Genomic DNA, 55827 nt, shown 5'->3' on the forward strand with positions numbered 1-55827 from the left:
CGAGTGCGTCGAGGGAGGCGAGGTAGTCGGCGTCACTGCCCAGAGGTATCGACGGTGTCGCTGCGTCGACTCCCGCAACGGTGGCGAAGGCCGGGAGGTTGTCCGGATCCGCGAACTCGGGAGGCAGCACGTCGGCAGCGGTGTCGCCGATCGTCTCGTCGAGTGGGGCGAGGGCTTCTTCGTCCTCGACCGACAGCGGTTCGACGGGCGGTGGGGTGTAGGTGCGGGCGAGGTGGTTCTCGCGCACCAGCATCTCGGCCCGCCACGTCAGTGCGGTGGCCAGTTCGTGGGCGGGCAGGGTGACACCGTGATCGACCGGGTCGACGCCGCCGTGCAGGAACTCGTACGCAGTGCCGAGCAACTCCCCCGGCGTCCACATGCTCGGGTCGGCGGCGTCGACGGTCGCCACGAGCGAGGGCCACGCCGGATCCGACATCACCCGGGCGGCAGCTCTGTCGCCGAGCAGTTCGATCAACATCGGGGTCCACGACGGGGTGAGCGCGGCGGAGTCCGCGGCGTCGGCGTCGAGCGCGGCAGCCGAGAGTTCACCGGACAGTCGCCACCACAGTGCGGCAGCGGGCAGCTCGTCGGGCAGCGGCGACGCGGCGAGGGAGTCGCGGACGAGGGTGTGGACGTCGATTCCGGCGCGGGCGGCGGCGGAGAGTCTGTCGGCGAGGATCGGGAAGTACGGATCGCGGGCGATGTGGGTGTCGAGTTCGTCGACGAACGGACGCCACCGCTTCACGGCGTCGTTGGTGGTGCCGATGATCGTCTCTGCGCGGGTGTCGAGGCGACGCTGCACGATTGCCGACGCGGCCGCGTATTGCTCGGGTCCGGTCGGGCGGCGGTCGGCGGGGTCGACGTCGTGTGCGGCGCGGAACACCGCGAGATCGGTGAGCAGGTCGAGGTCGGGTTCGCCGGTGAGCAGTGCGCGCGCCCAGACCGGTGCGGTCGTCGGTGTCCACGTGGCGACGTCGGCGGCGATGCGGTCTCGATGGCCGGTGATCGCATCGGCGCGGGCGTCGAGGTAGCTCGCCCACTCCGGTTCCTTGCGCAGTGCGTCGGGGATCGCCGGCAGCCACGGCAACGGGCCCTGCGCTGCGGAGTGTCGGCCTGTGGCGTCGAGTCGCCAGTCCAGGACCGCAGCTCGGTCGAATGCGCTACCGAGTTCGCGTTCGGTGATCGCGGTGTTCAGGGCGGCGACCGGGTCGCTTCCGTGTGCGGCAAGGATGGCGAGGTGTCCGCGCAGGACCGGCCATGCGGCGTCGTCGGTGAGGCCGGCGATCGCGGCGTCGGCGGCGGTGTCGATCGCGGCCATCACTGTCGGTCCGGCAAGGACTTCGCAGGCGGTGGCGACGGAGTAGTCGTAGGCGCTCGCGGCCGGTGCCAGATTGTTGTGTGGGTCGTCGGCGGCAGCGAGGGTGGAGTGCGCGGAGACCTGTGCACCGTCGCGGCGCAGGATCGCCCGGAAGTCGTCGACGGCGGTCGGGGGCAGCATTCCGCGTTCGGTCATCGCGGTGTGCAGGTCGCCGTCGGAGGCGGTCGCGAGATACATGTGGTTGTTCAGTCGACCGCGGGTGAGGGCGACGTAGGCGAGCTGGCGGGTTTCGTCTCCGGTGGCCACGACGTGGCAGGTGTCGGCGGTCGATCCTTGGGCGGAGTGGACCGTTCCGGCGTAGCCGAGTTCGGTTGCGGACTGGACGTAGTCGGCAGCCAGGGTGACGGTGCGTCCGAGTTCGAGGTGCCGGACCACCAGTGATCCGTCGCGGCCGACGTTCTCGACGGTCCAGCGGTCACCGTTGCGGACCCAGTCGGTCTGCGAGAGCGGGTTGCGGCGGTCGTTGGAGCGAGTGCGAACGATGTCCCCGACACTGGCGCGGAGCCCGTCGGCGAGGACGGCTTCGCGGCCGACCTTGGCGTCGGTGGCGGCAAGACGGTCGGTGCGGGCACGGGTATTGAGTTCGGCGACGAGCTCACGAGTGGGTGCGAGCAGCAGCGCGTCCTTGCCGGCGGCGCGGTCGACGCTCCAAGCGATGTAGGCGTCGTCGGTGACGGTAGCGATGGAGCCGACGTGCAGCCGGGAATGGTCGATGTAGAAGCCGATCGCGGCGTCGTCGCCGTCGCGCAATGCTAGTGATGCTGCGCCTTCGGCCGCGCCGGCTACCTTGTCGCGAAAGCGCACCACCTGCGAGAGGGTGAGAGCGCCGACGCGGTCGTGGATGTCCCGCAGGACACCGCCGGAGGCGACGGACGCGAGCTGTTGATCGTCACCGATCAACCGCACCGTTGCGCCGCGTTCGGCGAGTGCGGTGACGGCGTCGTCGAGGTCGAGGGTGCCGGTCATGCCCGCTTCGTCGACGATGACGAGCGTGTCCGGTCCGATGTTGGTGTACCACTCGGGAACGGACACCGGATCGCCGTTGCGTAGACGTTTGGTGATGTCGACGAACTTCGCCAACGTATCGGTAGTCGTCAAGATATCTTGACGCAGGACTGCGGCGGCGGCGGCGGTCGGTGCGAACCCGATGACGTGTCCGCCTGCGTTCTGCCACGACCGTGTCAGTGCGGTCATGGCGGTGGTCTTGCCGGTTCCGGCGGGTGCGAGTGCGAGCTGAAGTTTCGCACCGGACGTGGCCATCGCACGCACCAGTGAGCGCTGCCCGGCGTTGAGTTCGCGTCCGTTCGCAGCGGACTCGAGCAGCGCCATCTCCACGTGCTCGTCGGCGACTGCAACACCGTCGTTGCGCTGCGCGAGAGCGACGATGCGCGCTTCGGCATCGAGGACGGCAGTGGTGGTGAACAACGTCGCTTCGTGACGGGTGTGCACGTCCCGACCATCGCGTCGACGCATCACGTTCGGGGCGATGTCTGCGGCGACGTCGTCACTGAGTTCGTCGCCGAGGGTGACGGCGTGGTCGGCGGCGCACGCGCGGTCGGTGATCGCTTCGACGAGGTCGGTGATCCGATCGGCCGGCGGATTGGCGGTGCGGACCTGACGGATCGCTTCGGCGCGAATGTTGTGCCGTTGGTAGCGCGAGCGTGCACGGGAGACGACCTCGACGACTTCGGCGGCGGTGTATTCGATCCAGCGCGGGTCGTCGATGTCCACGCTTGCCCGGGTGCGCTTCTTACCGGTCACCTCGGCGACCATCTTCGACAGTGCATTCGGTGATCCGAGGACGTCGATCGCCTCGGCGCGCCACCCTCCGCGTTGCTCGGCGTGCGAGCGCGGTTCGTGTTTGGCCTGCCGGGTTTCCAGCGTCGCGCGCTGCGCCAACCGGATCGCTTCGATAGCGGTCGGTTCGCGGTGATGCTCGGCCTGAAACTCGCGTGCGAGCTCGGCGGTGCGCACGACAATCGCGGCATTGCGGGAGGACCAGCGTTCTGCCAACCGCGTGTCCAGGCCAACGATTTCACGCACGGGACGCTTCGACCGGTCCTCGCTCGGACGTTCGGCGAACTCGACTCCGATGCGTTCACGCAGTTGCGCTTCGAGGGCGGTGTTGTAGACCTCGGAGGCGGGAACGTTGTTGCGGTACAACGCGGCACCGTCGAGCGCGAGCCACTTCGTCGTCCCGTCCGGCAGGGTCGTGGAGACCTTGTTCGAGATCGCGACGTGGGTGTGCAGGTTCGGATCCCCCGCGCGCGAATCGCGGTGAGTGAACGCTGCGGCGATCAATCCGTTCGCATCGACTTGCGCGACACCGCCGTTGCCGAGACGGGTGAAGCAGGCGTGCTCTTCGAGGTATTCGAGGGCGGCTGCGATCGCGGCGTCGTGCGCTGCTTCGATCTCCTGCGAGATCTCCCTCGGCGCAACAGCCCACAGCGCCGACACCGACTTGACCGGCGTGAACGTGAGGTCGAAACCGGCGACGGCTTTGGTGTTCTGTCGCCCCGATTTGGCGACCCACCCGGACAGTTCACGTTCGTCGGCCGGGGCGCGTCCGTACTCGCGCTCGAACATCTCGCGTGCGACGCGGGTGCGGATTGTCGCGCGCGCCTCGCCGTCGATCGGTGCGTTCCATTTCTCGCCGGCCGCGAGGTTGTGCTCGACGAATGCCTTCGCGCACGCGACCCGGTAGTCGGAGGCTCCGTTGTCGATCTTGAATGCGCGTCCGAGCTTGATCGCCGCCGACGCTGCCCGCTCGGCGTTCTTCGTCGACGCACCGGCAGCGAGCTCGGCCGCGAACTTCTCGGCGTACATCGTGTCGGCTTCGGGGTGAAGGCCGTCACCGAACAGCGCCTTCATGTGCGCCTCGGACACCTGCTCCCCCGCGCCGATCGTTTCCAGCTCGGCCAGACCGGACCCGGTCCAGCGGCCCGGTGACTCCCCCTTTTCGGAGTAGTACTCGGCCAGTGACGCGGCCCCTCTTTCGGTGGAATCTGCCGCTGCAACCTGCCTGGTCAGGTACGTATACCCGTCCCCAGCGGTGAGCTTGTGCAGACCCATCATGGACCGGACCTTACCAGCGAAATCGGCAAAGCGGCCTGAATGCATGAGGTCTGTGGGGTTGGTCTTGGCTTTTGGCTGTAGATCGGTAGGGGTTCGGATTGGAGGCTTGGGATGGGGTTTCGATGGTGGTGGATCGGTGATGCGGGAGGAGGTTGTGTCAGGATCTGTGAATTCGAGGGTGTTCAGGGTTAAGGTGGGCGGCATGGCGTCGACTCAGGCTCGGATGACTGCGCGTGCTCGGGCACGGGCAGCGCAGCAAAAAGTCGTCGCCGACCGCAAAGCGCGCGACGAGAAGAACATGGGCTCGTTGACGGACTACTTCGCGGCCGCTGACCAGATCGACGCGGCCCGGCTGGCGATGGCCCGCGCGCTCGACGACATCCGGGGCCGGGAAGGAACACTCAGCGCCGCTGCGACACTCGCGGGGATCACGACCGGCGAAGCTCGCAAACTTCTGGCACTGCTCGCCGACACCGCAGCGCCGTCGGCGAGCGCGGGCACCGGCGACGACACCTGGGACTCCGACTCGGATGCAAACGCAGAATCGCGTGATGGATCGGCCTTGAACGAGCCGGGTGACTCGACGGCGACCGTCGATGCAACGACGAGCGAAACCGCGACCGGCGACAGCGTCCCGGACGCCGAGCCCGCGACGAATCAGGGCTAGCCGGTGACCGCCGCGGTGATGCAACTGGCGTTGTTCGGCGACGACACCGACGCTGCAACACCGCAGCCGGTTCGCCGGGTGTGGCGACCGTTGCACCAGCCGTTGACTGCGAAGACTGTGGCGAGGTTCTGGGCGAAGGTGGTCAAAACTCCGAGCTGCCATTTTTTTAGGGGGTCGGTGAGTTTTCCGGACGGCTACGGCAGATTTACCTTCACCGACGGCGATGCACCACGCACGTTGTCGGCGCACCGGTTCGCTCTTCTGCTCGAATACGGCGACCTCGGTGACGGGATCGTCGGTGAGCACGACTGCGACGAGACATTGTGCGTGCGGGTGGCCGACGGTCACCTCAAACGCGGCACCCAGTCGGCGAACCTCGCGCACGCTGTTGCCGTCGGCCGACACATCGGACCGACACCGGCAGGCGGGGATCCGCGCGGACGGTACGGGCGCGCCGTTGCGATCCGCGACGCACTCAAGGACGGCTACGACGAACCGAGACTGCGGGCCGCGTTCGCGGGCCACAGCTTCGACGCCCAAGCACCACCGACGCTGTTCTGAAACGAACGCCGACACATGTCGGTGGCGACCGGTAGAGATAGATCCATCAAGGCTTCGGGCCGCTGCACCGCACCGGTGAGAGCAGTCCTCAACGAAAAGGACTTACGAGATGACGCTCTCCTCGCTCTTCACCGACGACGTCGGACCGCTCCCCCTACTCGCTGTCGCCGGTGCCGGATTCCTGATCTGGTACGTGCGGTACCTCGGTGAGAACGACCCCGGATGGAAGGGTTTCGTGGCGAACATTCTCACCGTCATCGGTGTCGGCGCGTACCTCGTCGTTCTCGCTGTCGTGTTCGGCGCGGTCATCGCGGTAATCGGCGCGTTCATCGCGGTGATGCTGTTCATGGTTCCCCTGTTCGCGCTCGGCGGTGCCAGCGGAGTCGATGACCGCAGGGCCCGTCGCGGGTACTACCGCAACCAGTACGACAACGACTACCACTGACCGATATCGCCCATCTGCACACGATGTCGCAGTCACCGTGCCGGGGCGATGTGCAGTCGATGCAACGGCAGCTGCGCGGGCCGTGTGCAACGCGTCGCGAGCCGACTGTGAAGGGGGGAACGCGTCACACCGACAGGACGTCGCCGTGCACGCGTGCACAGCATCGAGTGGACGGCACCGTGGCGAATTCCCGTTCCGTACGAACATGCCTCCAGTAACGTTCTGAGCAAACCGAACGAGATGGTTTCAGGTCTTACTAACACCATCGGCAGGAGAAGATGTGCGGCGACGCGGAACACCACGCAGTGAAGTACGCGACGCGCGATCGACGCAGACGCGGAGGAAGAACCTCGGGCGCGCTGCGGCCTTGACTGCATTCGCAGCCGTACTGGCGGGCTGTTCGTCAGACAGTGACAGCAACGGCAATGCAGCCGAGGAGACAACGGGGAACACGTTTGCCGCGTCCACCTCTGACGACTGGTTCGCGGCCGTCTGTAAGCCCGGCAGTTTCCTCGACGGGCAGGGCGGCTCAATGCTCCCCAGCTCGGATCAAGGATCAGCAATTTGCATGCCGCGCCAGGGAACAGACCAGATCGGGATCGGCCTCTATTCATCGCGGTTCAAGGCCGAGAACGACGTAGTAGGACAGGGACCGTACGCCACGATGGAGACCGCTGCCGGTTACATACAGGTTTTCGCTCTGTTCCTTCCTCGCTCGTCCACGGCTGCGCTGCAACCGCTAACCGAATTCGGCTTCGAACTGCATCCTGCGGTCCCCTACTGATCTAGTTCGACTTGCCGTGCATCCAACTGATGACGTCGAGGACGCGTAGCGCACTGATCTCGCCGGGCAATGCTGCGGCCGCTCTGACTCTCAGCAGTCGAGTGTGCAGCGCACCGCCGTCCGCGCGCAGCGCTTCCCGGATGGGATCACGGTGCACCATCACCGTATTCAGCACGCGCCCGACGACCATGTCGTAGATCGGGACCAGGCGGGGGCGTTTGCGGGCCATCAACTTCGTGGCGATGGTGCGGCCGATGTCCCCCACGCTTCGGAGTTCGTCCTCTAGCAGCAGGATCGGCGCGTCGGGTGTGAGCCCGTCCGCTTCGTCGACGAGGTCGCGATCCGGGCCAACGGCGTCGAGCAACTCGGCGAACCGTGAGGCTCGGGTGACGAGCAGTTCGCGCGCAGCGCTCGCGGTGACGTTGACCGACAGGAAGGTGATGGCGACGAGATCGTCGGCGGTGAACCGGTTGCTGTCGGCATCGCGGTTGTGTGGTGCCCAGCTGTCGAAGTACGCGCCGGTGTAGCACCCGGTATCGAGGTAGGTGCTGCCGTAGTACTGCCGCAGCAGAGCGACCGCAACGTCGTCGGAGTCGGCTGTCAGAGGCGGTGGAAGAGTGACACTCATAGCGGTCGATCGTGTCAGACAGCAGTGGTGTCGACACCGGGTTCCGGGTGGGGTTCGATGCGCTCCATGCTGTTGATGATCAGCGCGGTGCGCTCAGGCGGGCCGGACACACATGCGGTCGCAGCGATCGGGCCGGCCGTCTCGACGCACGATCGGCCGGTGCGTGCGAACGCGCGCGGGAACATCCAGAAGTCGATCGATTGGTCTGAGTCGACGAGACGCCCCATCGCCCACTGACCTGTCTGTTGATTCGTCTTCACCGTGACTTCCTCGAGGGTGCCGTGCACGACGACGTGCGTCCCATTGGGGACATCGCCGTCGAGTACTTCCTGCACTCGCACGAGAGGCTGCGGTGTGGTGGCGTCGTCGTCGGTCATGGTCGGCACAGTGCCAGCAGGCACCGACACGAAAGATCCACCTCCGCGCCGGTTGGCTCGCCGCGCAGCTCGCAGATGATCTAGGATCGAGTCAGTTCGAGCGTCGATGAGGGTCACGTTCGAGCGCGCCCCACCCGTACCGATTCACCCCGCACTGCGTTCACCGCACTGTGGGTTGTGTGGCTCTGTGAGCGATCGGTACCTGTCCGGTGGGGATTTCCGCGCACCGAAACTGGAAGGCCCTCACCTCTGATGTCCATCTCCCCCACGGTCGACAAAGACACCGTCATCGCACGCGCCCGCGCCGCGATAGAAAACCGCACCAAATACATCGAGTCCCTTTTCGACGCCGCCCAGGCATCAGCTGATGCGCGCCAGAAGGTCGCCGAGGCGACTCGCGCCGCTGAACACGCGAACGCCGAACACGCCGCCGCGTACAAAGAAGCGATCGATGCCGGGTGGACGGTTGCCGAACTCACCGGAAGTGGTCTGACCGCTCCGACACCGGTGGGCAAGAAGTCATCCAAGGCGTCAGCGAAACGCGCCACCGGTCGCGGTACGCCGCGCCGCCGAGTCGGTGCCGAGAACACCGCCGCGGCACCGGACCGACACCACGATGACGACGCCTCGTCGCCTGCACCCCACGTGTCGACCGAACCGCAGTCCTCGGCTGCGCCCGCGCACTGACCACTGCTGCCCCCGCACAACCCGCGCACCGGCACCGGTCGCGGATCCCCAGTGCGTCCTTGCACGCTCGACACATCTTCTCCGCGTGCGGGCGCACCCACACCTCGAAGGACCACTTGCCATGAGCCAGCCCGAATTCAACGTCGAAGTAGCCTCCCTCGACCGCAACGGCGATCCCGGTTTCGTGCACTACCGCGGCGCGTTCTACACCTCCCGCTCCGCCGGACAGTTCGCCCTCACCCAAGCAGCAGCACTGTCGGACACCCGCGAAGTCGACACTGTCTCCGTCGTCATCGACGCAGTCGGCGAGGGAACCTCACGCCGTGATGTCGAGTTCATCGGCACCCCCGGCGAACTCGCCGCCGAACTGACCGCGCTCCCCGCCTACGCCTCCGGCGCGCGGCGCACCGTCATCCCCGCACCACGCGCAGTGACCGCCGCCGTGGCCGCTGTCGTCGAAACGTCACCCCCGTTACCCGACTCGACGGTCGACGGTCCCGACACCGTCGCAGTTCTCGACGTGGAGGTGTACTCCACCCGACCGGGCCCGATCCCGAACTCGCGCACCGACGTCGGCGCGTACACCCCCGAAGACGCACACCGCATCGCCGAGCAGCTCGCGGCCGATCTCGGCGGCACCATCGAACCGATGCGCAACGAGACGGTGCTGCGCGTGACCCACGCAGCGGACGTCTCCGACACCGACCGCATCGCCGCCGAGCGGTCCGTGCAGGTACGGAACCTGCGCGCAAACCTCTCCGTCCTCGATCCGGTCGCCGACGCCGAACACATCACCGCACTCGCCGCCGACCTCGACGATCTGCGAGCTCGATCGAGGCCGGCCGCGCGTCCGGACAGCTCTGCAGCTGCATCGACTTCGGCTCCGTCCACTTCGGTCTCGGTCGAGGCCGACCGTGCGTCGACGCGTCCGCGCGGGTTGGTCACTTCCCCGACCGGACGCTCGTCCGGAGCTGCACGGGCCACCTCGTCCACGTTGCATACCGCCCCTGCCCCGACGCACACAGCGGCGACGTCGCGGTCTGTCGATCATGGTCTCGGATGACCACCGATCATCAGTTCCCACCGCAGACCCGGGAAGGGCGGCACCGACTACCTCGGCCCCCGCAGCGGTCCGACGCGACCGACGACGGGAGCGCCGTCAAGCCTGCTTTCCGGCTCGACGGCCGCGACCTCGGCGCGGTCCTCAAGTTCGAGGCAGTGCTGTGGAACGAACCGATGACCGGAGTACTCCGCGAAATCCACCTCACGCCCGGACGAGTACGCGTGGTCGTTCTTCAGACCGAACAGCAGAAGGGCCTCTACCCGCGATACACATCCAGCGGTGACCCCGATGCGCCGTATCTGGTCGACTACGACATCGACTTCGGCGACGAGGTCCGAATCGGCGATCGCCACTGACACCGCTCGTCCGACTCAGCCCGTCCGTACACGCGAGAAGGCACCCACACAGCCGGTGTGGGTGCCTTTGTCGTTCGGGCCGGGTCGGGCGCGCGGTCAGCGCTGCGGGTGCGGCGCGGTGCCGGGTGCGCCGAAGATGCCGGCCGCCAGTGCCCATGCGGTCAGGGTGCGGCGTTCGGCGTCGGTCGTCTCGTCGGCGTGCAGGTAGTCCCACTCCTGCAGCGCGTCGAGGTCGTGTGCGTCGGCTCCGACGTGTCCGCACCACCACAGGTACGCCCCGATCGGGGACTCCACCTCGGCGCTGACACCGCCTGCAGCGCTCACGCGTTCGCGCTGTGTGCGTCGGCGTACTCGGCCGCTGCATCACGCAGTACCGCTGATCGGCTGCGTCCCTGCTGCTTGGCGATCGCGTCGATACGTGCATCGAGCGACTGAGGTAGCCGGACCTGTCGCACCGGGGACTCGGTGCCGGGTTCGGCGTCGGGGTCCAGTGACGGACGTCCGCCGACGCGGTCGAGCAAGGCCCGGCCCGCAGCTGCGGCCTCGCGGCCCCGCTTCGCTGTTGTCGACTTGGTGGGCAAGGTCATCTCGTTCTCGGCCCAATCGGACAGAGCGTCGTAGTCCGACCCAGCATCAACCTCGGAGTCGAGTGCGCCTCGGGCGGAAGTAACGCTGTGCCCATTGTCTTGCGCCCATTGCCGAATTGCCCGGGCCTGATCGGCGTCCCGCTTGGTGGTGCGGGTCTGATCGGCGACCCGCTTGGTGGTGCCGGTGCCTGTCTTCTCGGTGTCGTTCATGGTGTTCACCTCTGGGTATGTGGAGCTGGGTACGTGGAGCAGTGTGCGAGCGGATGCACGGATCGTTCAGTCGTCCATCCGCTCGAGATGCTTCTGTTGTGCCTCCATGACGTGGAAGACGACCATCCTGCGCGGCGGAATCATCTCCACCATCACTTCGAGAAGCGGTCCCCCCAACATTCGGGGCGGGCCGATGAACAATGTCGGTTTCGCATGTCCTGGGACGCGCGGTTCGTCGAACTCCTCCTCGAAATACACGGCGTTCTCCATTGCGTACAGGGCGTCCGCGCGGTCGATTTCATGCTTGTCGGCGCTGACCGTCCACTCGATCCCCATATCGAGTAGTGTACTACAAAACCCGATGTTGTGTAACACAAAACCCGCTACCAAGGTGGAGCGGTCAGGCGGAGCGTCGCACCGCAGCCGGTGACCGGGTGGGTGATTCCCACCGCCCTGTGGGGCACGAAACGCCGTATCGTCAAGATGTGTTGACGAAACATCATCGTCGATGCGTCGTGACGATCGCGCGGATACGGGGGCGTGTTCCTGCGTGGTGGACGCGGCGGCGGTTCGACCATGGGTCACTGCCCTGCCCGAAACATGTTGAGCCGCTGCCACAGTGCGCGTTGAGCGCGCCCGTGCTCCACGAGATGATCGAACAGGTACTCCTCCGGCAGCTCCTCGGCGGCGTGGACGATGGCCGCTGCCACGGTCCGGTAACTGCGCCGGTAGGACTGGGAGAGAACGATGTCGGCGAAGTGGACGGCGGTGAAGCCGTCCGCCCCGGCGGTGATGACCTCGTTCAAGCGGCGACGCAGGGGCGCATCCTTGGCTCCGCCGGATCCGGATCGCATGAAGGCTGCGGTGACGCTCGCCGGGTCGTAGGGTTCGCCGGCCGCGACGAGACCTGCGATCACGACGAACATCCGCCGGTACGCGGCGTCGTCGAAGTCGTCGGCGGTCACGATCGCGGTGATGCGTAGATCCTCGGCGGACACTCCCCCGGTGTGAGCGCTCCACATCAGGGCGCACAGCAGCAGCGCCTCGGGGTCGGTGGACGGCTGATGCGCCGTCTCGTCGTCGATGCCGTGGTCGTCGGCGACAGCGGCGAGGCTGTGAACGACATGCTCGGGCTCGTCGGGCGGTGGAACTGCGCTCAGTGGCGTCATCGTCGGGCTCGTTCTCGCAGGTGAATCTCGAACAGGGTCAACCCAGTGGTCGGTCAGGCGGCGGCGAGCCTGTCGAGAGCATCGATCCGGAACCCGGACCAGTGGGTGTTCTCGTCGACGACCACGACGGGCATCTGCCGGTAGCCGAGTCCGTCGGTCACGAACTCGCGCGCCGCTGCATCTTCTGTGACATCGACGGTCGTGTATTCGATCCCGTGCTTGTTCAGGCGTCGTTTCGTTTGATCGCACTTGTTGCATTCGGGTTTCGTGTACACAGTGATCGACATAGCTCACTCCTCGAGGGAATTGTTCCGATAGGTTCAAATTCTACGCCAAAAGATTCCGATAAGCCATGGATAAATCGAGATAATTTCACTCGAATATGTTGGCGCACAATTGTTTTCTGTTTGTTGAGCAGTTCGGAATTACGTCGGTTGCGTTTCCTTATCGGCAGTACGGAGAGGAACACGTAAAAGCGACGGGAAACAGTTCATTTCACATTCGGGTCATGGTGCCGTCGCCCGACTACTGGTGCGTCGCCGTGATCGAGACATGCGAAACGCCACCGGAGTTGTTGCTCTACGGCGGCGTCAGTCGGGTACGGATGCGTGGGCGGATGAATGGATGATGGTCGGCGGCGCGGTGGCTCTTCGTTGCCGTCCGTTCGCGCCCTCAGCCGATCAGAAATGCCACATGCCGGACTCGCCGGCGTTGTAGTTGCTCCACCGCTTGTTGAGGTGGTCGGCGTCGGCCTTGGTGTCGGGCTTGACGAGGAAGGAGAACGATCCGGCCTGTAGGAGCATCCATACGGCGTTCGCGAGATCGGCATACCGGTCATCGTGATCGGTGGCACCGTCGAGCATCGGTGCTTTCGCCGGGGTGCCGGGGATGTCTACTTCGATGGTGATGGTGCGTAGGGTCATATTTTCGATCATGCCAGGATCTCGGCCGACAGCGGTGGGACATCGGGCGACGTGATCGCCTGGGCAAGTGAAGTGTTCATAGATGGTTGACCTTTCCGGCTCGATAATTCAGTAGCGTCGGGGCTGGGAGTTCAGTGCTGGCGGGCGAGGTGGGCCTCGGCGGTGGCGGCGGCGACGTCGTAGCCACCCCACGGTGAGCGGTGCGGGACCGAGCGCAGGCCGATGGTGACCCCACGTCGGGTGATGACGGGCCATCCGGTGGGGCGTTCCCCGACGATGTCGATAACCTTCGCTGTCCACACCTCATCCTTCTGCGACGGTGTGCGTTCGGGGATCACGATCGGGAGGTCGTCGATCCAGCCGGGTTGGGCGTGATCGAGAGCGTCGCACACTGCCTCGGACTCGTCTGCGCGGTTCTCCCCTTCCCACGGGCAGCCGGTGCACGCGCCGCGGTAGAGGTCGCCGCCGACGCACTGGCAAGCGGTGTCCCTGCTCGTATCCGGGCAGCAGCAGTCGAGGTCCGCTGCAATACAGGTGGGTTGGCAGATCTCGGTGGGTGCGGACGGGTCGCAGATTCCCGGACAGAACGCGTGAGAGGCGGCGGTCGAGCCGTGGCGACCCCAGGTGGTCGCCCAGGTTTCGAATTCGGCTACGCGAGCCTGCACCCCTCGGGTGGGGCTGGCGAACAGGATCGGGATGCCGTACCGCTGGACGCGGCTGTTCTGCTCGTCCAGCTCGGCGGCGGCAAGCACCTCGAAGATGTCGATCTGGCCTGCGGTCTCGGCCATCACCGCACGCCCAGCTCGGGGCGGGTGATGGACTGCACGGCGAGGGAGAGTCGTACGTCGCTGGCGTCGATGACGACGGGGTGGGTGCGGCTGTACCAGGCACCGGGTGCGTCGAGCAGGGCGGTGACCTCGACGCGGCCTGCGTGCGCGGTGCGGTAGCCGAGAATGTCGACGATCGTTCCGTCGAACTGGGTGTCGAGCGAAATCAGTTTCATTCCAACTCCTTTGAGGCGGCGGCGCGTGGGCATAGTGGGCGCGGTGAGGGTGGCGGTCATGAGTACTCCCCAGATCGGTGGAGAAAAGGAGCGACAGCGGTTGCGGGCCGTGCGCAGATGTTCAGGAAGGCAAGGTTTGACAGTCGGCGCATTCTCAGCGCCCGGCGGTCGAGGTGCAGGTCCGCCGCTCTTCACAGAGCCAGCAGATCTGGTTGCGCTTGCGGGTCGAAACCTGCTGCGCGGCAGCCACGGTGGCGGCCTGTGCACGGTACTGCTCGCGGGTGCTCGCGTCACGGGCAGCGAGGTCGGCGCGAACCTGCTCCGGGATCACGGGCCAATCCGTCGGTTCGTACGTTCAGCATGTCCCCGAACGCCGCGCGGCAGGACTGGCACACATCGCCCGGTGTAGCGACCGGAACAGCACACCCAGGCAATGCACAGGATGTGAACAGCGTTTGTTGCCAATCACTTTCGGTGCCGTCAGTGCGTGTCGAGGTCATACCCGAACCTTACAGGGTCAGACTGTAAGGTGCAAGGCGTGGAACCAGAATCCTTACAGTCGGAGCCTGTAAGGTCAGGGCATCGACCACTACGACCCAGGAAGCACCCGATGCCCGACGAACTCACCACCGCCGACGTGTTGGCGCTGATCGAAGACAAGACCGGCAAGGCCATATCGGCCAAGACGTGGTCGTCGTACGTCACACGTGGACAGGCCCCCAAACCGGCTCGACACCTCTCGCGCACCCCGCTGTTCTCGCGAGAGGACATCGAGCAGTGGATCGCCAACCGGCCTGGCAGCGGCGCGCGAACCGACCTGCGCGGGTGACGTCACCGGAGAGGGACGTCGATCCGGCCTCGGTAGCAACGCCGGCGGAGCAGCCGACCTCACTACCCGACCAACTGTGGCACTACACCGACGCCGCCGGACTGCTGGGAATCCTCACCAATGTCGAGCAGATGCCCGATCCGAACGTCGTGGGGTCGGGCTCGTACAAGCCGGTCCTGCGGGCCACGGCAGCGCAGTTCCTCAACGACCGCCGTGAACTGACCCACGGCCTCGCTCTCGTTCTCGAACACCTCCGCCTCTGGGGCGGACGCGGACTGTTCCAGAGCAATCCCGCAGCGGACACATTCATGCGCGCGGTATGCGACGCAATCCAGTCGATCATCGACCGTGAGTATCCCGACTACCTCCACTGTTGCACTGTCTCGTTCTCGGAAGATCCCGACATGTTGAGCCAGTGGCGCGGCTACGGCCAAGGAACAGGAGGATTCGCGATCGGCTTCGACCCCTCGAAGTTCCCTCGATCGGACGGCTCCAACGTTCATCGAGCTGGACTCGGATTGCATCAAGTGCAATACCTCTCGGACGCTCTCGAAGAACCGTTGATCGGTGCAGTCGACTGGTTCATCGCCGAAACGATGGACCCAGCATCAACGAAGACCGACACAGGGCAACATTCACAAAGCCGTTCAATCTTTGGCGTTCGTGGCCGCCAGCGTGAAACACAAGGGGTTTCGCGAGGAACAGGAATGGCGGTTCGTTCAGCCCGGGTTCTTCGACGTGCCCGAGTTTCGTCCCGGCGCGACAGGCTTGGTGCCGTATCGCAATGTTGTGGAGCTGACGCAGGACGCCGTCATCGGCCTCTACGTCGGGCCAGGGCCCTACCAGTACGAGAACTACCTGGCAGCCAAGTCCATGCTCGGCCGCTACGGGTACCAGACAGCGTCGTTCAACGTACATTGCTCGGAAACGCCGTTCCGCTGACATATCCAGGCGTCAAGACATCTTGACGAAGATGAAAGCCCCGGCCATCGGGTGATGGTCGGGGCATTTCTCTCGTTGCGGTGTCGGTCAGGAGTCGTCGTCGACGGCGGCGTAGGCGGCGTCGACGGTGATGTTGCCGATCGCCGCTTGCTCCACCGGGGTCAGGGTGTGTCCGCTGTCGGCGAGGAACGTCAGGTAGCTGTCGATGCCAACCAACCCTCGGTAGTGCTTGGCGGAGAAGCGCCAGTAGTCCTTGGCGTCCTGCGGCCCGGTCAGGCGGGCCTCGAACGCGGTGAGCACTCGGGCGAGCAGCAACACCTCGGCGCGGGTGGCGGTGGCACCGGTGGCCTTGCGGTCGACCTCGCGCAGCGGTGAGCCCATGATCTCGCCGTACCGCTCCGAGCACTTCGATTCGGTGAACACATCACCATGGGTTGCCAGGGTGGTCACCATCCACTTGGTGGCGTTCTTCGGGGCTGTCTTGCCCGCGAGCAGGCCGGTGAGGAACGCGCGTCGCGCCTCGGTCGCGGTGGCCCCGGCGCGGTTGAGGGCCTTCACTTTTCGGCGTTCCGCTCGTTCGGTCTCGATGCGTTCGGCTTCGGCGCGGGCCGCTTTCCGCTGCGCCGGGGTCAACCCGTCCTCTGTGTCGTCGCCCTCGGCTGCTGCGGCGGCGATCTTCTCGGGGGCGAGTTCGAGGCCGGCCGCAGTCCGCTGGTCGTGGCGCAGGAAGAACTCGTACCCCCAGGCGGTCACTTTCTCGACCGTGTTGGCGTGCCGCAGCTCCTCGTACGCCTCAGCTTCGTCGTCGCCCTCGGTGTCGAAGTCGATGTCGTCCTCGTCGACTTCCTCGCGGGTGCTCTTGTCGACCCAGATAGTGCCGGTCTCCTGGACATGAACGTGCCACAGCTGCGGTGCCTGCTCCGGTACGTCGGCCGGGACCGCACTGCCGTCGGCAGTCCGCAGGTCCGCGAGGGAGTACCACTCCCCGTCGGTGGTGGACGGTTCGTCGTGGAGCAGCGTGAAACCGCGTGCGGTGTACTCGACTGCGGCGGCCGTGGCCTCGGCGCGTTCGTCGAGGCGGCGCGCGAGGGTGGCCAGGCGGTACTCGAAGCCGAACCGGTTGTCGAAGATCTGCTCGATTGCCTCGGTGATCCACGGCTCCGTCTCGGCGGCGGCTTCGAGATCGGCCAGAATCGCAGCCCCTTCGAGGGTGAGCTGACGGTCGTCGAGCTGGCGGCGAGCGCGCTCGGATCGTCCTGCTCGACCGGCTTTTTCGACGTATGCCTTGGGGACGTGCAGTGCTGTCGAGACCTTCTGCACGTTCAGGCCTAGGTCGAGCAGGTCGGTGACGGCGGCAGCGCGTTGGCCGGTGGTGAGGTCTTCGCGTTGATCGTTGGATACGACCTGCTCGGTGATCCGTGCGATCCCAGCGGCCTTCTCGTCGTCGCTCTGCTCACGCACCAGCACCGGAATCGAGGTCAAACCGGCTTCGCGGGCTCCGAGAGTTCTGCGTTGCCCATCGTGGACGACCAGGGTCCCGTCGGCGCGGCGGACCGCCGAGACCGCCTGGAGGACACCGTGGGCGGCGATGGAGGCGACGAAGTCGGGGTTGGCGGTGATGTCGACGCCGTCGCGGACGTTGTCAGTGATGTCGAGTTCGTTCGGGTCGGCGGCGACGAGGGTGTAGCCGGTCGAGGTCGGTGCGGGCGTGGTGATGGTCATCGGTTGTCTCTCCCCTGGTGTGATGTGGTGTGATGCGGTGGGCACCGGGCAGATATCAGCTGCCCGGTGCCTTCTCGTGTCGAGCGGTTCGTTCACGCTGGCGGTGGTCCGCAGTCCGGGCAGATGCCGCCGCACCCGAGCCCGTCCCCCACTCCGGCGACGGGAGCCTGCCAGGTGGCACCGTCGGCGGCGATGTCGGTCCATTCCCCGGTGACCTCGTATCCGTAGATTCCGAGCAGCTCGTGGGCGGACGAGCGAATCCCCTCGTGCGTGGTGGCACTCGGAGAGAGCATGTAATCGATCGCTTTCGTGCCGTACCGGACGGTCACTGCGACGAGCGTGTCGTGGCGTTCGTCCTCGACCTGGGAGGTGGTGGCGATCAGGGTCCGGCTGGTTTCTTCCATGCCCTAACCTTACAGTCTCAAACTGTAAAGTCAAGCGCTGCAACAAGTTTCGGCATTCCTACCGATTCGGCCTACCGCCTCGAACATCGACAGTCGGGACCGACAGCCGTTGTCGCACATCGGCAGCGACTCAGCATGACTCGAATCAGTGCAGTGGGTAGAGGTTCTCGATGCGGATCGCGGACTTGTACGTGTGATCGAGCCGAGTTATTGAACAACGGTCCCGGTGTTAGTCGACGGGAGTTGCAGCCTCGGCTGGGCACCACTGGCCTTCGAGACGCAACAACCCCTTGCCGTTGCCGATCGGTATGTCGAAACTCAACTGGCAAAGCCATTGTCCGCGGGATGTTTTCGCCCACGCATGGAGCAGGCCCGGGGATTTGACGTCCATCGAGAGGCCCTCGGATCGAACCTTGAGAGGCGTCCCGTCGCGGAAAGAACCGCCTCCGGATGATCCTGCCACGGTGAGCGCGACATTGACCAACACCCTTCGAGGTGGGTCTACGACGTGGCGCGTGGGGGGATCGAAGGTGACAGGCCAGTTCTCGTACAGGTCGGGCGTCATTGCGCGACCGCCAAACGGTGGGGCCGGTGACCGGCTGCTGCATCGGTGACCGCTGGCGACCAGCGCAGACCGTGCTCGCCGAACGTGGGTGCGGTAAGGGTGTATCGACCGGTGCGCTCGGTGATACCGCGTCCGTGGACGGTGGTCTCGACGGTGATCGACCGGATCCGGCCCCTGCCCTGCTCGATGCCGCCGTAACCGACGGGCCGAGAGGAGATCGTCAGATCGAGACCGGGCATTCGGCCGTCGGTGATTGCGAATACCCCTGCGTGAGTGCGTGTTCGGGCAAGGATCGACCGTGCACGAGTCGGCGGTACATCGCGGTCGTGGACGGTACTGATGACCAGGTCGATCCCATCGATACAGACACTGGCGACGTCCAATGGGTCGCCGTCCCCTGTTTTGACGAGGTGGACCTTGGACAGATCACCTCCGTGTTCATGGACGGCGAGGAGCCCGAACTTGGGTTGTCCGATCAGTGCGACGTGATGGCCGGCCGTACTGGCGGAAGCGACGAGCCCGACGAGGATCGATCCTGCACCGGTGATCGAGATGGCCGTTCCTCGGGCCAACGCACCGCGTGGGAGCAGATCGGACAGCGGCATGGGCGTCGGGATGGTCCGCAGGCTTCGTGCGCGCACAGGGCCACTGAGGGCTCGTTCCTCGACACCGGTGGTGGTTGCGCCAGTGATGACGGTCGACGATGCCACACGTGGGGCGACGTCGGCACCGGGTTCATCGGGGCCGGTGGGTGCATGGTCTCTACGGCCGGGAATTGCGGCCATGCTTCGCCGCAGCGCCGCGAGTTGCGCGGCTTTGTCCAGGCCGCTGAGGTCGGGCATCGTCTCGGCTGTACCGGCCATGAGTGCGACCTTTCGCCGAACGGATCTCCTCGCGTCAATCTATGCGAACATACGTTCGATGTCGAACTACCTGCATACGTCCGGTGCCCACCGCGCGTCGTGGGCTTTCGAGGCGTCCACGAGGTACTCGACCGACAGTTCGGGATCGGCCGTCAGGTGGCGGTGGTCGGCCAGGAGACGCACGACGCGGTCCATTGCGGCGTCCACGGCCGGGTCGTCGGGGTCGTAGCCCTCGTCGGCGATGGCGGCGCGTTCGATGGGGTCCATGTCTAGTTCGACGCGGCGGACTCCGGGGCGGTTCCGGCGTCGTAGATCAGATCGTCGGAGCCCTCGTACCGGTACGCGCGCTGCCCGCTGGGCAGTGTCACCCAGCCCGACTGTCCGTGGTCGGAGTCCGGATCGAAACTGCGGTCGCTGGTGGTCACGACGAGAACCTCCCTTGATTTGCTCAGTTGTTGACGAGTTGGCTTGCGCGCTGGAAGGTCACGCCGAGGAGCGACCCGATATCGCGCACGGGGACGTGCGCTCCTGCGAGCTGCTTGGCGAACGCTTCGGTCGAGGCCTTCACTCGCGCCTCCTCCTCGCTCAGACGGGCGCGTTGGGCTTTGATGTCGGCCACGCGGGCGGCAAGGTCTTCTCCGCCGGGCTCGAGTTCGATGTGCTGTTCGATCTCGACGTCAGCGAGGGAGACGCCGGTTTCGAGGGCGATCAACTCTTTCGCTGCGGTTGCCACGTCGTCGATGCGGCGCGCCTGGGTGAGCGCGTCGAGTTCGGGGACGGCGATCATCCACCACTTGCCGTCGCGGGTGATGGACACCGTGTAGGTCTTGCTCACTTCTGCGCCTCCTTCATGGCTGCGAGGATCTTGCGGTACACACCGGGCGAAATGGTCCGATGCCCGTCGGGAACAGTCACTTTCACTGCACCGTCGGCCGAGACCCACGTGCTGTGAGACCCCACCGTGCGGACCGAGAAGAACCCCGCCGCCTTGAGTTCCTTGACCACCTTGCGCGTAGGCTGCTCGGTCACCATAAGTTTAGTCTAGCTGACTAGACTATTTCTAGTCAAATCCACTAGACGGTTGCCGATGGTGTGTCCGGCCTGCACCGCAGCGTCGGGGTATGTGGGCGAAGAAGTCGCGCCACCACCGAGCTGGGTCGATCTCAGCAGGCGTCCAGCGTGCTGCGTAGTGATGCGATTCCGAGTTGGGCGAGGGTGCCCGCCTGGTGTGCGCGGACACCGTTGCTGCTCAGGCGATTTACGGCGTCGGGGTCGTCGTCGACGAAGCCGCGTAGCCATGCCGGGTGCCGGTTGGTCACTGCCCTGGCGTGGCCGAGCTTGATCTGCCAGGCCTGCCGTGTGTGTTGGTTGTATTCGGAGGCGGGTCGGCCGAGGACCGCTCTGCTGTCGGGGAAGTCCTGGTCGGTGAGCCACGCTCGTGTCGCGGGCAGAGCGTATGAGGGGCGCGTCGTCGAGTAGACGATCGTGTAGCCGAGACCGTGGACCGCCCAGGCCAGATCGTGCCCGCCGGCGAGCACTGCGGCGTCGGGTACGTGGGCGAAGAATTCGCGCCACCGCTGAGCTGGGTCGATTTCGTTGTCGGTCAGCACGCTGTCGTGCGCGGACATGTCGGCCAGGACGCCGTCGATGTCGATCATGACCACCCGGTCCTCGTTCGGGCGGTGAACCGGAGGCCTGGGCCGGCGCCGGGTCGGTGCGTGCCGGGTCGGCTTGGTGACGGTGTCCACCCCTCGTTCATACCCGAGCGGCATCGGTGTTCTCGGTGGCGCGCCGCAGAGATGACCCGGTGTTCATCTTCTCGGTCGCAGACCTCATGGTCTCGGTGGTGCGCGCGGCGGCGAGGACGGTATCGAGCGATTCTCGGTAGCCGCTCGAGATCGACGACCCGAACCCTGTCGGGACGATGTGGGCCAGTAGGCGATACCCGGCCAGTGATGCCGCCAGAACGCGGACGAACCGCTCTGCGGTGAATCCAGTTCGCAGAGAGCCGGAATCGACGGCGCGGGCCGCGAGGTCGAGCACTGCCGCCTCCCACGCTGCGGACGCGCGGTGGGGATGGAAGTCCGGTTCCACGCTCAACCTGGCTTCGGCCCGCAGGAAGACGTCGTGATCGTATGCCTGCGCGGCGTCGTCGACCATCCCTGCGATCGCATCGAGCGGGTCAACGCCGTCCGCAGTGCTCCAGAGTGCCGCTATGGCGGCGTAGCTCGTGGTGGCGGTGTCGAGTACCGCTGCGGCCATCTCCCGCTTGGACGAAAAGTGGAAGTACATCGCACCTTTGGTGCTTGCCGTGTTGTCCAGGATGCGGTTGATCGACGATCCGGCATATCCGTAGTGCGCGAATTCTGTTGCCGCTCCGTCCAAGATGTCGGCGCGTGTCCTGATTGCTCGTTCCTGGGTCACCGCGCCGCACCCGCATAGTCACGATCGGTGCTGATCGAGTCGTAGTCCGCGTCGCCGTACTCCGAACGCGCTTCGGTCACGTCCTCGCCGCTGTGGTCGTGGTCAGCGTCGGCGATGGTGTGCGCCTGGTCGACGATTCCGGGCGCGGCGGTACTGCGTTCGCTGGCGATGTTCTGCTGGACCTGTGTCCAGGTCTTGATGTGCCGCGAGACGGTCGAGGTGTGCAGCTCGAGGTGGCGTGCGATGTCACTGAAGGACCAGTCGGGGTTCTTGAGGTAGAGGTCGACGCTGGTCCATACGGCTGGCTTGAGTAGGCCGTTGTCGAGGTCTTCGTCGATTCCGGCGAGAGCCGATCCTGTTGTCGCGCTGTTCTGTTCGGCATCCACTCGGTCGATATGGTCGTCGATGTGAGCTGTGTCGGTGGTCGAATCGAGTGAACGCGGAATCTCGCTCGGAGTAATGGCCGGGGCACGGCGGCGACGTGGTGCGCGCAGGACGACGGCGACGATCTCGCTCATCGTCAGGACCATCGCTGGCGCTAATGCTGCTATTGCTGCTGCGACTGCGGCATTGAGGACCGTCGCAGTCAAGACTGCGTGGTAGGCGTTACCTGCGATCGAGAGCAATGCCATGATCGCCAGCACTGCAACGACGAGCCGCCGGCCCCGGACGGTAGCGGGGTCGGTGTGCTGCGACAGCGCGATCCGGATGACAGCGCAGGCGAGGATCGGTCCGTCCAGGGCGACGGGAATGACCCAGGCGTCGCCGCGGTGGATACCGGCCATGACGGCGAGGTCGAGCAGGGTGGAGAACGAGAGTTTGAACGACGCCGCGCCGACGATGACGGCGATGGCCAGGCCGGTGATCAGGGCACCGGTCAGGACGCGGGGGTGGATGTCGAGGGTGTCCTCGCTGGTGGGGTCGTGGTCGGGGGTATTAGCGTTGCTCATTGATCGCAGGTCCGTTCTGTGATCGACCGGCCCCGGTGGTGTGTGGAGCACTGCCGGGGCCTTCCGGTCGGATGGGTACGTGGGGTGTGGTCAGAGGCGGGCGCGGAGGTCCGCGAACCACTGCGTCGCGGTATTGAGCTGATGAAAGCCGTAGGTGCGCCGAAGTCGTTGCAATGCATCGTGTTCGGTATAATCGAGGCCAACGATTGTGTCCGTGTCGTGAAGCAGAACGGCCACTGCGAGCTGGTCGCCAGTCGACCATGCAGGCCACGGTTCGCCGAGTTCATTGCAGGTGCTAGCAAGCTGGGCTTTGGCGAGCATGTCGGGTGCACGGCGGTCGGCTGCGGTGGTCATTGTCATTCAGCTCCTGTTTGTCATGACGCGGGCTACCGGCGGGGCCGAGCGGGACCGGCAGCCTTAGCATCGGCGGCGGTCCAGCCGTGCCAACCGGCTGGGCGGCATTCGTCGTGATAGACCGGATGGGACGGCACCAGATTCGCTGGAGGATCGGAATGCCACTGGTCGCACCAGGCGCACCGAATGACCACCCGTTCGGCGGTCATGATGCCGCCTCGACGGCGGGGCCGAACGGGGCTCCATCGAGCATCTCGGTGGCGTGGCGATTGATGGCGGTGGTCATCGTTTTTCAGCTCCTGGTGGTGGCGCGGGGTGTGGGTGCTCCGTCGCGTAGCTCGCGGGCACGGATGAGGGCGGCATAGACGGCAGATCGGCTCAGTCCGTACAGCTCCATGAGTTTGACGGCACCGAACTCGCCGGATTCGTAGTCCTTGAGAAGGCGTTCATGCTGCAGTGCAGTGAGTTTGGGCTTGCGGCCGGTCATTCGGCCCTGCTCTTTGGCAATTGCAACGCCCTCGCGAGTACGAGCGCGGGTTAGGTCGGCCTCGAACTCGGCCATTGCGCCGAGGACGGTGAAGAACATCTTGCTCGACGGATCACCGGGGCTGTAGACCTGGCCACCATAGATCAACCGTGCCCCTTTCGCGTCGAGTTCGGTGACAATGGCGTTCAGGTCGGTCACCGAACGTCCGAGTCTGTCGAGTTTGGTGACCACCAAGGTGTCGCCCTCCCCCACTGCCGCGAGGGCTTCGGTGAGGCCGGGCCGTTCCCGGTTGCGTCCGGTGTATCCGCGGTCGGTGTAGATGTTGCCGGTGTCGACGCCCATCTTGCGGAGGGCTGTGCGCTGCGCTCGCAGATCCTGTCCTCGTGTGGAGCATCGGGCGTACCCGATCAGGTTTTCGTCCACCTGGAGCCCTCCGTCTCGAAATCTACGATCAAACAGGGATTACTTCCGACACTATCTACCAGGACACCGACAGGCTGGTCCGAGCGTCGACCGATCTGTCAGTTTCAGAAGACGGCTGCACGATGTCCGAAGTGCACTGCAGTGCAACTCCAAGTTCTCGAGCACACGTCCGGCCGTATCCAGTGAGCGCTGCGATCCCTGACTGGATAGCGCATCGATGGTGAAATTTCGCATCAAGTTTTATTGGCCGTCGGTGAGCTGCGGGTCTAGCGTCGCGGCCGGCCGTGGACGGCTGTTGTCGCGCGAAGTGCTCGATCGGACACTTGCGGCATGGGCGGCGAGAAAGTTGTCGACGATTTGGATGCAGTCGTCGGCGTGGATGTGGCGCAGTCCTGTGAGGCGAGCGAAAACTATCGGTCCGAGGAGCTGAATGAGGGCGAAGGTGGTGTCGATCTCGCCGAGCACAGTGCGGGCGTCAGGGGCCGTCAGGATCTGATCCAGGGACCTGCGGTATTGCTCTATGACACGGGCCCGAAGCGAGACCACCGCGCCAGGATCGAGATCGCGCCGGCTGGCGTCGCCGCTGTTGACGGGTCCCATTGCCAGCCACGCCAGCGTGGTCATTTGCACCGGAGCTTGGTCGATGAGGTCGGCTTGGGTGGTGAGCACCGAAATCAGACGTTCGCGTAGCGGACCGGTATCGATATCGGTGTCGACTGGGGGTAGTAGTCGCTCGAAGGTTGCAGCGAGCAGGTCAGTGGTACTTCCGAAGTGGCGGTACAGAGTGGCACGTGCAACCTTCGACATGCGGGTGACCGCCTCCACGGTGACCGCCTCGACACCGCCGGTGGACAGCAGCTGGCCCGCCGCTTCGAGTAACCGGTTACGTGAGCGCGCCAGCCGGGGGTCGGCCGGGCCCTCGGCTGCAACGAGAGGGTCGACCATGAACGGGCTCCGCTCCATTTTGACTGACAAAACATGTCCTCGCTTGACCATTCTGTCACACCCGCAAAGTTATGATACTAATAGTCTCGTACCGAGACGATCAGTCTCGAACTGGGAGGCTGGCCGTTGAACGAACGTAGATCCGACTCTGCCAGCGTCGCTCGATGGAGCGGTGCCCAGTGGTGGATGTTGATTGTGTCGTGCATGGCGGTCGCGTTGGTGGTGGCCGCAATGGCGGCATTGTATTCAGCGTTGCCACAGATCGCGGTCGCGACAGAGGCGACGCAAGCTCAACTGACCTGGATAGTCGACGGTTATACGCTGGTATTGGCGTGCTTCGTTCTGCCTGCCGGTGCGATCGGTGACCGGTACGGTCGCCGCGGGGTGCTCGTGGCGGGGTTGGCGTTGTTCGCTTTCGCGTCGGCATTGCCCTTGTTTCTCGCCGACCCGGCGTGGCTGATCGCTGCTCGCGCGTTGGCTGGGGCGGGTGCGGCGCTGGTCATGCCCTCGACGCTGTCGATACTGACCGCGGGATTTCCACCGGCGCATCGCGGTCGCGCTGTAGGTGTGTGGGCCGGGGTTGCTGGATCCGGGGCTGTCCTGGGCATCCTCGGGGCTGGTGTGCTGCTCGAGCAGTGGTCGTGGACCTCGGTGTTCGTCGGGTTGACCGTCGCCGGAGCGGTTCTGGCCGGGTTGGCATGCAGTATCGCGGAGTCCCGCCAACAGGAGCATCCACCGGTCGATTGGGTGGGCGCGGTGACCGTAGTGGTCGCGGTCGGGGCGATCGTCTTCGCTGTGATCGAGGTTCCGGCCCGTGGCTGGTCGGATTCGCTCGTCGCCATCAGCACTGCGGTGGGCTTGTTCGCGGTTGTGGTGTTCGTCGTCGTAGAACTACGTTCCTCGGCACCCCTACTCGATGTCCGGTTGTTCGCCCGCCGTGGTTTCGGTGCCGGCGCACTGTCGGTCTGTATCCAATTTCTGGTGACCTTCGGGGTGTTCTTGCTGTTGGTGCAGTATCTGCAGTTGATTCTCGGTTATGGACCGCTCACCGCCGCGTTGGCGTTGACCCCTATGGTCGTGCCGCTCATCGTGATCTCGGTGATTGCACCCTGGCTGTCGAACATTGTTGGGCTGCGGGTGATGACCACTGTAGGTCTGCTCACCATCGCGGCGGGACTGGTGATGGTGAGCAGACTGACCGTCGCGGCGACTTACCCTGACCTGCTGTGGCCCTTGCTCATCATGAGCGCGGGTTTGGGGTTGTGTACCGCCCCTGCGACTTTCGCCATCGTCTCGGACACTCCTGAGGCCAAGCACGGGGTGGCTGCCGCGGTCAACGACGCAGCTCGCGAAATCGGTGCCGCGATTGGGATTGCGGTAGCCGGTAGCGTGCTCGCGGCCGGTTACGTTCAGCACATTCAGCCGGCTCTGCCCCAGCTACCCGAGCCTGCCCGTGGTCCGGTGGCCGATTCTCTGGCCGCCGCGTTACAGGTCGCCGACCGCGCAGGACCAGCTGGTCAGCCGCTGGCCGAGTTCGCCAGAGCCGCATTCGTACACGGAAGTGGTCAGGCGACGCTGTCGTTGGCGGCGCTGACCGCCGCTGGGGCACTCGTCCTCGCCGTCTTTGCGCCAGGTAGACGCAGCCGTACGACAGCCACCGCGGGTGATGGACGTCGGTGAAGGTCGGCCAGGGTGTCTATTCTTCGGTGTGATTCGTGTCTGTGGCCCGGAGTTGGGCTCGGGCTTGGGACTGCATGAAGTGTTCGACCTCGACCACCACGAACAGGGCAGTAGCGGTGGCTACGGAGCGGCCCTGCGCATCGTCCATCGTGGCCGTGAGATCCAGTTTGCGCCCATCACGAGACCGAACGGCAGCACGCAATACGTATGGAGTGCCGAGCAGAACCGGCGCTAGGTAGTCGAGCTCGAGACGCCGCGTCACGGCGAGCTCACCCACTGTGTAGAGCAAAAAGCCGAACAGATCGTCGAGAACGGTCGCCACCGCGCCGCCGTGTGCTATCCCGGGTGCCCCGACATGACGTTGATCGAACACATGGTGAGCCACCACGCCGTTCTCGTCACGCTGGACCGACAAGGCGTGGCCGTGCGGGTTCTCCGGCCCACAACCAAGACAGTCGGGGTGGTGGGGCGGTAGATCAGGCGACTCGGAAGTCGTGCTCCAGAACGAGCGCGCCCAGTTCTCGATAGCGGGGCCGGCCGACCCGCTGACCTCGTCCGGAATTCTTTTCATGGTCGGACCTCTCTGTCGTGAAACCGTGCCGAGTCTGTCGCGTCTTCGCGCGCTCGGCCTGCACCGCAGCGTCCGGTCGGGCGTTCGTCCGACCGGTCGGCGCACTCGCCCCCGCCATGATTACCACGAGCGGGAGTGTTCTCACTCAACGCACCGCTCGGCCCGATAGCGCACACGACGCGGCCGCCGAGCCGAAAACGGTGACCGCGAAACATCGACAGCTCCCGTCGGCGGCTGAATTGCTGTCGGCGTGAGGCAGGGATCAGGGTCTGTTGCCGAGCAACGACACGGCATCGATACAGCGTCCACCGAGAGGCGTCCGACTGTTCCGTCCGGCAACTCTTCGGTCGTTCGGTGCCTCCGCACGCCTGGGGCGATCCGACACGAGCGGCTGCAGCACAGTGCGATGCGCCGTTCACCGCGCGCCGTCGAACGACGATGGGCATCATCTCGTGATGGCGGACAGCGAGCGTGAAGCAGACTCCAGGGACTCCACCAGGATCAGCTCGAGTGCAGGCAGACCGGCAGCCGACACGGCCACCGCAGCTGCGCGTGTTCGTACATCGAGACCGCGTTGTGTTCCGGCGCGGGCAGTTTCGGTCCAGGCCTGGGCGCAGTGATCGGCGGCCGCCGCGAGGTCTGCGGTAGCGGGATCACCGGTCAGACGTGCAATCTCGGTACAGCCGTCGGCGAGAAGCCGACGAAAGAGCCCGCCTCCGGTTCCGGCCTTTTCGATGAAGATACCGAGACTGAACAGCAGCGTCTCGAGGTCATCGGGCGGAAGGTCGACCCAGCTCTTGACGTCGGTTGCCAGCTGGTCGACCGCGGCCAATCCTTCGGCACCGGCTGCTGGTACGTGGTCGGCTATTCCCGGTGTCGATGGGGCGCGCATGCTGGCGGCGGATCGGGCGAAGGCCGCGGCCGCGGCAGTCGACACGGGCGGCAGTGTCTGCGGCCATGCGATTCGGTACGTGCAGTGACGTGTCGGTTGCGGGAACGAGGTGGAAGATCGCGCCCGAGCGAGCGCGTCGAGCGGGATCTCCTGCACGTCGGCCCGATCGTTGTCGACGACCGAGGCAGTCCCCCCGATCTCGTCGTAGCCGATCACCACGATGTCGTGGCGACTCATCTGCAGTTTCACCCGTAAGTAGGGCAGCTCAGCGATATCGGCCCAGACCAGACTGGGTCGTCCCGCATCGATGTCGTCGCGAACCCATGACCATCCCTCACCGGGATCGTCGGTCGTGAGAACCTCGACTTGTCCGCCGAGCCTGCGCGGCAAGTCGATCTCGAAGTCGGCACCGCGGCCGACCAGGTACATCGGTGGGACCAGGTCGTCCGATCGCAGGTAGGACAAACCCAGATCACCACCCAGTGCGAACACCAACCCCTCGTCGGGTGGTCCGTCCCATCCCAGACCGTGCCACTGGAGAAGGTCTCGCATTGCACCTGACCCGCAGTGCCCTCCCATCCGGTGGGGATAGTTCTCGATCAGAGTCGTGGGGGTCACTGTGACTGCCTTTCGGGTGGTTGGTCGAGCGCGCGTGTCGGCACGCTCAGCTGTTCCGGATTCTGTCGAGATACGTTCGGCGAGCAGCCATGTCCACGTCCGCGAGGAACACCGAATCTGTGTTCAGGGCCGCACCCAGTCCGGTCGCCAGACGCCCAGGGACGAATTTCACCGCCGCGACCATTGCGCCTGCGAGACGGGTGACGCGGACGAAGGGGCGTGGATTCTCGATCAGATCTGCTGTCGCGCGGGCGATCTCCTCCGGCTCGGCGTTGCGTAATCCCTTTGCGCCGGCGGTTCCGGCGACGAGTTCGGTGTTGGTGAACGTCGGGCGGACTGTGGACAGTCGAACCCCTGACTTGCGGTACTCCAGTCGTGCGGCCTCTGTGAATCCGATGACTGCGAACTTGGTAGCGCAGTAGGTCGCCAAACCAGGTACCGCGAGCTCGCCGGCCAATGACGCAGTGTTGATGATGTGTCCGGTGCGGCGCGGCAGCATGCGCTGAAGAGCCAGTTTGGTCCCGAAGATGACACCCAGGACGTTGATCTCGACTTGCCGCCGGGTTACTGCATCGTCCTCTTCGTGGGCGTGGCCGGTAGGCATGATGCCCGCGTTGTTGATCAGGATGTCGAGGGGTCCGAGTTCACGTTCGACCAGGTCCAGAAACGTTGTGAACGAGTCAGGTTCGGTGACGTCGAGTCGGGTGACGACCTTCACCCCGAGTTCGGCGGCGGCCTCCTTCGCACGTGCCTCGTCGATGTCGCCGATGGCGACCCGGTGGCCTCGTCGAATCAACTCCTTCGCTGTCTGATAGCCGATGCCGCGAGCTCCACCTGTGATCGCCACCGTCCTGGCGGGGGTGTGAGGTGCGTTGTTCGTCATGCTGCGCTCCTTGCATAGATGAGAGACATCGGTAGACGCCTGTCGGCCCGCTCTCGCGGTAGCGGCTGCGCACACGGGAGAGGGATATGGGTATCGCACGTCGTCTCGTGCCCGGGGAGGCGTTCGGATCGGTCGTTCATCGCCCGCAGCCGCAACCCCAGCGGCAGAACGGGTCTCGTCTGTTCGGTGCAACTTCCGGTGTCGGCCTTACCACGGCCGCGGCGACGAGACAGTCATGTGGCACAGCTCTGCCAGCAGGTATCGGCTCACCCGATTCGAAGGTGTCCGAGGCGGTCCGAGTGTTCACGATCGCGATTGTTCGCGGAGAGAGCTCCGACCGATCGGCAGTCGGCCGCGATACGGGGTTCGGCGCGTATGTTCTCACCGCTTGTGTTCATCGAGACTCCCGCGGCGAGTTTCGATCCCCGGGAGTTTCGTCCGGCCGGGTGCGGCCGGTGAAAACATCATCGAGTGGGTGAGCGCCCGTGAAGATCGTGGGGCCGTAGGCGTGCCGAAGCACCGTCAAGATCGCGTTCAAGGGTAGGTCGTCGAAGACTCCTCGCTCGCGGACATACTCCATGTGCTGAGCTCCGTCTGCGGTGAAGGCATGCATGAGAGCATCGCGATCGCCGTCGAATTCCACTGGCGGCACGCCGAAACGAGCGCACAACTCGACATTGAATGCCGGCGTGGCCTTCAACCACCGGCCCTCGATGTAGAGGCGACTGTAGCCGTGGTAGACGAACAGGTCGGTGCCGCCCATCAGCGCGCGCAACGTCTCGGTCTGCAGGTGATTTCGGACGTCGGCGAAGCCGAGCAGTGCCGGGATACCCGCCGCCCGGCACACTGCGGTCAACAGCACCGCCTTCGGGACGCAGTAAGCGCGCCCGGTCTCGAGGACGAAGCTCGCTCGATAGTGGGCCGGATCATCCGACACGGTGTACGGGTCGTACCAGATCTGGTCGCGGACGGCGGCGAAGAGGCGTCTGGCCTTGTCACGGTCGCTGCTCGCATCTCCGATTGCCGCGGCGGTGAACGCCCGCACGGATTCGTGCTCGATGTCGAGGAAGTCCGTTGCTCCCAGGTACGCGTGTGGTGGCTGCGTAGTATGTGCTCCGGGCGGGCGGTCTGTCATGGTCATCGCTGATGTTCCCTTTTCTGAGCAAACCGGTTGCTGTTGTGTGCACAACGACCGAAGGATCGGTCAGTTGCGCGCGAGTCCGCCGAGCATCAGGTCTTCGCGTTGGACGGGGAGTCGCTGGGCGATCACCCGTTTGCTGTACATGAACTCGCGCGGGCGACCTATGCAGTCGGCGGCAATGAGCTCACCGGCCTGGAGATAGAAGCAACTGAAATCACTGTCGCGGGTGGGGTCACCGCTGAGAACCACTTCGTCGTATCCAGTGTTGAGGCCGGCGATCTGCAGCTTGAAGTGATACTGATCTGACCAGAACCACGGCAACGCTTCGATTTTTCTGGACTTCCCGCAGGCGGTCGAGGCAGCGACTTTGGCCTGCTCTCCTGCGCTCGAGACGGACTCCAACCGTAGTCGACGGCCGTAACGGGCCATGTCGTGGCTCGCGCAGTCCCCCGCCGCCATGATGTCGGGGTCGTTGGTCCGAGTGTGATCGTCGATCACGATGCCGTTGTCGATGACAAGACCCGCATCGGCGGCGAGGTCGGTGTTCGGCTCGACGCCGACACCGACGATGACCAGATCTGCGGGGATCGATTCCCCGCTGGCCAAACTGACTTCACGAACCTCACGGTCACCGGACAGGCCTTCGACCATCGCGTTCGTTCTGATGTCGACTCCCTGCTCGCGATGTATCCGCTCGAAGAACGTCGATACCTCGGGAGCAGTGACCCGCTCGAGCACACGCCCAGTTGCCTCGAGGACTGTGACCTGTACGCCCAGTGCGCGCAGCGATGCCGCTGTCTCGAGTCCGATGTAGCCGCCTCCGACGATCACCACCCGCCGGCCAGGGCCGGTGGCCATACGGATCCTCTCGACGTCCGCTGCGGTGCGCAGGTAGTAGACCCCGTGGAGATCGGCCCCGGGAACGGTGAGCCGACGAGGGCGGGCTCCCGTGCACAGCGCGAGCTTGTCGTAGGCCAGCTTCTCCCCGGTGTCGAGAACGACGTCGCCCTCCGACCGAACGATGGCCTCCACCTGCGCGTTCAGGAGCTGAATACCTTGCTTGGAGTAGAAGTCCGTGCTGCGAATGGCGATATCGTCGAGTACGCATTTGCCCGCCAGGTATGCCTTCGACAGCGGGGGGCGTTGATAGGGAGCGGCAGACTCGTTACCGATGAGGACGATCTCGCCTGCCCAACCTTCTTGGCGCAAACTAGCTGCCAGTTGTGCCCCAGCATGGCTTGCGCCGACGATGATCGCCCGTTGCGATGTCATGCGCTGGAAGTAGGCGTCAGGCGCACCATCATCTTGCTGATGCCCCGCACGAAATTCGACTGAACATACTCGGGGTCGCCGACGACCTCGATGTTCTCGAAGCGGGGAAGCAACTCCTCCCACAGAATCCGCAGCTGCATTTCGGCCAGCCGATTGCCCATACACCGGTGTACACCGAATCCGAACGCGATGTGATTGCGCGCATTGGCACGATCGATGATGAAATCATCAGGATTCTCGAAAACGCGTTCGTCGCGGTTACCCGAGGCATACCACATCACCAATTTGTCACCCTTGCGGATGAATTGTCCGTTCAGAACGGTGTCGGCTTTGGCGATTCGGCGCATGTACGCCAAGGGTGTTTGCCATCGGATAATTTCCGAGTTCATGTTGGGGATCAAATCGGGATTGGCCTTCAATTTCTCGAACTGGTCGGGGAATTGGTTCAACGCAAGAACGCCACCGCTCATCGAGTTACGCGTCGTGTCGTTCCCACCGACGATCAGCAGGACGAGGTTGCCCAGAAATTCCATCGGACGATCGATCAGATCCTTGGTGTCCTCGTTGCTCTGCAACATGGTGATCAGATCGAAACCGGACTCTTCCCCTGCAGACCTCCTGGCTGCTTTGTCATGCCAGAGAGCGCTGAGGCCACGGGCCATGTCACGCATGCCCTCGAACACCTCGTCGTTGTCCGAGGGCCCACCGTTGGCTTGCTCCATCGAGGTTGCCAAATCGGACCAGTAGACGAGTTTGCGGCGTTGTTCGTAGGGGAAATCCAAAAGAGTTGCGAGCATCCGAGCTGTCAACTCGATCGAGACATTCTGCACCCAGTCGAACGGCTCGTTCAAGGGGAGGTCGTCCAATACCTCCCGTACCCGCGATCGGATCAGTCCCTCCATCTCCCGGAGGTTCTTCGGTGCGACAACCCCCTGGACGGCAGCGCGCTGCTTGTCGTGGCGTGGCGGGTCCATCGCGATGAACATCTCGATATCGAGAAACCGGGGCGGGACGCCGATGACGATGAACGGTTCGGCCGAGAACACAGCGTGGTTCTTGTCGACGGCCACGATATCGGCATGGCGCGTGACCGACCAGAACGGGCCGAACGGACTGTTGGGTTGGTAATGAACCGGTGCCTCGTTCCGCACGCGCTCGAAGTACGACTGCCACCGCCCTTGTCTGTAAAGAAAGGGGTTACTGAGGTCGATGTCGGCGAGCTCGACATCCTCGACCGGTGGAATGGGACTTTCGACGAAGATCTTCTTGCCATTCGTGCCAGTCACCCACCGTCGGGTCTTGTCGTACAGATGAGCGCCCTGGATCTGCAGCCCTATAGGGATGGTCGACTGGACCTTGTCGGTGATCGACTCAGAAACTTTCATGCTGTCGTGCCTGCCTTTCACACATCACAATTGGAATTCAGGTGTTCGAACGATCAGGCCATCCCACGCTTCCGAGGCCACCATCTGGCACGACAACCGAGACGTGGGTTCACGCTCGGGGTTCATCGCCAGCATCTCCTCCTCGTCGGCGCCGGACAGACCCACCTCTCCTGACCACTGCGGGTCGACGATCACATGGCAGGTGCCACAGGCCGTTTCGCCCCCACAGTCTCCATCGATCCCCGGCACAGCATTGTCGGTTGCAATCTGCATCAACGATCGACCTTCGACCAGAGCCGCCTCGTGCTTCTCACCATCGTGGGCGACGAAAGTTACAGCTGCCATGTCAACTCCTCGTTTTCCGGCGTGATTGACGAAAGTGTCGTCGCAAACGCGGGTGACGGCTATGTTCGGTGGAGTCATAAACTTGTGAATTCGGGTCAAAGGAATCACCGTGAAGCTGAGCGATGAGGGCGTGCCACCGCTTGCGTTCGTGCAGCTGCTCGAACGCCGCGCACTCGACCCTGACGCCGCCGCGCGCCTTCGCGCGATCATGCACCGCGAAGGAACCAGTGAAGCGACGCTCATTCAGCATGACGTCCAGGCGCCGATACGGTGGTTTCGGGAGGTCTATCCCGAACTCGATATCGCCCAGGCCACTCGACTCGGATTTGCGTTTGCCGAGCAGGCCCAGTTGACATCGTTCGGGCCCCTGAGTTCACCTTTGATCAGCGCTGGTTCGGTCGCCGAGATCGTCGATCTCCTGACATACCTGCCATTGATCTCCACGGCGTTGAAATCGCAGTTCCACACTGGCGACTACGGTCTGATCGTCGGGCTCACTGCGCACACAGGCGATTCCGCACTGGACTGCTTGGTCATCACCTACGGCGGGTCGGCGTTATTACGACTGCTGGACATGCTCGCCGGTGACATATCGCCGGTGACACTCCATCTGAGCTGGCCGGAGCCGACCGAGGTGAGCCACGACAAAGGTCCGGCGAATCGCCGGTTCTTCGACGCTCCGATTTCCTTCGTCCACGTACCCGAGGACACACTAAACAAGGCTTGTCGGTTCTCGGACCCTCTCGCATATCGTCTCGCTATCACTGATCTGCAGCGGACACTCGCCCATCGGAGTGGGTCCATGTCATCCGCCGAGAAGGTGAGGCAACTGTTGGAAAAGGACCTCGGACAGCGAACCAACCATGATGTTGCACAAGCATTGTCAATGTCCAGCAGCACGTTGAAACGGCGGCTTGCCGAAGAAGGAACCACCTATAGCAAGGTGCGCCAATCGCTGCTGTACGAACGCGCGATGCTACGGCTCCTTGATCGCTCGGTTTCGGTCAGCGAGATCGCTTCTGAACTCGGATACAGCGACCTCGCCAACTTCTCTCATGCCTTCAAACGCTGGACCGGGCGCTCTCCGAGAGATTTCCGAAACCCACGACTCTCGGACGACCCGGATTCGACGTAGACCACACAGACGGGGTCAGATCGATGCATCGTTCGTTCGCGGCCTGGTCGATCTTCATCTCGGAGATTTCGGAGACGTCACCGCCTCCCTGCCGTGAGAAGAAGAGTGTGTGCAGACCCGAGTACGAACCACTTGTCACTCGACGGTGTCGGCCGGTACGCGTGCGGTCTCCGATTCGAGAAAGTCGACGAGTGCTTCCAACAGGCTGTCCGCGCGGGTTTCGACATCGGCGAGGACGGAGTCCACGTCGTCGAGAAGACCGTGGGCGTGTCTACGCGCAAGCGTTCCGCGTTCGTAGTAGCCGGGGTCAAGTAGGACCCGCGGTACTGGATCCGGTGCCGCGATCTGCTCCGGATGTTGTGACCGCGCAGTGGACTGCAGGTGGGTGGGTGCCCGTCCGTCCAGGTGCATTCGCACGATGCCCGCGACCGCACGGGCGGTCAGCGGGGTCGCAGCCAACGGGGTGTGGCCCCACCGGTCGATAGGAGTCGACAGCGGCTGTTTCCCGGCCGGGTCGAAATACCGGTCGTATCCGCCGAGCCCGGTGCCGTCCACGGCATCGAGAGCGTCGGCGAGCATTCGGGTGCTCGGATACTGGGTCTGATGGCCGAGTACCTCACACCAGCGCTGATACACCGTGCGCGGAGAAATGCCCGTCCCCGCCAGCGCGAGGGAAGTGACAGTGCGGACGCCGCGGCCTGTGTCGATACGAAGGGCGTCGATCCTCGGATCGGCGGTGACGTCGCAGTGCCGCAGGGCCGCGATCTGGGTGTACGGCAGACCGGTCGAAGCGAAGATCAGGACGAGGGCGTCTCGCCGCGCGAACTGTTCTGACGGCCAACCGGATTCGGGGAGGCGGGCGACGATACCGCCGATCACGGCTGCCAGCTCGTGCAGGCGCGCCGTACGCGCCACGTCCAGCGCAGCCCGAACGATCTCCGCACACCCCGGAGGAGGTAATAGATGCCGATGATGAGCGATGTCGATCACCGCGATCCGACGGCGTTGGGTCGTCGGCGCGGCGGGGTGCGCGTGGAGAAACCGAGCAAGCGACTCCGGAGAGGCCGCCAGTGAGGGTTCGCCATGGGCGGTGCACCAGTCCTCGAACAGGGACCACGTGTGCCGATCCCGCCTCGGTATCGACGTGTTCGTGATGTCCGCTGGTCGTATCGGACAAGGGCGGTCGTCGTGGTCAGCATCTGCCCCGGTCGTCCCGTCGCCGGTCACTGGCTCGGTCGGGTGCCTGGTCATAAGCCGAGCTCGGTGACGGCGTTGCCGATCAGTGGCGCATTCTCGTGAGCGTATGTTTCGACCATTGCGGGTGTGGTGTGCCCGGTTTGGCGCATGATCGCATGCGCGTCAGCTCCGTTGCGGAAGGCTTGCGTGACGAAGCCGGAACGGAGGGAATGCCCGCCGAGCTGAGCGACGGTGACGGGGTCGTATCCAGCTCGAGTAGCGCGGCGGCGGATCGCCGCGTGCACCGCGGCTCCGGACAGGGCTGTGTCGGAGAGGTTGCCGTTCTTGCGGACGGACCGAAACAGAGGGGACCGTTTCTCGACCACAGGAAGGGTGCCGCGACAGATATGGGAGTCGAATTCCACTGCGCGGGACAGTATTCGGATGACAGCAACTCTGCCGCCGGTGTCGAACGCTGCGACGATCTGCAGCCATCGCACCCACGCGCAGACCGGGCATGACTCGTGGCGGGCGGTGAACGGGAGTGCTTTCACGGTTCCGGTGCCGTCCTGGTCGGTCTTCGACTTCCGGATACGTACATGCGCACCATCGAGGCGGTCGCGGTGGACATCGCGGCATTCGAGCGCTACGAGTTCGCTGCGGCGGAATGCGCCGGTGTAGCCCATCAGCAATAGCGCGGTGTCGCGGCGTTCGAGGACCTCCGACGCCCAGCCCGCTGCAGTGCGTCGGGCGTGGTCGACGATCGTAGTGATGTCAGCGGTGAGGAGCGGGGCACGGGGTCTGCGGGGCCGCTCCCCCGCAGACGCGTAATCCCGCCGGATACCCGAGAGGGTGGCGCGGACCATCTCGTGCCCGCACGGGTTGTCGTGTCCAGTAGCGCGGTGGCGGTCCGCGACCGCCGCGATCCATTTGTCGAACGTCGACGGCGCATACGCCCGCGTCCCGTCGACGGTGAGCGTGTCGGCCGCGCCGACGAGGTACGCCGCCACCGTTGCGGGATGCGCCGGCAAAGCCTGGTGCCCGAGGACGATGCACCAGTTCTCGAATCGCCTCCACGCCGAGGCATAGGCACGGCGTGTTCCGGCCGAACGAGAAGCTGCGATCGACTGTTCTATCCGAGCAGCGACCTCGACCGGTAGGTCCGGGAACACTGCCACACCACTCACCGAGACGAGTGAATCCGCGTCCCCGACCTCACCGAGCTGCCGATCTGCCATGACAAGCACTGTAGCGAGCACCTCCGACAGACTTCTCAAGCCGAAAACACGCTGAGCAGGCCTTTTCGCGATGATGGTGCGGGAAGGAAAATTCTCGTCGGTCACCGCACAAATAACGTTGGTGACTATGACCCCGGCGCGACAACGAGCTTCTCGGCTGTCGCCGCGCGTGCATCGCGGACGACCCCGCTCCATCGGGCGATAGCTATGTCGGCGGATGTTGCAACGGGATCCCGTGGTCGAGGAACAGTTGCACCGTCTCATCGAGCTCCCCTGCGGTGCGGCACCCCCAGCGCAGGAAGTTGTACAACGAACTGGCGGATGCGGGATCGACGCGCGCCGCCGCGATGGCGGCCTCGGCCGCAGCGTGCGCGTCAGCCCACAGATCCCGCTCGGGTGCGGGATAAGACGAGCGCGTCGGAGCTGTCCCAGGATCGACCGGCTCATAGGGACGTGGGCGCAGCAGAGATGCGTGCGCACCGCCGGCATCGATCTCACCGCTCTCGACCAACGCAATGCCGATCGCTGCAGCCTCGAGAACTTTCGCCTGCTCGTCCCAGTGCAGGTCCTCGAACGGAACCCACGCTGTCCGCAACGGGCGAGAACGACCGGCGGCCCTCCAGATCGCAACGAGCCTCGTCGCCCACCGTCCGGTGCGAACCAGCGGCGAGGACACTTCGTCGACGACGGTGCGCAGAAGCCGAAACCACACTGCGGCATGTACCCGGCCTGGGCCGAGTTCCACCCATCCCGTCGTCAGAGCCTCGGTGCTGCGCCGATCGAGGTCCGTGACCGCTGAGGGAACCGGAACGGGCGAGACCCGTTCGTCCGAACCGAACCGGACCTGATCCCAGAAGATCGCATGACCAGGGAAAGCAGAGCAGGGTTCGAGTCGGCAACGGTGGTCGAGGCAGCTGCTCAGCACCGGATATTGATGCAGCAGAGTCATGTTGATATCAGCAGTGGATTCGAGGCTGTCGATACATGCCGGGCATGCCCGACTGCGCGGAGTGCTCGCCCACGGCAACCATGCGTCGCTTGTGGGTGTGCGGCGTCGTCGATCCTGCCTCGCGAGGTCGGCCGGTAGCAGGATCGAGAATTGGTGGACGTAGGTGTCGAAGTCGCAGTCGGCGGGGTCGGTACTGTCGAGCAGCCACGGTGTCCACCCCGCCAACGTCATCATCCGCACCCTCTCTACCGGGACTGCGCCGCGACCGGCCAGCTCGGCAAGGATCGGCTCCGGTGTGTAGCGGTCGAGATCCTCGACAGCACAATCGATATCGAGGTCTGCAAACAGATCAGAAGGCTTGATGTGCGGATACAGCTCGCATATCCGGGCCAACCAGGACGAGAGGACCTCACCTGGCAGTGGCGGCGGGTGCAGCGGCCACGGGCGGACGTACGCATCATCGGGCATCGCCGCGAGCCGTGCGTTCACGCGAGGTGGCGTTCGAACTGGCGGCGTCGCTCCGTGGGGCCGAGGTACGGAGTGCGCGTGAGCACCGATGAGGTGATCGCTTCCTCTCCACTGTCGACGGCGGTCACTGCTGCGGCTGTGAGCAGCGTTGTCAGTTCACCGATGGTGCCCTCGCAGCGAGTGAGGAGGTAGTCGGTCATCTCCGGTGATGTCAGGTGCGAGGGTTTGCGGAGGGGGAAGCTCGTGGTGAAGCTGGCCAGCAGTGATCTGGTGTCGGCAGTGTTGGTCCAGACCGGCAAAGTCATGGGGTGGAATCGGTTCTCCAGCTGCGGATCGGTCCGGATGGCGAGGTAGGCGTCGCGGGTTCCGACAGCGGCAAGAGGAATGCGTAGTTCGTTGCCCAGGAACCGCAGCACGTTCAAGAATTCGCGGCGGACGTTGTCGCGGCCGGCGAGAACATTGTGGAGCTCGTCGATGATCAACATCCGTACGCCGGTGGCGCGGAGCAGCATCAATGCTTGCTGTTCGAGTTCGTGGACCCGATTGCGGGGCCTGGTCGGTGTTCCCAACGCTGTGAGCAGTACGAGGTAGAACCGGCCGGGTGACGGGTCCGGGGGCATCTGCATGCACAACACCGGTATCTGCTCGCGGTCGGACAAGCTGATCGGCGGATGAGTGCGCCGGAACTTTTCGATGATCATCGACTTGCCGTTGTTCGTCGGACCGAGCAACAGTAGGTTCGGCATACGCTGCCGGTCCGGCCACGACAACAACGACTCCAGATGGTCGATGACCGTACGGGCCTGCGGATACCCGATCCACCTCTCCGACCGGATCGACCGGATCCGGTCCGCGTCGTCGAGTGCGGTGAGCGGTCGAACCGACTCCCGCAGGTGCCCAAAATCCTCGCTGGACGACTCGGTGGGTTCGTCGCTGCTTCCTGTCGATGCGGTCATCGCGTCACCATTCCTCGATGTCGCTGAAGACCGGCGTTGCGGTGCCGCCGTCCGCTCGAGGCTCCACCGGCGGGTGGATCGCCGGGATCGGTGCACACGCGGCGTCGCCGGTGAGATGCGTACGGCGGGCACGGTTGCGCCGGGCTTTGCGGGTGGCTTTCTGCGAGCGGTCGGTGACCTCGCGCATCTGCTCGATCATCGAAAACAGTGCGCTCTCATCGACGTTCGACCGACCTTGTTCGCGGAGACGGGAGATAGCAGCTCTGTGCTCCCACAGTGTCACCGCGGGATGTGACATCGTCCGGTACGGCACCTCGACATAGCCGGCACCGTCTGGTTCGAGGACCCAGATTCTGCTCAAATCGCGTGGGTCACGTCGTATCACGAACCGCCCCAAATCCTCTCGCCGCGCAACCCACGGTTTGAGCGCGTTCGAGAAGTAGTGCACGTGATCGAGAACGAAGCCCGTGCGCGTCAGACGTCGCCGGATGACGGGAAGAAAGTCCACCAGGAACGCGGTTTCGCCGAGCACCACACGAGGGGCATGACCAACTGCGGCTACCTCGCCGGCCCACACGGCGGCCGGAGTGTTCCCAATCCCTGTGTGAACGCTCGCGTGATACGAGGCTATGGCCAGGACCAGCCAGCGCTCCAACTCACGCAATGTCAACGCCGCGTGCTTGTCCGAGTCGTAACTTCCTCGGTCCGCTGGGTTCGAGAAGGTGGTCCCAGGCAGCTCGTGCACCGCCGTCATCGCCGTTCCGATGATGCGTTCGACGATCCCGCCGTAGTGCGGTCGGCCCGGAGGACGGTATTCGAGTGTGATGGCGTGCTGGGCGCATCCGCGGCGCAGCGCTTCGCTTTTGAACTCGGAGGCGTTGTCGAGATACAACTGTTTCGGTTTCCCTGCCATCGGCCACTGCACCTGCTCCGCGAGCTCGCATGCCTCCAGCCATGTCTGCTTCTCGCAGCACACGCGGCCCAGGCACAACCCGACCGATATCGACGACGGCGGCTCCAGAGTGACGACGAACCCGAGTACGGAACGGCTGAAGACATCAATGGCGAGCGTCAGGTAGGGGCGGCCGATCGGTTGCCGCTCGTACTCGTCGACGACCATCAGATCGACGACGGTGTGGTCGATCTGGACCTGATCGAGAATCCCCGCAACCGTCGGTGGACTGTCGCCGGCGGAATGACGTGGTCGGGCGGCATCGGGTCCTCCGCGTGACCTGGCCACCGATGCCGGATGGAGCGCGGCGATACGCGCGGTGACGGTATTTCTGGCCGGCACTGGCAAACCCGCGCGGTGACACGCCAACGCGATACGTCGGTGCAGTGCAGCGACACTCAGCTTCTGGCGGTGAAGAAAATAGCGGGTGAGATGATCGCCGATCACTTCCTCGACCTCAGCCGCTACTCGGCTGCGGCCACGCCCTCCCGACGAGACCTTCGTCAGAAGATCGGTGACTGTCCCCGTCCCGTTCCTGAGCCTGCCGACCAACGTGTAGACCTGCCGCCTGGACAATCCCAACCGTTGCGCGGCATCGTCGACCGCTTCCGAACGCACCGGATGCATCTCCAGCAAGGGAGCCAGGACAGCGAAACGGGCCTCGGCCTGGGACCACCGCTCCCCCGACGCTGTCAGCACACCGGTCTCCACGACGTCGAGCTTGTCGGGGTCCACCACAAGCCTCCCTGTCACCGAGAGCCGAGCGTGCGACCGTGCACCGCACTTCTGACATCAGAATGTCAGAAGACCACTGCACTCACCCTCGAAACGCCTGCAAAGAGTGCAGCCGTCTTCTGAAGTTGACACGATCTGGCTTCGAGGTATCTCGATAGACGATCGTCAAACAGGACGCGACCTCAAGCCGAACGGCGTACTTACGGATGTACTGAATTACTGAGAACCGTCATTGTCGTCTTCTCCAAATGGAATCCCTGACCACGGAGGCCAGGTCCGGGTTTTCGAGGAACTCGTCCACGAGCGTGGCCAGCACCTCTTGACCAGACACCCGTGCCACGCCGATCTCACGGGCTGTCTTCCGTTGCCAATCGTCAAGCTTGCTGTGCGCGGCCGGGGTGAGGTCGACAGTGCGGCGGACGGGCGTTTGGCGGGGCGCAAACATCAACGGCGCCCCCGAGCTCGATTCGGCCTTACGGGCACGTTGCGTTCTCGCCGGAGGTGTCTGCCGAGGGGCAGCCTCAGGTGCGGTGTCGGATGCTGAGGAGCGGGTGGTTTTGCCATCTGTGGAGCCTTCGCCGGCGGGCAGCGTATCGCGACCTGCCTCGGGTACCTGAGACTCGCTCACTGGCTGAGGCTGAGCCGGTTGCGCCCGTCGACTTTCGTTGTTGCCCTTAACTCTTAGAGCGTTCTCGCGAATCTTGTCGGCTGCCGAGCTCATAGTGTCGCACCTTCCATGCTGAAGAGTTCGTTTACGGCGTCTCCGTAGGCCGTGTCCGCAGCGTTGTCGACAGGTTGGCCATACGCCTGTGCGAACATCTCTCGCCGGCCTACCGTCGGCGTCAGGACTCGGACACCATCGTCTGTGATGATTTGGCGATAGACACCTGTACTTGCCGCATTTGGAACGGTGCGTGTGAACAGAACGCCGAGCAGGGGCGTTTGGCCATCCTGCCTGAGGTCCGTTGCGTCCGCCAGCAGCTCGCGTACGGCAGGCAGCCTGTCGTACTCCATCGGCGTTGGGGCCATCGGGCACAGTACGTGCGAGGCCATGCGGGCTGCCGATAGAACGATCCCCCGCTGTTCCTTCATCGGAGGCGTATCGATCACCACCGCGTCGTACTTGCCCTCTGTGATGCCGGGAAGGTTCTTATGGAGATTCGAGACCGGCATTCCGATGACTGGAAACGGGAACTCGGCGGACGTAGACCAATGTAGGAACGATTCGTTCTCGCCGTCCGCATCGACCCCGAGAGTCGACAAGCCCGCCTCATGCAAGGCGTGTGCAAGGAAGACCGCGCTGGTCGTCTTTGTCGAGCCGCCCTTCAGGTTTATCACTGCGATGACAATCATGGTGGTTCCCCAACTTCCTGGGTCTCTGGGTTTGCACTGCCGACGACTTTGACTACCCACCCGCTTGCTTGCTCGCTTCACGAACCACTCACGGATACGTAGCTACGGAGGTCCGTAGTTACTGAACTACGTGATTACGGACTTCCGCAGTCACTGAAGTACGGAGCTACTTGATTACGGAGGTCCGTAGTCACGCAACTGCGCGGGTCCGTAGCTACGGGGTTCAGTATCACATGAGTTACGTAGATTTGTATATCCGTAGGTGCGTAGTCGCGTAAATACGTAGTTCCGTATCTACTGAGTTCCGTACTGGACGAGGTTCGTGCAGCGCTCTGCGGTGCACGGAATTACAACGTTACTGAGTTGTGACGTTACTGAGTTACTGAGTTAGGCACTCTCAGTCATTTTCGATAGGCATTGCCGCCTGTTGCGGGCAGTTGCAAGGCAGGATCCGAGGCCCCGCACAGGACCGATTTCACCCTTGGAACCAATCCGTAGATACGCTACTCCGTACTTACTGATATCAGCTCTGACCAGCCCTTTTGCAAGTGTCAAGCTTGCTTTTGCACTAACACTTCCTGACGACACGAGCGCACCGACACAAGTTCCCGAACGGGTTCGCCCCCTTGCTCCACGCGACCAATCGTTGCTGACCTACGGACCTACTGAACCACTGAGTTCTGAGCAATTCGGATTCAGAAGGGGTAGGTGCGCACAACTCGTCAACCTTGAAGAAGCACCGCGACGGTTGCCTGCGGTGCGCACGGTCCCGCACACGGTCGCAACCTGACTTGGTTGGCGAAGCTTCCGTATTCTCACGCGACGTTGCAGAACGGCGCAGTAGCGCCGTACATGAAGAGTCGCACTTTTCCTTACCCGATCACCGCCACTTAGGTACTGCTGTCGGGATCACGAAGTCAGATGATCACGGCACCGAGTTCGTGAGTGAGCAGATCGAGCGCTTCTAGAACTGGGTCCGTCGACGGAGGCCCAGCCGCCATTTGTGCGGCCCACAGGGACTCGGAGTCTCGTTCATCGAGCGGGGGAGTGGGGGTCGGAGGCGACCAGCCGGGTTCTCGTTCGTCGACGGTCGTGTCCGGTGGCGGTGGCGCGAAACGGTTTTCGAGCCAGACCTGCCAAAGCAACCTCTCAGCTCGGTGTCTGATGACCCGCTCGCTCGCCAACGCTTCGAGGCCGTGAGCGCCTGCGACGTCGTCCAACGAGGTATCGCCGGCACTCAGGGTGCCCCCGGTGCGTTTGATGAGTCCAGCGGCACTGAGGTCCGCCAGAATCGCGTATCCGTTCGACGGTCTCAACATCGCAGCGGCGAAGACATCATCGACATTCGTCGTGAGGCCGTTGTTGACCAGCTCGTAGGCAGCTCGGCCGCGTAACCCGAGAACGCTCCACGCCGGATGCACCGGCTCGACCCTCGCCCGTTCCACATGTACCTGGCCTGGCCCCCTGCTCGTCGCTGGGGTCGTCAGGGCGTACCGATCGGCCTCTCTACCCGCGCCGCGTGAAACCAGCAGCAGGGGAGACCCTGGAGCCTCTCTGAGCAGCCTCAACGCACTCCACACCGTCGATTCCGACATCAACCCTGCGGCGTGCGACAGACTCCGCCCGCCAACGGAAACCACCGGAACTCCCTCGACCAATTCGCCGGCCAAAGCGGAGGTGTAAGCAAGCGCCTGCACGACTGCGAGTAGGACAGGGCGTTGACGGGTACCGACAAATTCTGAGTCGATCCACAGCTTCGCGTGCGCCAGCCACTGTCGACGAACTCGATCTTTCAGGAAAGAACCATCCCCCCCTGTGTATCTGTTCTTGTGCGCGAGTTGGTGGAATGGGCGGACGATCGTCGCGGCCCAGGTCAGGGCCTTGTCCACGTCTCGTTCCAGGGCTGCGGCTGAATGAGTTCCGTACTTCTCGCCGTAGGCGTTCCGCAGGCCGGCCCACTCTGTGGTGGCGATGGCCCTCTCGATGTCCGCAAGGCTGGCACCGCGCAGGACGGCGTGGCTGATGACGGACTGGCGTGCTTCCGAAGGGGATGTCCAGAGGGCTTTGAGCGCCGTGGTGAACTTGCCGGTGGCCGCGTACGTCTCGACGGCGTCAGGTAGCGGTGTGGTGCGGTGGAAACGCGGGTCCAAGCGTCGATCGCGCCCGACACCGACGAGCCGTTCGTCCTGGGTGAGGGAGGCTGCGACAGCGGCTACTGGGCTTCGGTGGCGCGGAGCGGTTGTACCGCCCAGCAGAGCGATCAGGCGGGCGATGACACCGCGGTCCGACCGGACGGTGAAGGCGTCAATTGCGTCGTCGAGCTCGCCGTCGAGGAGCCGGTAGCCGCCCTCGCGGCAGGGTGAGCCGGGGGGAGTGATGCATCCCCAGTCTGCGTTGAGCATCGGAGTGGCGTCCAGGGTGGTCAGGCGGGCAGCGAGAAGCTGCAGCACCACTTTGATGTCGTCGACGCGCAGCGGGATGTCGGTGGCCATGGGGACCAGAACGTGCCGGCCGCCACTAGTCGAGCGGTCGGTGACGGTGCGTGCACCGCATTCATGGAGCCATCCGAGTGCCCGATCGACGTCGGCGTCGACCTGCTCTGGAATGTGGTGCTTTGCGTCGAAGTCCAGCACCAGCAGGTTCGTGCGGCCGCGCGTATAGATCGGCACTGCGGCCGGCACGGCCGGCAGGCGTTTCGTCAGACTTCGCGAGGTATCGAACTTGCCGCTGGCAGCACTCCACACGCGCATGGACCGACGAGCGGCCATTAATGGAGACAGACGTCTCCAAACAGTGTCGGGGGTCGAGACTGTCGACTCGACACGGTCGTTAGATCTTGAACCTTCATCAGGGCGCGAGGTACCCTGAGACGAGACCAGCAATAGTCTGTCCCTTCCAGGGGAATGCAGCACCGAAACGAAGATTGGCTCTCCGTTTCACCTCGAGCCCTCGACCTGCCAGTCGGGGGCTCGACTCTTTTCGGTCTGCACGTAGTGTGCGAGCGGGGCCGAGGCTAACCGTCCTCAAGCGCACCGCATTCTTGTCCGTCTATGCGGTTAGCGGCATCACCTCTTGGTTCAATTCGCGTACTAGATCGGGGCGTCCGTGAACCACTGCGAGCAGATCCGCAAGGTACTGCGACGTAGACGTGCAGCCCGCCTCAAGTGCTCGCCGTTCGATCAGGTCACCAACCTCCACAGGGATACGAGTTGCGTACATACGCCTCGACCCCTTGCTCTGCATGGCCATCGCTGACACCTTTCCCGGACGCCAATCCATCACCGGATTCTGTAACAGATTGAGGATGGTGCTGGTTCGACACGCCGTGAAGCTGTAACAAGATTCGAGAAGTCACCGTTGAGGCCGACATCCCACGACTGTCAGGGTTGGTGACGACGGTTGTCGAAGCCTCAGCCCACAGCCGAACCAGACTCGCCAAGGCGCGCCTGCCCCAACCGCGCCAATAGGGCAGACTCTTAGATCGCGTGGTAGCTACGCGGGGGATTGGCTCACACACACCGAGAGGAATATCGACTCGATGACATCTGATACGACCCAAGCGGGGGCGGCTCCGTACAGCAGCAATCTGTTCTTGAACGTCTACGACCTCTGGGTCATGCGGCTATCGAACAGCTACGCCTGGCGCTGCAACCGACAGAACTTCCTCGACCTCTACAACGGTCGCATCGGACACAGACACCTCGAGGTCGGGCCCGGATCAGGTTGGCTGCTCGCCAACGCAGATTTACCAGCTGAAGTCGATCTCACGCTTTCGGATCTCAGTCCGAATTCGCTCAAGCACACCGCGTCTCGACTCCAAATACCCACCACTCTGATCGAGCAAGACGTACTCGAACCCTTCGCCGAGAACGTCGAAGCGTTCGACTCGATATCTCTCAACTACGTATTGCACTGCCTACCAGGCGACTGGTCGACCAAGGCCGCAGCCTTCGACAATCTTGCCGAGAAGTTGAAGCCCGGGGGAGTGTTGTTTGGATCAACCGTGATCGGAGTCGATCAGCGATACACCCTATTCGGCAAAGCACTGATGACGGCGTACAACAAGATTGGTGCGTTCGGCAATTGGCACGACGATCTACCGGGCCTGGAGAAGGCACTCAACAGTCGGTTCGAGCAGGTGAAGGTCGACATGATCGGAAATGTCGCTCTTTTCGTTGCTGAAAACCCGAGAGCTACACCACGGATCTAGTGTGTGCGCGGCTCGCTGGCACAAGTGACGAGCGGTTCTATCAGGACATCGCGCTGTGCCGGCGTAGCTTTCGCCAAGCCCTGGCAACGTCAACTAAGTCGTCGCTCGTGGCGGTGAGGTCGTAGGCCCCGGACCGCTGCGCCAGCACCGTCAAGAGCTCGTAGCGTTCCGGAGGCAACTGACCAGTGGTTTTAGCGGCATAGGCCTGGGCCAGTTCTGCGGCGATACTCTCCGCATTCAGTTGAAGCGGGTCCGATTCAGTGGACAACGTGGATGCATTCCACTTGCTGAGCCTGCGTGCTGCATCGTGAATTTCGATGATCTTTCTGTGCAGCTTCATCGCAGGATCGGACTGGGACTGTCGACTGTCGGTTGTCCTGACATCGGGGAACTGATCGGTCATGTCTTGCCACAGAAGCTCGATTTCCTTCAGGTTCTTGCTGATTCGGTCCTGTCCTAGCTTCGCCCGCAGTACTGCGAGAACCGGAACCGCACCCATGATCAGTGATCCAGCGACCGCGAGGAAGAAGGTGAGGGCCTTCATGACGGCGCTCATCGAAATTCCCCACTAGCGCTCACCGAAATTCCCCACCCGTGTGGCACCGCCAACGAGGGCGGGTCTCCCATGAAGCTGATGGTCTCTGACCACACACCAGCTATCCGAAGGAGACCCGCTCCTCATGCTTACACGGGAGGAAGACGTGGAAATACACGCCCTGCACAAACGAGGCTGGAAGATCGCGGACATCGCCCGCCACACCGGCCGGGACCGCAAGACCATCCGGTCGTACCTGAACGGCACCACCACCCCAGGCGTACGTAAACGCAGCACCCCGGACCCCTTCGAGGTGTTCCTCGCCTACGTCACGGCCCGGTTGATCGACGACCCACATCTGTGGGTGCGCACGCTGTGCGACGAACTCGAGGATCTCGGCTACACGCTGTCGTACCAGACCTTGCATCGCAAGATCCGCGAGTTGAAACTGCGCCCGGTCTGCCAAGCCTGCCTGACCGCCACCGACCGAGCCAACGCGGTCATCGATCACCCGCCAGGTGAAGAGACCCAATGGGATTGGGTCGATCTACCCAACCCGCCGGCGCCGTGGGGATGGGGGTCGATGGCGCACCTGTTCGTCGGAACGTTGGCGTGCTCAGGGAAATGGCGCGGCATCCTCGCACCCGACATGACCCAGCCTCGTGTGGTCGACGGCCTCGACCGGATCTGCCGCGGACTCGGCGGCATCTCACGGGTGTGGCGGTTCGACCGGATGGCCACGGTCTGCCACCCCGACACCGGCCGGATCACCGCGAGCTTCGCCGGTGTTGCGAAGTACTACGGCCCATCCGTGGCGATCTGCCCGCCCCGCAGCGGTAACCGCAAAGGCGCAGTGGAGAAGTCCAATCACACTGCAGCACAACGATGGTGGCGTACGCTTCCCGACGATCTGACCGTCGAAGAGGCGCAAGCGAGCCTCGATCGGTTTTGCCGACTACGCGCCGACACCCGGCTACGGCCGACCAAGGACGGCAAGTCTTCGGTCGCGACGATTGCGACCACGGAGGGCTTGCACCCGATGCCGGCGACCGCCTATCCCGCGATCCTGTCCACCGAACGGGTCGTGTCGCGGCAAGCGTTGGTGTCCTACCGAGGAAATCGATATTCGGTGCCACCCGAACTCGCCTCTGCGGCAGTGACAGTCACCCACGTGTTGGGCGCTGATGTGATCGACATCGTCACCGCATCCGGGATCACCATTGCCCGGCATCATCTTGCCGCCGACGGAACCGGGGCGATGGTCCGCGATCACGGGCACGTCTACGCCCTCGAACACGTCGCGATGGCGAGCGCGAAACCGGGCCGACCGCACCGCCGCAAAGAACGCATCCCGCCCGGACCGGATGCACGAGCTGCCGCCGAAAAGCTCCGAAGCGGTTTCGGTGCAACGTCTTCCACCGAGCATCCCGAATCTGAGAGTGGTAGTGGCTCAACCGAATCAGCTGACCCCGGTGCGATCATCTACGACCTGTCGATCTACGAACGCGCCGCCCGCGGAAGGAACACCCTCTGATGACCGACAAGAAACCTGTCGACCGGATGCCGGCACCGAACACCGCCGAAGCCGCCAGCCTCTACCAACGACTTCGTGGTCATCTCGCCACTCTGAAACTACACGACGCAGCCGAAGCACTACCGTCGGTCCTCGACCAAGCGGCCGCCGAGGAACTGTCGATGACCGCAGCGTTGGACCGGTTGCTCTCTATTGAAGTCGAGGCCACCGAAGCACGACGGTTGACTGGCAGGTTGCGGTTCGCGTGCCTGCCGACACCGGCATCGCTCGAGGACTTCGACTACGACGCAGCCGCTGGTGTCGACCGGAAGCTGATCGAGGAGCTCGCGACCTGCCGATACTTGGAGACGGCGACGAATGTCCTGCTCATCGGCCCGCCGGGGGTCGGGAAGACGCATCTGTCGGTCGGGCTGGCGCGGGCGGCAGCCCACGCCGGTTATCGCACGTATTTCACTACCGCCGCCGATCTCGCTGCCCGCTGCCACCGAGCCGCGCTCGAAGGGAGGTGGGCGACGACGATGCGGTTTTACGCCGGACCGACGTTGTTGGTGATCGACGAACTCGGGTACTTACCGTTGCCGGGTGAGGCCGCATCGGCGTTGTTTCAGGTTGTGTCGCAACGGTATATGAAGACTTCGATCGTGATGACTACCAACCGAGGTGTCGGATCGTGGGGTGAAGTTCTCGGCGACAACACCGTCGCCGCGGCGATGCTCGATAGGCTCCTGCACCGCTCCGTCGTCCTCAATCTCGACGGAGATTCCTACCGGCTCCGCGACCACAACGCCAGATCGGAGAAACTCCGCAAAGCCACCACCGGAACCCGCCAACCACTACAGTGAACACCGCTCACGAGTGGGGAATTTCGGTGAGCGCGGTTGGGGAATTTCGCTGAGCCTCGTCATTCACGTGCATCTCTGGATCGGCCGACCCAGAGCCTGTCAAGACCTCCTGAAGCGTGAGAATGGGCGTGCTCACCGCAACAAGCGCGAGGCCGACCGCAATGGCGATCGCCAAGCCATAAAGTGCTTTCTCCCGAACCGCGGTATCGGGGTGTCGAGCTTCGCGTAAAAAGATCCTCATGACAGCAACTGCGACGAACAGAATCGGGGCGTAGAAGGCGGTCCACAAGACGACTGCCGGCCAGCCCAAGTATTGATCGACCAGCTCACCGGCCTTCCGGGAGGGTGTCCCGGAAAGGAGGATGACTGCACTGAGAGCAAGTCCAATCGCGTCGTAGACCCGCTGTCGCTTCCATACAGCTGAAGGGTCTGCCCCCACCCATAACCGCGACATACCGTAGATGGCCATCACGACCATGACGATGCAACAGAACGTGAGCTGCTGAAACAGAGCGACGTCGCCTAGTGGCTTCGGTAAATGCCTGATTGCGTCTTGGACCGCACTTTCACGGAGAACTAGGGCGAACCATCCGATGACCAACGAGCGGGTAGTCAGCCTGTCGATGATCGACGAATTGAGCCACGCGACGCGAACCACCAATGTCAGTGCCATCAGTACGATGATCGGCCAGGAGATCCACGCTGGGACGGGGGAGGTCATTTCGCCCTGAAGAATGTCGAGCGGAGGGGCGACTGCCGTCGATTTCGATTGACCATGGCCTCGACCATGATGTGGTCGGCGAAGGACTCGGCGGCGACTTCCTGGTCATCCTCGAAGCTGTCACGACCCAGTACGTTCTCGATGGTTCGCTCCGAGACGTGAGGCAACAACACCCTGAGCATGGCCCTACTGTGTTCGGACTCGGGCAGGCCAGTATGCGAAAGCACCATATGACCTACCTCATGACCGATGACCTGGTCTGCTTGATACTCGGCGACGTCCGACCCGTACACGATGAAGTCGTCCTGTTTGCGCGCAACCCACAACCCGCAGAGGGTGCCTGTCAGTCCCACACGGCTCAGCAGTGCCGACTCGACGGGCCACAGGACGATCGGTCGATCACGTTCCTCCGCGATCAGGTCGATGAACTTGTGACGCGACCACGGCTCATCCGACGGCATGTTCGCTGCGATGCGTCGCACAGCCGACTGAATCTGGCTCTCTTGGCTCACGGGTCCCGACTCCCTCCGACCTTTGCAAACGAAAACAATGAACGGCGCTACACGTTACTCCTGGTACCGCTTGCATCGGATTCCTTGCCTTTGGGCTGCTCAGGAAGCTGTTCGAGGATGTTCATGAGGTCGTCGGCGCTCATCGCGCCTCCGTCGCGCATCGCAAGTAGCTGAACGCCGGAGTCGCGTAGCTGGGTCAGCACCGACAACTCGCGGTCGTAGCTCTCCGCGGTGTTGTCCCACTTGTTCGCGAGAAAGGAGGCGGGGGCCTCGAAGTACTCAGCGAGAGCATGAACCAGGTCGCCGTCGACGAATCGCAAACCGGCCTCAGCACGTAACTCTGCTATATCCGTCTCGAGAACAGGTCGTCCCAACAAGCCGGAGACCGCCCCAGCGACGACGGCATTGCTGAGTTCCGGGGTGTCGGCGGTGCGGTTCGTCTCGAAGAGTTTGTTGATTCTCACGTGTAGCGGTGGCGTTTCCTTGGGCATGTTCGTTCCGTTCTTTGTTAGCGGCGGCGACTATCTCTTAGGCGACGCGAAAACCGCCGGGATGTTGCTTGATCGATTTCGATTGGACTGCCGTAAAGCCAACGGCGGTAGAGCTTTTCCTCGCGCTCTGGATCGTCGTAATCGACAGGAGGCTCAAGCAGTGCCGCAATTGCGGAATCAATCGCCTTGTGGTGCTGGCCATGATTCCGTTCCAACGTCTCGGTGACGAAGGACCCGGCGATGGCAGAAACTGCAACATCCAGTTTCTCGAGTGCTACCCGCAAATCATCGACTCTCGAGGTGCCGTCTTCCATGCCAGCGATCTCTCTGTGCATGTCCCTCTGGGCCGCGAGTAATTTAGTCAGAGGGTCGAGCCCAACCGTGACATTCCCCGCACCGGCCTTGTATGGTGCCCGCCCCAACACAACCGGCTGCGCACTTTCCCAGTAGACGTTCGCGGCGCTTCCGGGCTTCCAACTCAGGCCGGTATCGAACTTTTGCAAGGTGCTCGGCCGCGGGTTGTTGAGCTCGCCGCGTTCGGCCATCAGGACGACGGGCTTTGTAGGCCCACCTGCTTCGCGTAACCCCGTGATCGTAAGGTTCCGTTGCTTTCTGCGAGAGCTGACGCAGGTGGCAAACCATAGTGGGTGTCCCGTTTGCGTCACTGATCCATCCTAGAGCCGAGGTCAACATAAGGTCAATAAACCGAGCAGGGTCAATAAACGGGCTGGATTCGAAATGCCTGGTCAGAGGCATGTGATCCGTTCGAAATTGACTTCTACTTGCCCATCGCTCAAAGGGACCATAGTGTTCCGCTCGTGACGAAACACGGCGCAATCAGATCGCGCGTTGAGTTTCGTGAATCTAGAAGACTGGATCCACGGGACGACCAGCGAAGGGCGGTCGGCCCACCGAAGACCGACCGAGGCGATTCCGTTCAGCTGCCACTGGACCGGACTACTGGCGACGAGAACGTCGTCCTGCCATCAACGTCCTCACGGAAGTACGTCCGACGGTCGGTTTCGCACGCGATCGAAGGAGGCAACTACACGCGACACCTCGAAACCAAGGGCGTTGGCGATCTTTCGGGCCATTGCGTCCGACAGCTTCACATGACCGCGTTCGAGTGCGCCAATGTGCTGAGGGCTCACCTGAACCTTGCCAGCAAGATCACCCTGCGTAAGGCCGCGAGCTACCCGCAAGTCTCCAAGGTGCTCATCGCTGGGGTCCACGATCACCACATCGGTCACACCCACTTGCAGCACTGCGAGGCAGCGGGCAAGTGCGGCGATACCCGGATCCGCCTTTCCTTGCTCCCACTGCGAGTAGGTCGACGCTCCGATACCGCCCCGTCGAGCAACCTCCGCGCCACTGAGCCCGGCCTTGGCTCGGGCGTCTCGCAGGCGGCTCGGATCGAAACCGCGGAGGCGGCGCTTCATCGCTGGTACTCCACGGTGAGTCACAATGTCACCCGCCTATTCCTGGTAGCACATAATGTAGTCGCAAAACGGATTGGTTATCACGGGTTGTTTAAACCGGACTGTCGAAGTAAGGTTTAGCACAGGACCCGAACAAAGAAGAACCCCCGTGGTGCGCGTAGCTGATTGGCGTCCGCAAAGCGCATCCACGAGGGCCGACCCAGCAGACAGGGGTGCGACCGAAGTCGCGTCTACATGGGCATTCTCAGCCTAACTGACGTCGACGTACGTAGCGCCCCGGAACGGAGCGCTACGTGCTGTCCATTCACTCAGGAAGCCTCGAAGTCCCAGCGGCCGTACAGATGCCACGAGACCAGTGCAGCGCAATGAACGACCGAGTCGTCGGTCTCGCCGTGTGCTCCTTGTCCTCGGCACCGCATTCCACGCACCTTCTTCTGTGCGAAGAGACTGGCGAACCCATGGGCACATGGACCGATGCCGATCCGACGTTCCGTGTACCCACGGACGGTTCGAAGACCATGCCCGGCGTCCGATCGCGCACATTCGGCGACGCCGCCTGACCCCAATCGTGAGCTACAGCGACAGTCCGACTCCTGAGACTTCGCCGTAGCTCATTTGGTGGACCGGCGCGAGGGTCGCACGGTGACGCTTCGACCTCATCGTGTGCCGAACTGAGCGACCCCGCCGGGACATCGAACACACTCCCACCCCTCCACTGACAGAAAGGAATACGACCGATGCCTTGGATCTTCTCGCAGCTCTGGTTCTGGCTCGGCCTGCTGGGCTGAGCGCTCGTGGATGCCAGCGGGCAACGGACGCGCGCTGGCATCCACTCCCAAGGCATCACCCGTCGTCTGCGCTGAGGGATCACCCGAAGGCTGACCCTCGTTTTCGGTCGCTTTCTCAGCGTGGACGGTGGTGGTTCCACCATCAACCACTCCGGTCACACATCACCCAATACCGCTGCATCGCAGCGGCTTACGAAAGGCACAGCCGCAAATGTCTCCTCAGCAAGGAATTGGTGGGCGTCACCGCCGCCGCAGGGACCGGGCTCTCGTTCTGACTGCCGTTCCTGTGGCCGTCGCCCTCGCGTGGGGCACCGCAACCGCACACGCGGCACCGCAGGACTTCGTAACCGCCCCCGACACCGCACAGTCCGGAACCACCGACACCACCCCCGTCGCGCCGCCGCCGGCCCCGACCCAGGAACGCCAGTTCCTGCCCGGCTACCAGGCCTCACCCCAGGTGCAGCAGTCCCAGTGGCGTAGCTACGACGACTACCGGTCCGGCAACCAGCAGTCCTCGTACCAGACCACCTACTACGAGCCTGCCCCCGCACCGCAGGCCGCGCCGACCGACGCACCGCCTGCCCTGCAAGCGGCCCCGCCGCCCCCGCCGCCGGTTCCGACTGTGCAGCGCAAGGTCATCGCACCGATCGACGCACCCGAGGGCTACGTCCTCGTCGGCGGCGAACTCGTCCCGTACGACCCGAACCTGCTCGATCCGAACCTGGTCGAGCAGTTCAACAACACCGGAGCCGCCATCCAGGCCGACGGCGGAAACTGGCTCGTGGACAACGGATTCGCCGACGCCTCCCGCGCGGACCGGATCGCTGCGGGCACCATCACCGGCGTCGTCGCAGGCGGCGCGGCCGGCCTCGCAGCATCCGCCGTCCCGGCCGCAGTCATCACCGGAACCGCCGCTGCGATCGGCGGCGGACTCGGCGTCGCCGCCACCACAGGCACCGGAGCCATCGTCTGGGGCGGACCGGTCGGCTGGGTCTTCATCCCCGGCGCAGCAGCACTCGCCGGTGCAGGCGTAGGCGCTGCACTCTCGGCACCGATCGTTCTCGGTCTGACCGGTGCAGGCGCTGCGATCGGCGGCGTTCTCGGTGCCACCGTCCTCGGCGGTGAGCAGCAGATCATCGAAGAGCCCGCACCGCTCCCGGCACCCGAGGCCGTCCCGGCCCCGCCGGTCACCGCCGCGCCGCTGGCACTGGATGCCCCCAGTGTTCAGAGCGCCATCGATGCCCCGGTGTGGACCGAACCGGCCTTCGAGCAGGCCGCGCAGTTCACCTCCACAGTGCTCGAGCAGCCCGCTGTGGCTGACACCGTCGCTGCGGTGAACACCGCCGTCGCACCGGTTCTCGACCAGGCGAACGCTGCCCTGGCAGGCCTAAACCTCGCGATCTGATCTCCGGGTGCAGCCCGACCGTACCGGTGGGCGGGCTGTATCCGAAGGTTCGATCCCGTTCCTGCACTTCGACACTCGGAAAGGCCCTGTTGTGGCACCTCGAGAGACCCCCGACGACAGCTCCGATGATTGGTTCGCCGACCCTGTCGTCGCCGACACAGAGACTGTCGCTGCAGCGTCCGAGCGCAGACTGACCGTCCTGACCGACCAGCACCATACCGACGTCGATCCCGACGACGACTGGTTCGCAGGCGACTCTGCCGACGACCCGGCCCCAGCAGCCCGGCCGACGGACGGATACAGCTCCTTCGACGAACGGACCTCTCTACTTCGCGCTGGAGGCCGCTACACCGCACCCACACCCACGCAGTCGTGGTGGCGACGCCACCGCTCCACTATCGCCGTCACGACTGCCCTCACGGTCTTGGTCGGGGGAGGCCTGGGAGCAGCTCTGGTCCTCACCGGCGTCGGTGACGAACCGCAAGCCCCTGCCGCTCTGCTGCCCGACGAGATCCTGACCACCACAACCGTTCCCACATCAGCAGCTCCCGCTGCCGCCGGAGCCGCCGCAGCCGACGTCACCTGGTGCCGGGGGCAAGCCGACGGCGACCCGGTCACCGAAGACAGCGACGACCCCGGCGCGGTGGCGATCTGGCGGTTCGAAAAGGCCTTCTACTTCGACCGCGACGGTGCCGCAGCCCGCGCCGCAGGTGCACCGGACGCGGTGATGGCGTCCGCACAGAGACTCCAGCAGGGAATCGACCAGCTCGAGGCCGATGT

The 55827-nt window shown here is 64.0% G+C and carries 62 protein-coding genes (1 of these 62 only partly in view); 16 read left to right on the plus strand and 46 right to left on the minus strand.

Annotated elements, in window-relative coordinates; genetic code table 11:
- On the minus strand, positions 1 to 4453 hold a 4453-nt coding region (gene mobF / locus A3K89_RS12440; RefSeq protein WP_068426295.1), incomplete at its 3' end, for a MobF family relaxase.
- Between the two features lie 202 nt (positions 4454 to 4655).
- On the opposite strand from mobF, the gene A3K89_RS12445 reads away from it, so the two are divergent.
- The 4 genes from A3K89_RS12445 (at position 4656) to A3K89_RS25745 (ending at position 6910) form a co-directional block, all read left to right on the plus strand.
- On the plus strand, positions 4656 to 5120 hold the full coding sequence (locus A3K89_RS12445) for a hypothetical protein (protein WP_068426297.1): 465 nt from the start codon (positions 4656 to 4658) through the stop codon (positions 5118 to 5120).
- A gap of 3 nt (positions 5121 to 5123) precedes the next feature.
- Positions 5124 to 5681, plus strand: a complete 558-nt coding sequence (locus A3K89_RS12450; RefSeq protein ID WP_157105305.1) for a hypothetical protein — start codon at positions 5124 to 5126, stop codon at positions 5679 to 5681.
- A gap of 109 nt (positions 5682 to 5790) precedes the next feature.
- The gene (locus tag A3K89_RS12455) at positions 5791 to 6126 is read left to right on the plus strand and encodes a hypothetical protein (protein WP_068426299.1); all 336 of its coding nucleotides are present in this window, start codon (positions 5791 to 5793) and stop codon (positions 6124 to 6126) included.
- Positions 6127 to 6493: 367 nt separating this feature from the next.
- Positions 6494 to 6910 carry a hypothetical protein gene (locus A3K89_RS25745; protein ID WP_156516175.1) on the plus strand — a complete coding sequence of 139 codons (417 nt, stop codon included), beginning with the start codon at positions 6494 to 6496 and terminating at the stop codon, positions 6908 to 6910.
- 1 nt (position 6911) lies between these two features.
- On the opposite strand, the gene A3K89_RS12465 is transcribed toward A3K89_RS25745, so the two are convergent.
- Complete coding sequence (locus A3K89_RS12465; RefSeq protein WP_068426303.1) at positions 6912 to 7538, minus strand: DUF6308 family protein; 627 nt, start codon at positions 7536 to 7538, stop codon at positions 6912 to 6914.
- A 14-nt stretch (positions 7539 to 7552) separates the two neighbouring features.
- Positions 7553 to 7915 carry a hypothetical protein gene (locus A3K89_RS12470; RefSeq protein ID WP_157105306.1) on the minus strand — a complete coding sequence of 121 codons (363 nt, stop codon included), beginning with the start codon at positions 7913 to 7915 and terminating at the stop codon, positions 7553 to 7555.
- A gap of 252 nt (positions 7916 to 8167) precedes the next feature.
- Between A3K89_RS12470 and A3K89_RS12475 the strand changes: the two genes are divergently transcribed.
- The 3 genes from A3K89_RS12475 to A3K89_RS12485 all read left to right on the plus strand — a co-directional run bounded on the left by A3K89_RS12475 (position 8168) and on the right by A3K89_RS12485 (position 10021).
- Positions 8168 to 8602 carry a hypothetical protein gene (locus A3K89_RS12475; protein WP_068426306.1) on the plus strand — a complete coding sequence of 145 codons (435 nt, stop codon included), beginning with the start codon at positions 8168 to 8170 and terminating at the stop codon, positions 8600 to 8602.
- A 121-nt stretch (positions 8603 to 8723) separates the two neighbouring features.
- Positions 8724 to 9665, plus strand: coding sequence for a hypothetical protein (locus tag A3K89_RS12480; RefSeq protein WP_068426307.1), 942 nt, complete (start codon positions 8724 to 8726; stop codon positions 9663 to 9665).
- Positions 9662 to 10021, plus strand: coding sequence for a hypothetical protein (locus tag A3K89_RS12485; RefSeq protein ID WP_068426309.1), 360 nt, complete (start codon positions 9662 to 9664; stop codon positions 10019 to 10021). Before A3K89_RS12480 ends, A3K89_RS12485 begins: the two co-directional genes overlap by 4 nt.
- Positions 10022 to 10117: 96 nt before the next feature.
- Here the strand turns inward: A3K89_RS12485 and A3K89_RS12490 are convergent, their stop codons facing one another.
- The 9 genes from A3K89_RS12490 to A3K89_RS26325 all read right to left on the minus strand — a co-directional run bounded on the left by A3K89_RS12490 (position 10118) and on the right by A3K89_RS26325 (position 14244).
- Positions 10118 to 10345, minus strand: coding sequence for a hypothetical protein (locus A3K89_RS12490; protein WP_068426312.1), 228 nt, complete (start codon positions 10343 to 10345; stop codon positions 10118 to 10120).
- Positions 10342 to 10818, minus strand: coding sequence for a ribbon-helix-helix protein, CopG family (locus A3K89_RS12495; protein WP_157105307.1), 477 nt, complete (start codon positions 10816 to 10818; stop codon positions 10342 to 10344). Before A3K89_RS12495 ends, A3K89_RS12490 begins: the two co-directional genes overlap by 4 nt.
- Before the next feature lie 66 nt (positions 10819 to 10884).
- A complete protein-coding gene (locus A3K89_RS12500) occupies positions 10885 to 11154 on the minus strand; it encodes a hypothetical protein (protein WP_068426315.1) in 270 nt (89 codons plus the stop codon).
- Between the two features lie 245 nt (positions 11155 to 11399).
- Positions 11400 to 11987 carry a DnaB-like helicase N-terminal domain-containing protein gene (locus tag A3K89_RS12505; protein ID WP_084423763.1) on the minus strand — a complete coding sequence of 196 codons (588 nt, stop codon included), beginning with the start codon at positions 11985 to 11987 and terminating at the stop codon, positions 11400 to 11402.
- 53 nt (positions 11988 to 12040) lie between these two features.
- A complete protein-coding gene (locus tag A3K89_RS12510) occupies positions 12041 to 12274 on the minus strand; it encodes a glutaredoxin family protein (protein WP_068426321.1) in 234 nt (77 codons plus the stop codon).
- Positions 12275 to 12667: 393 nt separating this feature from the next.
- Positions 12668 to 12910 carry a hypothetical protein gene (locus A3K89_RS12515; RefSeq protein ID WP_068426328.1) on the minus strand — a complete coding sequence of 81 codons (243 nt, stop codon included), beginning with the start codon at positions 12908 to 12910 and terminating at the stop codon, positions 12668 to 12670.
- Between the two features lie 131 nt (positions 12911 to 13041).
- Positions 13042 to 13698 carry a DUF6349 family protein gene (locus tag A3K89_RS12520; protein ID WP_068426331.1) on the minus strand — a complete coding sequence of 219 codons (657 nt, stop codon included), beginning with the start codon at positions 13696 to 13698 and terminating at the stop codon, positions 13042 to 13044.
- The gene (locus tag A3K89_RS12525) at positions 13698 to 13913 is read right to left on the minus strand and encodes a hypothetical protein (protein ID WP_157105308.1); all 216 of its coding nucleotides are present in this window, start codon (positions 13911 to 13913) and stop codon (positions 13698 to 13700) included. Before A3K89_RS12525 ends, A3K89_RS12520 begins: the two co-directional genes overlap by 1 nt.
- Positions 13914 to 14067: 154 nt before the next feature.
- The gene (locus A3K89_RS26325) at positions 14068 to 14244 is read right to left on the minus strand and encodes a hypothetical protein (protein ID WP_254303514.1); all 177 of its coding nucleotides are present in this window, start codon (positions 14242 to 14244) and stop codon (positions 14068 to 14070) included.
- Positions 14245 to 14523: 279 nt separating this feature from the next.
- Between A3K89_RS26325 and A3K89_RS12530 the strand changes: the two genes are divergently transcribed.
- Positions 14524 to 14742: a helix-turn-helix transcriptional regulator gene (locus tag A3K89_RS12530; RefSeq protein ID WP_068426336.1), complete on the plus strand. Its 219-nt coding sequence runs from the start codon at positions 14524 to 14526 to the stop codon at positions 14740 to 14742.
- A gap of 663 nt (positions 14743 to 15405) precedes the next feature.
- A complete protein-coding gene (locus A3K89_RS12540; protein ID WP_157105309.1) occupies positions 15406 to 15684 on the plus strand; it encodes a hypothetical protein in 279 nt (92 codons plus the stop codon).
- A gap of 87 nt (positions 15685 to 15771) precedes the next feature.
- Here A3K89_RS12540 and A3K89_RS12545 read toward each other — a convergent pair whose 3' ends face one another.
- From A3K89_RS12545 to A3K89_RS12605, 14 genes are all read right to left on the minus strand, one after another.
- A complete protein-coding gene (locus A3K89_RS12545; RefSeq protein WP_068426344.1) occupies positions 15772 to 17406 on the minus strand; it encodes a ParB/RepB/Spo0J family partition protein in 1635 nt (544 codons plus the stop codon).
- Between the two features lie 92 nt (positions 17407 to 17498).
- Positions 17499 to 17810, minus strand: coding sequence for a hypothetical protein (locus tag A3K89_RS12550; protein WP_068426347.1), 312 nt, complete (start codon positions 17808 to 17810; stop codon positions 17499 to 17501).
- Positions 17811 to 18039: 229 nt separating this feature from the next.
- On the minus strand, positions 18040 to 18201 hold the full coding sequence (locus A3K89_RS26330; protein ID WP_254303515.1) for a hypothetical protein: 162 nt from the start codon (positions 18199 to 18201) through the stop codon (positions 18040 to 18042).
- Between the two features lie 170 nt (positions 18202 to 18371).
- Positions 18372 to 19238: a hypothetical protein gene (locus A3K89_RS12560; protein WP_068426350.1), complete on the minus strand. Its 867-nt coding sequence runs from the start codon at positions 19236 to 19238 to the stop codon at positions 18372 to 18374.
- A 66-nt stretch (positions 19239 to 19304) separates the two neighbouring features.
- Positions 19305 to 19505 (minus strand): hypothetical protein, encoded by a 201-nt coding sequence (locus tag A3K89_RS12565; RefSeq protein WP_068426351.1) that lies wholly within the window; start codon positions 19503 to 19505, stop codon positions 19305 to 19307.
- A 2-nt stretch (positions 19506 to 19507) separates the two neighbouring features.
- Positions 19508 to 19663, minus strand: coding sequence for a hypothetical protein (locus A3K89_RS25750; RefSeq protein WP_157105310.1), 156 nt, complete (start codon positions 19661 to 19663; stop codon positions 19508 to 19510).
- A 23-nt stretch (positions 19664 to 19686) separates the two neighbouring features.
- Complete coding sequence (locus tag A3K89_RS12570) at positions 19687 to 20073, minus strand: HicB family toxin-antitoxin system (RefSeq protein WP_084423766.1); 387 nt, start codon at positions 20071 to 20073, stop codon at positions 19687 to 19689.
- Positions 20070 to 20270: a type II toxin-antitoxin system HicA family toxin gene (locus A3K89_RS12575; RefSeq protein ID WP_068426352.1), complete on the minus strand. Its 201-nt coding sequence runs from the start codon at positions 20268 to 20270 to the stop codon at positions 20070 to 20072. Before A3K89_RS12575 ends, A3K89_RS12570 begins: the two co-directional genes overlap by 4 nt.
- A gap of 131 nt (positions 20271 to 20401) precedes the next feature.
- Positions 20402 to 20896: an LNS2 domain-containing protein gene (locus tag A3K89_RS12580; protein WP_157105311.1), complete on the minus strand. Its 495-nt coding sequence runs from the start codon at positions 20894 to 20896 to the stop codon at positions 20402 to 20404.
- Positions 20897 to 20993: 97 nt separating this feature from the next.
- Complete coding sequence (locus A3K89_RS12585; RefSeq protein WP_068426357.1) at positions 20994 to 21662, minus strand: TetR/AcrR family transcriptional regulator; 669 nt, start codon at positions 21660 to 21662, stop codon at positions 20994 to 20996.
- Positions 21659 to 22612 (minus strand): DUF2637 domain-containing protein, encoded by a 954-nt coding sequence (locus tag A3K89_RS12590; protein WP_068426360.1) that lies wholly within the window; start codon positions 22610 to 22612, stop codon positions 21659 to 21661. Before A3K89_RS12590 ends, A3K89_RS12585 begins: the two co-directional genes overlap by 4 nt.
- 90 nt (positions 22613 to 22702) lie before the next feature.
- Positions 22703 to 22966 carry a hypothetical protein gene (locus A3K89_RS12595; RefSeq protein WP_068426363.1) on the minus strand — a complete coding sequence of 88 codons (264 nt, stop codon included), beginning with the start codon at positions 22964 to 22966 and terminating at the stop codon, positions 22703 to 22705.
- 292 nt (positions 22967 to 23258) lie between these two features.
- Positions 23259 to 23876: a recombinase family protein gene (locus A3K89_RS12600; protein WP_068426365.1), complete on the minus strand. Its 618-nt coding sequence runs from the start codon at positions 23874 to 23876 to the stop codon at positions 23259 to 23261.
- A gap of 240 nt (positions 23877 to 24116) precedes the next feature.
- Positions 24117 to 24821, minus strand: a complete 705-nt coding sequence (locus A3K89_RS12605; protein WP_037147412.1) for a TetR/AcrR family transcriptional regulator — start codon at positions 24819 to 24821, stop codon at positions 24117 to 24119.
- Positions 24822 to 25025: 204 nt separating this feature from the next.
- Between A3K89_RS12605 and A3K89_RS12610 the strand changes: the two genes are divergently transcribed.
- Complete coding sequence (locus A3K89_RS12610) at positions 25026 to 26501, plus strand: MFS transporter (protein WP_371828803.1); 1476 nt, start codon at positions 25026 to 25028, stop codon at positions 26499 to 26501.
- A gap of 16 nt (positions 26502 to 26517) precedes the next feature.
- Here A3K89_RS12610 and A3K89_RS12615 read toward each other — a convergent pair whose 3' ends face one another.
- The 7 genes from A3K89_RS12615 to A3K89_RS12650 all read right to left on the minus strand — a co-directional run bounded on the left by A3K89_RS12615 (position 26518) and on the right by A3K89_RS12650 (position 33608).
- Complete coding sequence (locus A3K89_RS12615; RefSeq protein WP_008720413.1) at positions 26518 to 27072, minus strand: PaaI family thioesterase; 555 nt, start codon at positions 27070 to 27072, stop codon at positions 26518 to 26520.
- 445 nt (positions 27073 to 27517) lie between these two features.
- Entirely contained in the window at positions 27518 to 28582 is a 1065-nt protein-coding gene (locus tag A3K89_RS12625) for a BtrH N-terminal domain-containing protein (protein WP_037146824.1), read from the minus strand.
- 46 nt (positions 28583 to 28628) lie between these two features.
- Positions 28629 to 29465, minus strand: a complete 837-nt coding sequence (locus tag A3K89_RS12630) for an SDR family oxidoreductase (RefSeq protein ID WP_037146825.1) — start codon at positions 29463 to 29465, stop codon at positions 28629 to 28631.
- A 394-nt stretch (positions 29466 to 29859) separates the two neighbouring features.
- A complete protein-coding gene (locus A3K89_RS12635; RefSeq protein ID WP_037147416.1) occupies positions 29860 to 30600 on the minus strand; it encodes a transglutaminase-like domain-containing protein in 741 nt (246 codons plus the stop codon).
- 69 nt (positions 30601 to 30669) lie between these two features.
- A complete protein-coding gene (locus A3K89_RS12640; protein WP_068426367.1) occupies positions 30670 to 31878 on the minus strand; it encodes an NAD(P)/FAD-dependent oxidoreductase in 1209 nt (402 codons plus the stop codon).
- Positions 31875 to 33263 carry a cytochrome P450 gene (locus tag A3K89_RS12645; protein WP_027498265.1) on the minus strand — a complete coding sequence of 463 codons (1389 nt, stop codon included), beginning with the start codon at positions 33261 to 33263 and terminating at the stop codon, positions 31875 to 31877. Before A3K89_RS12645 ends, A3K89_RS12640 begins: the two co-directional genes overlap by 4 nt.
- A gap of 24 nt (positions 33264 to 33287) precedes the next feature.
- Positions 33288 to 33608, minus strand: coding sequence for a 2Fe-2S iron-sulfur cluster-binding protein (locus tag A3K89_RS12650; protein WP_037146828.1), 321 nt, complete (start codon positions 33606 to 33608; stop codon positions 33288 to 33290).
- 109 nt (positions 33609 to 33717) lie between these two features.
- Between A3K89_RS12650 and A3K89_RS12655 the strand changes: the two genes are divergently transcribed.
- Entirely contained in the window at positions 33718 to 34743 is a 1026-nt protein-coding gene (locus A3K89_RS12655) for a helix-turn-helix domain-containing protein (protein ID WP_037146831.1), read from the plus strand.
- Between the two features lie 135 nt (positions 34744 to 34878).
- Here the strand turns inward: A3K89_RS12655 and A3K89_RS12660 are convergent, their stop codons facing one another.
- The 7 genes from A3K89_RS12660 to A3K89_RS12695 all read right to left on the minus strand — a co-directional run bounded on the left by A3K89_RS12660 (position 34879) and on the right by A3K89_RS12695 (position 45251).
- Positions 34879 to 35733 carry a recombinase gene (locus A3K89_RS12660; protein ID WP_242640281.1) on the minus strand — a complete coding sequence of 285 codons (855 nt, stop codon included), beginning with the start codon at positions 35731 to 35733 and terminating at the stop codon, positions 34879 to 34881.
- 257 nt (positions 35734 to 35990) lie between these two features.
- Positions 35991 to 37157 (minus strand): site-specific integrase, encoded by a 1167-nt coding sequence (locus A3K89_RS12665; protein ID WP_037146834.1) that lies wholly within the window; start codon positions 37155 to 37157, stop codon positions 35991 to 35993.
- Positions 37158 to 37362: 205 nt separating this feature from the next.
- Positions 37363 to 38595 (minus strand): TniQ family protein, encoded by a 1233-nt coding sequence (locus A3K89_RS12670; RefSeq protein ID WP_167674291.1) that lies wholly within the window; start codon positions 38593 to 38595, stop codon positions 37363 to 37365.
- Positions 38592 to 39530 carry a TniB family NTP-binding protein gene (locus A3K89_RS12675; RefSeq protein ID WP_068426368.1) on the minus strand — a complete coding sequence of 313 codons (939 nt, stop codon included), beginning with the start codon at positions 39528 to 39530 and terminating at the stop codon, positions 38592 to 38594. Before A3K89_RS12675 ends, A3K89_RS12670 begins: the two co-directional genes overlap by 4 nt.
- Positions 39531 to 39534: 4 nt before the next feature.
- Positions 39535 to 41217: a Mu transposase C-terminal domain-containing protein gene (locus A3K89_RS12680; RefSeq protein WP_068426371.1), complete on the minus strand. Its 1683-nt coding sequence runs from the start codon at positions 41215 to 41217 to the stop codon at positions 39535 to 39537.
- A gap of 717 nt (positions 41218 to 41934) precedes the next feature.
- A complete protein-coding gene (locus tag A3K89_RS12690; RefSeq protein WP_068426372.1) occupies positions 41935 to 42570 on the minus strand; it encodes a ParA family protein in 636 nt (211 codons plus the stop codon).
- Between the two features lie 917 nt (positions 42571 to 43487).
- Entirely contained in the window at positions 43488 to 45251 is a 1764-nt protein-coding gene (locus A3K89_RS12695) for a hypothetical protein (RefSeq protein ID WP_157105312.1), read from the minus strand.
- An 857-nt stretch (positions 45252 to 46108) separates the two neighbouring features.
- Here A3K89_RS12695 and A3K89_RS12705 point away from each other — a divergent pair.
- The gene (locus A3K89_RS12705; RefSeq protein WP_068426375.1) at positions 46109 to 46780 is read left to right on the plus strand and encodes a class I SAM-dependent methyltransferase; all 672 of its coding nucleotides are present in this window, start codon (positions 46109 to 46111) and stop codon (positions 46778 to 46780) included.
- Positions 46781 to 46820: 40 nt separating this feature from the next.
- Here the strand turns inward: A3K89_RS12705 and A3K89_RS12710 are convergent, their stop codons facing one another.
- Positions 46821 to 47336: a DUF6545 domain-containing protein gene (locus A3K89_RS12710; RefSeq protein WP_157105313.1), complete on the minus strand. Its 516-nt coding sequence runs from the start codon at positions 47334 to 47336 to the stop codon at positions 46821 to 46823.
- 124 nt (positions 47337 to 47460) lie between these two features.
- Between A3K89_RS12710 and A3K89_RS12715 the strand changes: the two genes are divergently transcribed.
- A complete protein-coding gene (locus A3K89_RS12715; RefSeq protein ID WP_068426380.1) occupies positions 47461 to 48849 on the plus strand; it encodes a Mu transposase domain-containing protein in 1389 nt (462 codons plus the stop codon).
- Positions 48849 to 49691: an IS21-like element helper ATPase IstB gene (gene istB / locus A3K89_RS12720; protein ID WP_068426383.1), complete on the plus strand. Its 843-nt coding sequence runs from the start codon at positions 48849 to 48851 to the stop codon at positions 49689 to 49691. Before A3K89_RS12715 ends, istB begins: the two co-directional genes overlap by 1 nt.
- Positions 49692 to 49698: 7 nt before the next feature.
- On the opposite strand, the gene A3K89_RS12725 is transcribed toward istB, so the two are convergent.
- The 5 genes from A3K89_RS12725 to A3K89_RS26720 all read right to left on the minus strand — a co-directional run bounded on the left by A3K89_RS12725 (position 49699) and on the right by A3K89_RS26720 (position 52854).
- On the minus strand, positions 49699 to 50364 hold the full coding sequence (locus A3K89_RS12725) for a hypothetical protein (RefSeq protein WP_157105314.1): 666 nt from the start codon (positions 50362 to 50364) through the stop codon (positions 49699 to 49701).
- A gap of 44 nt (positions 50365 to 50408) precedes the next feature.
- Positions 50409 to 50924 (minus strand): hypothetical protein, encoded by a 516-nt coding sequence (locus tag A3K89_RS12730; protein WP_068426387.1) that lies wholly within the window; start codon positions 50922 to 50924, stop codon positions 50409 to 50411.
- A gap of 47 nt (positions 50925 to 50971) precedes the next feature.
- Positions 50972 to 51415, minus strand: coding sequence for a hypothetical protein (locus A3K89_RS12735; RefSeq protein WP_157105315.1), 444 nt, complete (start codon positions 51413 to 51415; stop codon positions 50972 to 50974).
- A 17-nt stretch (positions 51416 to 51432) separates the two neighbouring features.
- A complete protein-coding gene (locus tag A3K89_RS12740; protein WP_068426391.1) occupies positions 51433 to 51960 on the minus strand; it encodes a hypothetical protein in 528 nt (175 codons plus the stop codon).
- 450 nt (positions 51961 to 52410) lie between these two features.
- Complete coding sequence (locus A3K89_RS26720) at positions 52411 to 52854, minus strand: helix-turn-helix domain-containing protein (protein ID WP_084423769.1); 444 nt, start codon at positions 52852 to 52854, stop codon at positions 52411 to 52413.
- Between the two features lie 999 nt (positions 52855 to 53853).
- Between A3K89_RS26720 and A3K89_RS12755 the strand changes: the two genes are divergently transcribed.
- Positions 53854 to 55047: a hypothetical protein gene (locus A3K89_RS12755; RefSeq protein ID WP_254303516.1), complete on the plus strand. Its 1194-nt coding sequence runs from the start codon at positions 53854 to 53856 to the stop codon at positions 55045 to 55047.
- Positions 55048 to 55138: 91 nt separating this feature from the next.
- A protein-coding gene (locus A3K89_RS12760) for a hypothetical protein (RefSeq protein ID WP_068426409.1) crosses the window boundary here: on the plus strand, positions 55139 to 55827 show its 5' portion. It continues 160 nt past the right edge of the window; only the first 689 of its 849 coding nucleotides appear in the window; it begins with the start codon at positions 55139 to 55141; the stop codon falls past the right edge of the window.

It is taken from the genome of Rhodococcoides kyotonense (genome assembly GCF_001645385.1).
Taxonomy (GTDB): Bacteria; Actinomycetota; Actinomycetes; order Mycobacteriales; family Mycobacteriaceae; genus Rhodococcoides; species Rhodococcoides kyotonensis_B.

Coding starts and splice junctions, on each gene's coding strand:
- A3K89_RS12650 (WP_037146828.1), bottom strand. CDS start 33,608: ATGGCAGCTGTAACTTTCGTCGCCCACGATGGTGAGAAGCACGAGGCG.
- A3K89_RS12630 (WP_037146825.1), bottom strand. CDS start 29,465: ATGACGAACAACGCACCTCACACCCCCGCCAGGACGGTGGCGATCACA.
- A3K89_RS12690 (WP_068426372.1), bottom strand. CDS start 42,570: ATGATTGTCATCGCAGTGATAAACCTGAAGGGCGGCTCGACAAAGACG.
- A3K89_RS12710 (WP_157105313.1), bottom strand. CDS start 47,336: ATGAGCGCCGTCATGAAGGCCCTCACCTTCTTCCTCGCGGTCGCTGGA.
- A3K89_RS12480 (WP_068426307.1), top strand. CDS start 8,724: ATGAGCCAGCCCGAATTCAACGTCGAAGTAGCCTCCCTCGACCGCAAC.
- A3K89_RS12530 (WP_068426336.1), top strand. CDS start 14,524: ATGCCCGACGAACTCACCACCGCCGACGTGTTGGCGCTGATCGAAGAC.
- A3K89_RS12615 (WP_008720413.1), bottom strand. CDS start 27,072: ATGAAAAGAATTCCGGACGAGGTCAGCGGGTCGGCCGGCCCCGCTATC.
- A3K89_RS12580 (WP_157105311.1), bottom strand. CDS start 20,896: ATGATCGACATCGACGGCGTCCTGGCCGACATGTCCGCGCACGACAGC.
- A3K89_RS12515 (WP_068426328.1), bottom strand. CDS start 12,910: ATGACCCTACGCACCATCACCATCGAAGTAGACATCCCCGGCACCCCG.
- A3K89_RS12605 (WP_037147412.1), bottom strand. CDS start 24,821: ATGGTCGACCCTCTCGTTGCAGCCGAGGGCCCGGCCGACCCCCGGCTG.
- A3K89_RS12675 (WP_068426368.1), bottom strand. CDS start 39,530: ATGACCGCATCGACAGGAAGCAGCGACGAACCCACCGAGTCGTCCAGC.
- A3K89_RS12560 (WP_068426350.1), bottom strand. CDS start 19,238: ATGGCCGGTACAGCCGAGACGATGCCCGACCTCAGCGGCCTGGACAAA.
- A3K89_RS12715 (WP_068426380.1), top strand. CDS start 47,461: ATGCTTACACGGGAGGAAGACGTGGAAATACACGCCCTGCACAAACGA.
- A3K89_RS12445 (WP_068426297.1), top strand. CDS start 4,656: ATGGCGTCGACTCAGGCTCGGATGACTGCGCGTGCTCGGGCACGGGCA.
- A3K89_RS12465 (WP_068426303.1), bottom strand. CDS start 7,538: ATGAGTGTCACTCTTCCACCGCCTCTGACAGCCGACTCCGACGACGTT.
- A3K89_RS12475 (WP_068426306.1), top strand. CDS start 8,168: ATGTCCATCTCCCCCACGGTCGACAAAGACACCGTCATCGCACGCGCC.
- A3K89_RS12735 (WP_157105315.1), bottom strand. CDS start 51,415: ATGCCCAAGGAAACGCCACCGCTACACGTGAGAATCAACAAACTCTTC.
- A3K89_RS12640 (WP_068426367.1), bottom strand. CDS start 31,878: ATGACATCGCAACGGGCGATCATCGTCGGCGCAAGCCATGCTGGGGCA.
- A3K89_RS12755 (WP_254303516.1), top strand. CDS start 53,854: ATGTCTCCTCAGCAAGGAATTGGTGGGCGTCACCGCCGCCGCAGGGAC.
- A3K89_RS12635 (WP_037147416.1), bottom strand. CDS start 30,600: ATGACAGACCGCCCGCCCGGAGCACATACTACGCAGCCACCACACGCG.
- A3K89_RS12705 (WP_068426375.1), top strand. CDS start 46,109: ATGACATCTGATACGACCCAAGCGGGGGCGGCTCCGTACAGCAGCAAT.
- A3K89_RS12455 (WP_068426299.1), top strand. CDS start 5,791: ATGACGCTCTCCTCGCTCTTCACCGACGACGTCGGACCGCTCCCCCTA.
- A3K89_RS12645 (WP_027498265.1), bottom strand. CDS start 33,263: ATGAAAGTTTCTGAGTCGATCACCGACAAGGTCCAGTCGACCATCCCT.
- A3K89_RS12520 (WP_068426331.1), bottom strand. CDS start 13,698: ATGGCCGAGACCGCAGGCCAGATCGACATCTTCGAGGTGCTTGCCGCC.
- A3K89_RS12565 (WP_068426351.1), bottom strand. CDS start 19,505: ATGGACCCCATCGAACGCGCCGCCATCGCCGACGAGGGCTACGACCCC.
- A3K89_RS12665 (WP_037146834.1), bottom strand. CDS start 37,157: ATGGCAGATCGGCAGCTCGGTGAGGTCGGGGACGCGGATTCACTCGTC.
- A3K89_RS12495 (WP_157105307.1), bottom strand. CDS start 10,818: ATGAACGACACCGAGAAGACAGGCACCGGCACCACCAAGCGGGTCGCC.
- A3K89_RS26330 (WP_254303515.1), bottom strand. CDS start 18,201: ATGGACGTCAAATCCCCGGGCCTGCTCCATGCGTGGGCGAAAACATCC.
- A3K89_RS12545 (WP_068426344.1), bottom strand. CDS start 17,406: ATGACCATCACCACGCCCGCACCGACCTCGACCGGCTACACCCTCGTC.
- A3K89_RS12510 (WP_068426321.1), bottom strand. CDS start 12,274: ATGTCGATCACTGTGTACACGAAACCCGAATGCAACAAGTGCGATCAA.
- A3K89_RS12740 (WP_068426391.1), bottom strand. CDS start 51,960: ATGGCCGAACGCGGCGAGCTCAACAACCCGCGGCCGAGCACCTTGCAA.
- A3K89_RS12525 (WP_157105308.1), bottom strand. CDS start 13,913: ATGAAACTGATTTCGCTCGACACCCAGTTCGACGGAACGATCGTCGAC.
- A3K89_RS12485 (WP_068426309.1), top strand. CDS start 9,662: ATGACCACCGATCATCAGTTCCCACCGCAGACCCGGGAAGGGCGGCAC.
- A3K89_RS12470 (WP_157105306.1), bottom strand. CDS start 7,915: ATGACCGACGACGACGCCACCACACCGCAGCCTCTCGTGCGAGTGCAG.
- A3K89_RS12505 (WP_084423763.1), bottom strand. CDS start 11,987: ATGACGCCACTGAGCGCAGTTCCACCGCCCGACGAGCCCGAGCATGTC.
- A3K89_RS12575 (WP_068426352.1), bottom strand. CDS start 20,270: ATGGTGACCGAGCAGCCTACGCGCAAGGTGGTCAAGGAACTCAAGGCG.
- A3K89_RS26720 (WP_084423769.1), bottom strand. CDS start 52,854: ATGAAGCGCCGCCTCCGCGGTTTCGATCCGAGCCGCCTGCGAGACGCC.
- A3K89_RS12610 (WP_371828803.1), top strand. CDS start 25,026: ATGGCGGTCGCGTTGGTGGTGGCCGCAATGGCGGCATTGTATTCAGCG.
- A3K89_RS12500 (WP_068426315.1), bottom strand. CDS start 11,154: ATGGGGATCGAGTGGACGGTCAGCGCCGACAAGCATGAAATCGACCGC.
- A3K89_RS12550 (WP_068426347.1), bottom strand. CDS start 17,810: ATGGAAGAAACCAGCCGGACCCTGATCGCCACCACCTCCCAGGTCGAG.
- A3K89_RS12590 (WP_068426360.1), bottom strand. CDS start 22,612: ATGAGCAACGCTAATACCCCCGACCACGACCCCACCAGCGAGGACACC.
- A3K89_RS12725 (WP_157105314.1), bottom strand. CDS start 50,364: ATGGCACTGACATTGGTGGTTCGCGTCGCGTGGCTCAATTCGTCGATC.
- istB (WP_068426383.1), top strand. CDS start 48,849: ATGACCGACAAGAAACCTGTCGACCGGATGCCGGCACCGAACACCGCC.
- A3K89_RS12595 (WP_068426363.1), bottom strand. CDS start 22,966: ATGACCACCGCAGCCGACCGCCGTGCACCCGACATGCTCGCCAAAGCC.